This window comes from Natrinema limicola JCM 13563 (genome assembly GCF_000337475.1).
Classification (GTDB): domain Archaea; phylum Halobacteriota; class Halobacteria; order Halobacteriales; family Natrialbaceae; genus Natrinema; species Natrinema limicola.
The window spans coordinates 114,363-158,053 of the sequence record NZ_AOIT01000017.1 but is presented as its reverse complement, the minus strand read 5'-3'; the positions used below and the strand labels follow the sequence as shown (position 1 = coordinate 158,053).

44 protein-coding genes and 2 pseudogenes (1 of these 46 only partly in view) are annotated in these 43,691 nt (G+C 62.7%); 25 read left to right on the top strand and 21 right to left on the bottom strand.

The window, feature by feature from the left end:
* Window positions 1-271: 271 nt before the first annotated feature.
* Window positions 272-490, bottom strand: a complete 219-nt coding sequence (locus C476_RS19785) for an ester cyclase (RefSeq protein WP_160162886.1) — start codon at window positions 488-490, stop codon at window positions 272-274.
* Window positions 491-936: 446 nt separating this feature from the next.
* Between C476_RS19785 and lrpA1 the strand changes: the two genes are divergently transcribed.
* The 5 genes from lrpA1 to C476_RS04115 all read left to right on the top strand — a co-directional run bounded on the left by lrpA1 (window position 937) and on the right by C476_RS04115 (window position 4,486).
* The gene (gene lrpA1, locus C476_RS04135) at window positions 937-1,365 is read left to right on the top strand and encodes an HTH-type transcriptional regulator LrpA1 (RefSeq protein ID WP_008010153.1); all 429 of its coding nucleotides are present in this window, start codon (window positions 937-939) and stop codon (window positions 1,363-1,365) included.
* A gap of 86 nt (window positions 1,366-1,451) precedes the next feature.
* Window positions 1,452-1,979 (top strand): SRPBCC family protein, encoded by a 528-nt coding sequence (locus tag C476_RS04130; protein WP_008010152.1) that lies wholly within the window; start codon window positions 1,452-1,454, stop codon window positions 1,977-1,979.
* Between the two features lie 23 nt (window positions 1,980-2,002).
* Window positions 2,003-2,596: a nitrous oxide reductase accessory protein NosL gene (locus C476_RS04125; RefSeq protein WP_008010150.1), complete on the top strand. Its 594-nt coding sequence runs from the start codon at window positions 2,003-2,005 to the stop codon at window positions 2,594-2,596.
* A 250-nt stretch (window positions 2,597-2,846) separates the two neighbouring features.
* Complete coding sequence (locus tag C476_RS04120) at window positions 2,847-3,146, top strand: DUF4242 domain-containing protein (RefSeq protein ID WP_008010149.1); 300 nt, start codon at window positions 2,847-2,849, stop codon at window positions 3,144-3,146.
* Between the two features lie 176 nt (window positions 3,147-3,322).
* Window positions 3,323-4,486: a CobW family GTP-binding protein gene (locus tag C476_RS04115; protein ID WP_008010146.1), complete on the top strand. Its 1,164-nt coding sequence runs from the start codon at window positions 3,323-3,325 to the stop codon at window positions 4,484-4,486.
* A 78-nt stretch (window positions 4,487-4,564) separates the two neighbouring features.
* Here the strand turns inward: C476_RS04115 and C476_RS18870 are convergent, their stop codons facing one another.
* Window positions 4,565-4,723 (bottom strand): hypothetical protein, encoded by a 159-nt coding sequence (locus tag C476_RS18870; RefSeq protein WP_008010144.1) that lies wholly within the window; start codon window positions 4,721-4,723, stop codon window positions 4,565-4,567.
* Between the two features lie 84 nt (window positions 4,724-4,807).
* Here C476_RS18870 and C476_RS18865 point away from each other — a divergent pair, with 84 nt between their 5' ends.
* A complete protein-coding gene (locus C476_RS18865; RefSeq protein ID WP_008010142.1) occupies window positions 4,808-4,969 on the top strand; it encodes a hypothetical protein in 162 nt (53 codons plus the stop codon).
* 120 nt (window positions 4,970-5,089) lie between these two features.
* Here C476_RS18865 and C476_RS04105 read toward each other — a convergent pair whose 3' ends face one another.
* Complete coding sequence (locus tag C476_RS04105; protein WP_008010140.1) at window positions 5,090-6,250, bottom strand: glutathione-independent formaldehyde dehydrogenase; 1,161 nt, start codon at window positions 6,248-6,250, stop codon at window positions 5,090-5,092.
* Window positions 6,251-6,405: 155 nt separating this feature from the next.
* Window positions 6,406-8,535 carry a formate dehydrogenase subunit alpha gene (fdhF, locus tag C476_RS04100; protein WP_008010138.1) on the bottom strand — a complete coding sequence of 710 codons (2,130 nt, stop codon included), beginning with the start codon at window positions 8,533-8,535 and terminating at the stop codon, window positions 6,406-6,408.
* A gap of 164 nt (window positions 8,536-8,699) precedes the next feature.
* Between fdhF and C476_RS04095 the strand changes: the two genes are divergently transcribed.
* A complete protein-coding gene (locus C476_RS04095; RefSeq protein ID WP_049911585.1) occupies window positions 8,700-9,254 on the top strand; it encodes a hypothetical protein in 555 nt (184 codons plus the stop codon).
* Window positions 9,255-9,312: 58 nt separating this feature from the next.
* On the top strand, window positions 9,313-9,948 hold the full coding sequence (locus C476_RS04090) for a molybdenum cofactor guanylyltransferase (RefSeq protein ID WP_008010133.1): 636 nt from the start codon (window positions 9,313-9,315) through the stop codon (window positions 9,946-9,948).
* Window positions 9,949-9,959: 11 nt separating this feature from the next.
* On the opposite strand, the gene yqeC is transcribed toward C476_RS04090, so the two are convergent.
* A complete protein-coding gene (yqeC, locus tag C476_RS04085; protein WP_008010131.1) occupies window positions 9,960-10,706 on the bottom strand; it encodes a selenium cofactor biosynthesis protein YqeC in 747 nt (248 codons plus the stop codon).
* Between the two features lie 52 nt (window positions 10,707-10,758).
* Between yqeC and C476_RS18275 the strand changes: the two are divergent.
* Window positions 10,759-10,896: pseudogene (locus C476_RS18275) on the top strand (protoporphyrinogen oxidase); the annotation flags it as partial.
* Between the two features lie 108 nt (window positions 10,897-11,004).
* Window positions 11,005-11,355 (top strand): winged helix-turn-helix transcriptional regulator, encoded by a 351-nt coding sequence (locus tag C476_RS04080; RefSeq protein WP_008010127.1) that lies wholly within the window; start codon window positions 11,005-11,007, stop codon window positions 11,353-11,355.
* 221 nt (window positions 11,356-11,576) lie between these two features.
* On the opposite strand, the gene C476_RS04075 is transcribed toward C476_RS04080, so the two are convergent.
* Both C476_RS04075 and C476_RS04070 read right to left on the bottom strand, forming a co-directional pair.
* Window positions 11,577-12,023, bottom strand: a complete 447-nt coding sequence (locus tag C476_RS04075; RefSeq protein WP_008010125.1) for a UPF0179 family protein — start codon at window positions 12,021-12,023, stop codon at window positions 11,577-11,579.
* Window positions 12,024-12,229: 206 nt separating this feature from the next.
* A complete protein-coding gene (locus C476_RS04070) occupies window positions 12,230-12,661 on the bottom strand; it encodes a DUF5820 family protein (RefSeq protein WP_008010124.1) in 432 nt (143 codons plus the stop codon).
* A 692-nt stretch (window positions 12,662-13,353) separates the two neighbouring features.
* On the opposite strand from C476_RS04070, the gene C476_RS04065 reads away from it, so the two are divergent.
* The 7 genes from C476_RS04065 to C476_RS04035 all read left to right on the top strand — a co-directional run bounded on the left by C476_RS04065 (window position 13,354) and on the right by C476_RS04035 (window position 23,482).
* Window positions 13,354-15,426, top strand: coding sequence for a PrkA family serine protein kinase (locus C476_RS04065; RefSeq protein ID WP_008010122.1), 2,073 nt, complete (start codon window positions 13,354-13,356; stop codon window positions 15,424-15,426).
* Between the two features lies 1 nt (window position 15,427).
* Entirely contained in the window at window positions 15,428-17,716 is a 2,289-nt protein-coding gene (locus C476_RS04060; protein ID WP_008010120.1) for a PrkA family serine protein kinase, read from the top strand.
* Complete coding sequence (locus C476_RS04055; protein ID WP_008010117.1) at window positions 17,707-19,035, top strand: YeaH/YhbH family protein; 1,329 nt, start codon at window positions 17,707-17,709, stop codon at window positions 19,033-19,035. The genes C476_RS04060 and C476_RS04055 overlap by 10 nt, the downstream gene beginning before the upstream one ends.
* A 53-nt stretch (window positions 19,036-19,088) precedes the next feature.
* Complete coding sequence (locus tag C476_RS04050; RefSeq protein WP_008010114.1) at window positions 19,089-21,119, top strand: SpoVR family protein; 2,031 nt, start codon at window positions 19,089-19,091, stop codon at window positions 21,117-21,119.
* 92 nt (window positions 21,120-21,211) lie between these two features.
* A complete protein-coding gene (locus tag C476_RS04045; RefSeq protein ID WP_049911577.1) occupies window positions 21,212-22,237 on the top strand; it encodes a HEAT repeat domain-containing protein in 1,026 nt (341 codons plus the stop codon).
* Between the two features lie 64 nt (window positions 22,238-22,301).
* Window positions 22,302-22,691: a secondary thiamine-phosphate synthase enzyme YjbQ gene (locus tag C476_RS04040; RefSeq protein WP_008010110.1), complete on the top strand. Its 390-nt coding sequence runs from the start codon at window positions 22,302-22,304 to the stop codon at window positions 22,689-22,691.
* 56 nt (window positions 22,692-22,747) lie between these two features.
* The gene (locus tag C476_RS04035; RefSeq protein WP_008010108.1) at window positions 22,748-23,482 is read left to right on the top strand and encodes an SDR family oxidoreductase; all 735 of its coding nucleotides are present in this window, start codon (window positions 22,748-22,750) and stop codon (window positions 23,480-23,482) included.
* Between the two features lie 134 nt (window positions 23,483-23,616).
* On the opposite strand, the gene C476_RS04030 is transcribed toward C476_RS04035, so the two are convergent.
* Entirely contained in the window at window positions 23,617-24,960 is a 1,344-nt protein-coding gene (locus tag C476_RS04030) for a sodium-dependent transporter (protein ID WP_008010106.1), read from the bottom strand.
* A gap of 157 nt (window positions 24,961-25,117) precedes the next feature.
* Here C476_RS04030 and C476_RS04025 point away from each other — a divergent pair, with 157 nt between their 5' ends.
* Together C476_RS04025 and C476_RS04020 are read left to right on the top strand one after the other, a co-directional pair.
* Complete coding sequence (locus C476_RS04025) at window positions 25,118-26,662, top strand: acyl-CoA carboxylase subunit beta (protein ID WP_008010104.1); 1,545 nt, start codon at window positions 25,118-25,120, stop codon at window positions 26,660-26,662.
* 1 nt (window position 26,663) lies between these two features.
* The gene (locus C476_RS04020) at window positions 26,664-27,026 is read left to right on the top strand and encodes a hypothetical protein (RefSeq protein WP_008010102.1); all 363 of its coding nucleotides are present in this window, start codon (window positions 26,664-26,666) and stop codon (window positions 27,024-27,026) included.
* Between the two features lie 257 nt (window positions 27,027-27,283).
* Here the strand turns inward: C476_RS04020 and C476_RS04015 are convergent, their stop codons facing one another.
* Window positions 27,284-27,883 carry a methyltransferase family protein gene (locus C476_RS04015; protein ID WP_008010101.1) on the bottom strand — a complete coding sequence of 200 codons (600 nt, stop codon included), beginning with the start codon at window positions 27,881-27,883 and terminating at the stop codon, window positions 27,284-27,286.
* A 187-nt stretch (window positions 27,884-28,070) separates the two neighbouring features.
* Window positions 28,071-29,277: pseudogene (locus C476_RS04010) on the bottom strand (SPFH domain-containing protein).
* A 163-nt stretch (window positions 29,278-29,440) separates the two neighbouring features.
* On the opposite strand from C476_RS04010, the gene C476_RS04005 reads away from it, so the two are divergent.
* A complete protein-coding gene (locus C476_RS04005; protein WP_008010099.1) occupies window positions 29,441-31,276 on the top strand; it encodes an acetyl-CoA carboxylase biotin carboxylase subunit in 1,836 nt (611 codons plus the stop codon).
* A gap of 172 nt (window positions 31,277-31,448) precedes the next feature.
* Here the strand turns inward: C476_RS04005 and C476_RS04000 are convergent, their stop codons facing one another.
* Window positions 31,449-32,582 carry a TIGR04053 family radical SAM/SPASM domain-containing protein gene (locus C476_RS04000; RefSeq protein ID WP_008010098.1) on the bottom strand — a complete coding sequence of 378 codons (1,134 nt, stop codon included), beginning with the start codon at window positions 32,580-32,582 and terminating at the stop codon, window positions 31,449-31,451.
* Between the two features lie 148 nt (window positions 32,583-32,730).
* On the opposite strand from C476_RS04000, the gene C476_RS03995 reads away from it, so the two are divergent.
* Complete coding sequence (locus C476_RS03995; RefSeq protein ID WP_008010097.1) at window positions 32,731-33,042, top strand: Htur_1727 family rSAM-partnered candidate RiPP; 312 nt, start codon at window positions 32,731-32,733, stop codon at window positions 33,040-33,042.
* A complete protein-coding gene (locus C476_RS03990; RefSeq protein WP_008010096.1) occupies window positions 33,039-34,256 on the top strand; it encodes a TIGR04347 family pseudo-SAM/SPASM protein in 1,218 nt (405 codons plus the stop codon). The genes C476_RS03995 and C476_RS03990 overlap by 4 nt, the downstream gene beginning before the upstream one ends.
* A gap of 105 nt (window positions 34,257-34,361) precedes the next feature.
* Here the strand turns inward: C476_RS03990 and C476_RS03985 are convergent, their stop codons facing one another.
* Window positions 34,362-34,772 (bottom strand): MoaD/ThiS family protein, encoded by a 411-nt coding sequence (locus C476_RS03985; protein WP_008010095.1) that lies wholly within the window; start codon window positions 34,770-34,772, stop codon window positions 34,362-34,364.
* 433 nt (window positions 34,773-35,205) lie between these two features.
* Here C476_RS03985 and C476_RS03980 point away from each other — a divergent pair, with 433 nt between their 5' ends.
* The gene (locus C476_RS03980) at window positions 35,206-35,487 is read left to right on the top strand and encodes a HalOD1 output domain-containing protein (protein WP_008010094.1); all 282 of its coding nucleotides are present in this window, start codon (window positions 35,206-35,208) and stop codon (window positions 35,485-35,487) included.
* A 156-nt stretch (window positions 35,488-35,643) separates the two neighbouring features.
* On the opposite strand, the gene C476_RS03975 is transcribed toward C476_RS03980, so the two are convergent.
* Window positions 35,644-36,396 (bottom strand): ribonuclease H-like domain-containing protein, encoded by a 753-nt coding sequence (locus C476_RS03975; protein ID WP_008010093.1) that lies wholly within the window; start codon window positions 36,394-36,396, stop codon window positions 35,644-35,646.
* 98 nt (window positions 36,397-36,494) lie between these two features.
* On the opposite strand from C476_RS03975, the gene C476_RS03970 reads away from it, so the two are divergent.
* Window positions 36,495-37,253 carry a DUF7547 family protein gene (locus C476_RS03970; RefSeq protein WP_008010092.1) on the top strand — a complete coding sequence of 253 codons (759 nt, stop codon included), beginning with the start codon at window positions 36,495-36,497 and terminating at the stop codon, window positions 37,251-37,253.
* Here the strand turns inward: C476_RS03970 and C476_RS03965 are convergent.
* The 3 genes from C476_RS03965 to hflX form a co-directional block, all read right to left on the bottom strand.
* On the bottom strand, window positions 37,250-37,609 hold the full coding sequence (locus C476_RS03965; RefSeq protein WP_008010091.1) for a hypothetical protein: 360 nt from the start codon (window positions 37,607-37,609) through the stop codon (window positions 37,250-37,252). The two genes, C476_RS03970 and C476_RS03965, sit on opposite strands and share 4 nt — an antisense overlap.
* Window positions 37,606-38,766 carry a thiolase family protein gene (locus C476_RS03960; RefSeq protein ID WP_008010090.1) on the bottom strand — a complete coding sequence of 387 codons (1,161 nt, stop codon included), beginning with the start codon at window positions 38,764-38,766 and terminating at the stop codon, window positions 37,606-37,608. Before C476_RS03960 ends, C476_RS03965 begins: the two co-directional genes overlap by 4 nt.
* Window positions 38,767-38,898: 132 nt before the next feature.
* Window positions 38,899-40,200 carry a GTPase HflX gene (gene hflX, locus C476_RS03955; RefSeq protein WP_008010088.1) on the bottom strand — a complete coding sequence of 434 codons (1,302 nt, stop codon included), beginning with the start codon at window positions 40,198-40,200 and terminating at the stop codon, window positions 38,899-38,901.
* Window positions 40,201-40,583: 383 nt separating this feature from the next.
* Here hflX and C476_RS03950 point away from each other — a divergent pair, with 383 nt between their 5' ends.
* On the top strand, window positions 40,584-40,898 hold the full coding sequence (locus tag C476_RS03950) for an FUN14 domain-containing protein (RefSeq protein ID WP_049911576.1): 315 nt from the start codon (window positions 40,584-40,586) through the stop codon (window positions 40,896-40,898).
* Between the two features lie 15 nt (window positions 40,899-40,913).
* On the opposite strand, the gene C476_RS03945 is transcribed toward C476_RS03950, so the two are convergent.
* The 5 genes from C476_RS03945 to C476_RS03925 all read right to left on the bottom strand — a co-directional run.
* Window positions 40,914-41,639 carry a ribosome assembly factor SBDS gene (locus tag C476_RS03945; protein WP_008010084.1) on the bottom strand — a complete coding sequence of 242 codons (726 nt, stop codon included), beginning with the start codon at window positions 41,637-41,639 and terminating at the stop codon, window positions 40,914-40,916.
* 158 nt (window positions 41,640-41,797) lie between these two features.
* Window positions 41,798-42,556: an archaeal proteasome endopeptidase complex subunit alpha gene (gene psmA / locus C476_RS03940; RefSeq protein WP_008010083.1), complete on the bottom strand. Its 759-nt coding sequence runs from the start codon at window positions 42,554-42,556 to the stop codon at window positions 41,798-41,800.
* Window positions 42,557-42,560: 4 nt separating this feature from the next.
* A complete protein-coding gene (locus C476_RS03935; protein ID WP_008010080.1) occupies window positions 42,561-43,046 on the bottom strand; it encodes an Rpp14/Pop5 family protein in 486 nt (161 codons plus the stop codon).
* Complete coding sequence (locus tag C476_RS03930; RefSeq protein ID WP_008010077.1) at window positions 43,043-43,675, bottom strand: class I SAM-dependent methyltransferase; 633 nt, start codon at window positions 43,673-43,675, stop codon at window positions 43,043-43,045. Before C476_RS03930 ends, C476_RS03935 begins: the two co-directional genes overlap by 4 nt.
* Window positions 43,659-43,691, bottom strand: partial view of an RNase P subunit p30 family protein gene (locus tag C476_RS03925; RefSeq protein ID WP_008010074.1) — the end only. Its footprint extends 672 nt past the window's final position; the window shows 33 of its 705 coding nt (coding positions 673-705); its start codon lies off the right edge, out of view; its stop codon occupies window positions 43,659-43,661. The genes C476_RS03930 and C476_RS03925 overlap by 17 nt, the downstream gene beginning before the upstream one ends.

Here is a 43,691-nt window from a genome sequence, read left to right as displayed (position 1 = left end):
ATCAGATCCCGTCTGTACGGCGGACCGCAGGGGCGGGGTCCTCATCTTCTTCGTACTAAAACAGAATCGCCGAACACTACTTAAGGCCTACGAACCCCTTCCCTCAAAGGTAGGTAATACCACACGACATACCAGATAGAGAGACAACTATAAATCTCATGAATTATCTAGACCTAGGATCCAGCGGACCTCTGTCAACCCAGACAATACCGCTTTTGGGATTACGCGCCTGATTCTGTTGGGCCCGAAGAAATCAAGCCGAGCTGTTGCATTACATCGATGTAGTCGAAGTTATCCACTGTTCGATTATCTTTTCATCCTCAAATCGGCATATTGTGATCCTCGAGCCCTCCCATGGCTTGCTAGTTGGTTCTTCTGGGAGAAGAGACGGGCCGTTTGTCCCGGCCATGGTGTACTGTAGAACGATCTTGTCGCCTTCGTCGATGACATTCATAAGCGTGAATTCGAAGTCCGAGTTTCCTGCTCGCACGGTCTCATATAGTCTGCTGGGAGTCAGTGCCAGTGGGACCGAAACTGTCCTGCGGGTGCGCCGGGACTCAGTGACAGGAACCCGTATTAATGGTTTCTTTCATATTGGCTAACTTTTAATCGCCCAGCGGACTGTGTAGGACGTACTCGGTCGAATAGACATCGTCGTATAGTCCGCGTTGCTCTTGCCCACGCTTCACGCTCGGCTCGAGACCATTTCCAGAGAAGTAGATGGTGATGTTCATCCAAACTGTCACTCTCTCGTTTCAGCTCCGTTTGATTTCCCGGCCTACCACGACGCCATCTAGTGATTCAAGAGCGGCGAATCGGCTAACTAAACTACCAGCGAGCGCCGTGCTCGCCGCTGCAGTTTCGGCCCCTTCTGATTGGATATTCGTCGTTTCCGTATACAAAAGATATTTTCCCATCGAAGCAAAACGTACTGCTATGAGTACGCAGGCGACGGAAGATCGCATTCTCGAGGTGCTCGAGGAGGACGCACAGGCGTCCTACGCTGAGATCGCCGAGCGGGCGAACGTCTCGAAACCCACGGTTCGAAAGTACATTAATCAGCTCGAAGACGACGGCGTTATCGTCGGCTACTCGGCCGACGTGGACCCAAAGAAGCTCTCGAGCCAGACGATCGCGCTGGTCGGGCTCGATGTCGCGAGCGAACGCTACGTCGAGGCCACGCAGGCGATCAAGAACCTCGAGGAGGTCGAGGCGCTGTATAGTTCAAGCGGCGACCACATGCTGATGGCCGAGGTGCGTGCCGAAGACGGCGACGCACTCGGCGAGATAATCTCCGAGGAGCTGCTCGAAATCGACGGCGTCACCGCAGCTCACCCGTCGTTCCTGCAGGAGCGACTGAAGTAAGACAGCGGAACAGACACCGCTTGGCGTGTTCCGTCGCCGCCGATTTCGGGACTGATGTTTTCAGGTTGGGAACCGTAGACGCATCCATGCCAACGTACGAACGCGAGACGACGGTCCGGTCGTCGTTCGACGACGTCTGGGCGTTTCACTCTCGGATCACCGGCCTCGAGGGGGTGACTCCCGACTGGCTGGGCTTGCGCGTCGAGCGCGTGCTCGGACCGGATGGTCAGTCGGAACCGGACGTACTCGAGCCCGGCTCGGAGGTCGCGTTGTCGATCCAGCCGTTTGGCGTCGGGCCACGCCAGCACTGGACCTCGGTGATTACGGATCGCGAGTGTGAGGACGGCTCGGCGTACTTTCGCGACGAAATGGTTCACGGGCCATTCGACCGGTGGGAGCACACGCACAGCTTTTTCGCCGATGGCGATCGAACTGTCATCCGGGATCGCGTCGAGTATGACCTTCCGTTCGGTCCACTTGGCGACGTCGCTGAACTGTTCTCGAAGCCCGGGTTCGAGGCCATGTTTCGCGCACGCCACCGGATGGCGAAAGCGCAACTCGAGAACGGAGACGGCCGTACGGCCGATTCGACACCTGAACCACGTCGGTTTTGATCGCCGGGTAGCTAAAGGCGTGTATGTGCGAACACGACGGACTCGGGCGGCGTCGGCTGCTGGGCGCGCTGGGAGTCAGCGCGACAGCGGGCATTGCCGGCTGTCTCGGTGGAAACGACTCCGAAGACGGTGGCGACGAACAGGCACAGGTGTACGAACCCTCGATCGAGGGTGTCGAGGAAGGGCCAGTTGAGTTTACTGACTCTCAACGGTGTGATGTCTGTGGCATGCCGGTGACGAAGTACTTTGGCAACAGCCAACTCGTCCACGAGAATGGACAGGCGGCCGTCTTCGATCTGCCGGGCTGTCTGTTCGCCTACAAAGTGTCGTCAACGCCCGACTCGCCGATTCAGGGCGCGTGGACGATCGACTACGAGACTGGAGACCTCGTCGACGCGACGACGGCCAACTTCGTTCTCATCACCGACAAGGAAGCCGCCGACGATCCGATGGGGATCGATCCGCGCCCCTACGCCAACCGCGAGGATGCCGTCGCGTTCCTCGAGAGCTGGGAGGCCGAGGATCTGTCCCCCGAAGAGGACATCATTGTCGGGCTCGATGAGGTCGACATGGAAATCGCGAAGATCTATCGTAAGAGCCGACTGCCCGACGAATAACGCGTTGTCCCATCGACAGCAGAGCGTTCAAATCGGGACGGGGTCTCGAGTACGAGCAGCGTGATCGGCGACCCCGAGGTACTGCCAGTGATTGCACTCGCCGTCGCGATACCAACATTCGAGCCAGCGCACAGTCCTGAGGCGGCACGAAGGGGTCGGCTCCGGGATGACGTCCGTCAAGTCGTGGCAGTTTCACTATCTATCAAACCAACTTTTATTGGCACGGAGAATGCCATGTGAAATGCCACCAATGTCCGAACAAGAGCTCACGGACTTCCTGATACTCCGGTCACTCGATGAACCGATCACGGAGGACGAACTCGAGGATGCGGCTGCGCAATCCGGAGACGTCCTGCAAGAACTTCGAGCGGAGGGGAACGAGATCTGCTGGATCGAATCCGAGATCATGATGAACGAAGACGGGGAGATCACGGGAACGTTCTGCCAGTACCGAGCCGAGGAAAAAGACATAATTCACGAACATGCCGATCGAGCCGGTCTTCCCGCGACGCGAGTCGATCGTCGCGGCGAGCCCCTCGAGGGCGAGTAAGCCACGCATCGAAACTCGTCCGAACTGTGTCTGGATCGGATCGGGCAACCGCAAGACCCGAATCCAGAGCGGGTGCACATTGCTCGAGGCTGCCTCGTGACAGTCTCGTGTGCGATACTGTCAGCGAGAGCGACCCGATCACTTAGTAGCGCGTCTATCATGATGTCTGGTATCGTATGTCTCATAGCGACACGATTCCCGTAACTATCGTTAGCGGCTATCTCGGAGCGGGGAAAACGACGCTTATCAACCACGTGCTGTCGAATCCGGGCGACCGACGGGTCGCGGTGATCGTCAACGATATGGGTGAGATCAACGTCGATGCGGAACTGCTCGCTCGAGAGTCCGACGACGAGGGCATCGTCGACCTCTCGAACGGCTGTATCTGCTGTCGGCTACGGGGAGATTTCCTCGAGGAAGCGACGCGACTGGCACGGCGTCGCGACTTCGATTACCTACTGGTCGAGGCGTCAGGGATCAGCGAACCGATTCCGATCGCGCAGGTGTTCACTGATGGAACGGACGCAAGCGACGTGGACCCGACGAGCCTGTTCCGGGTGGACACGATGGTGACCGTCCTCGATACGTACGGGTTCTGGAAGGAGTTTGACGCTGGGGAGCAACTCCCGGAGACCGTCCAGCCCGATGAAGACCGACCGTTGAGCGAGGTTCTCGTTGAGGGAATCGAGTTCTGCGACGTGTTGTTGCTCAACAAGTCCGATATGGTCCCCGAGGGAGCACTCGCGGAGATCGAGGCCGTCGTCGACACTCTCCAGCCGCGGGCGAAACGGCTCCGGACGACCTACTGTGAGGTGGATCCGGATATCGTCCTCGATACCGGGGCGTTCGACTTCGCGACGGCAAAGCGCTCGCCAGGGTGGAAACGCCACCTGCGTGGTGAGACACACGATCACGGCGAGGATGGACATCGAGATGGAGACGAACACGGCCACGACCACACTCACGACGACGAACAAAGCGTGGCCGACCGACACGGCGTCTCGTCGTTTGTCTTCCGCTCCGACCGGCCGTTCCACCCGGAACGGCTTGCAGCCTGGCTCGAGGACTGGGACGGGTCGATCGTCCGGGCTAAAGGCGTCTGTTATGTCGCCGCCCACGACGACGTGATCGGTGTCAGTCAGGCCGGTCCGTCCGTTCAAGCCGGCCCGATCGGCGAGTGGCGGCCCGAGGACGACCGTCGCACGCGACTGGTGATCATCGGTCGCTCGATGAACGAAGGGGAGATTCGCAAGGACCTCGAGGCGTGTGTGATCGATAGCGACGAGCGCGAGCTGGCAGCGTCCGTCACCGATCCGTTCCCGCTCTCAGATGCCTCCTGAACCGCGCTCTACGCCGATCACCAGGTCGTCGTGCGATCGGGTGCATGGATGGCGGTGGCGCTCTCGTCACTCGTTGCTCTACAACTCGAGTTCGTCGCTGAGTTCTTCCCAAGACTCGTGGAAGCCGTGCGTTGACTGGTCGGTCACTCGGTTGGGGAGGGCGTCCTGATAGACGTCGTCGTACTCGAGCAGCTGCGTCCAGCCGTCGTGAAAGGAGTAGTTACAGTACTGGCACATGCAGCAGGCTATGTCAGTCTGGACCATACCTGTTTCTCCGGCCGAGACAGAAAGGCTATATCGTCACAGCAGAGCGCGATGAGTATGCACCAACGCGGCGGATACGTACAGAGCGCGACTGACACGGTCGAACGGGAATGCGACCACTGCGACTGGTATGCGGTTGCGGGATCGTACCCCAAGCTGATCAAGCGGTATCAGGATCACCTTCGCGACGACCATCCGAAAGCCTGGCTGCGAAGCTGATGCTGTCGGTTGGCAGTCCACAGACGCTCAAGCGCGTCTCAGGGCTCGTCGGCTGGACGGCACTCATTGACCAAGCTTCTGATCGACAGGGGACGAAAAACGGTGGTCGAGGGCGGAACGCTACGGCTCAAGCAAGACCTTGGTGACGCCTTCCTCGCGTTCGTCGAACTTCTCGTACATCTCGGGTGCTTGCTCTAAGTCGACGCGGTGGGAGACGACCCAGCTGGGGTCGGCCCGTCCTTCGATAATCATGTCTCGCAACTCCCGGTTGTACTCTTTGACGTTACACTGGCCAGTTCCGAGCTTCAGCCCCTTTTCGAAGAGCTTGCCGAAGTCGATGCCGAGCCGGCCCTGTGCTGCCATCTCGTCGGGTGCGCCGGGATCGGACGGCACGTACAGCCCCGGAATGCCGAGCTGGCCGGTCGGTCGGACGGTCTCGATGAGTTGGTTGAGGACGATCGCGGGATTCTCCCGTGCTGGATCGTAGGCGTCGTCGCCCGGATCCGTCTCGGGGTCGATCGCCTGATAGCCGACGGCGTCGACGCCCTTGTCGACTTCGTCACCGTGGGCATCGACGATCTGTTCGACCGGGTCGCCCTCCTCGAAGTTGATAGCGTGGGCGTCACAGTGGTCTTCGGCCATCTCGAGGCGACTCTCGACGCGGTCGACGACGTAGATCTCGGACGCGCCCTGTATTTTGGCACTGTAGGCGGCCATGAGGCCGACGGGGCCAGCCCCGTAGATCGCGATCGACTCGCCGGGCTCGAGGTTCGCGAGTCGGGTGCCGTGCCATCCCGTCGGGAAGATATCAGCCAGCAGCGCGAAGGAGTCCTCGTGTGCGTCGCCTTCCGGCAGTTTCAACGCGTTGAAGTCCGCGAACGGCACGCGGAGTTTCTCGGCCTGCCCGCCCTTGTACGGCCCCATCGCGACGTACCCATACGCACCGCCGGCGAAGCCGGGGTTGACGTTGGTACAGAAGCCGGTATAGCCGTTCTCACAGTTCCGACAGAAGCCACAGGCCACGTTAAAGGGCATCACGACGCGATCGCCCTCCTCGAGGGTCGTCACGGCATCGCCGACCTCGCTGACGATCCCCATGTTCTCGTGGCCGAAGACAATCCCCGGATCGGCTGCGGTTCGCCCCTCGTACATGTGCAGGTCCGAGCCACAAATCGCCGTGGTCGTGATATCGACGAGAACATCGTTCTCGTGCTCGATCTCTGGTTCGTCAACCTCTTCGATAGCTACATCGTGCGGGCCCTGGTATACGACAGCATCCATTGACATTAGGTATCGAACCTCACACAACGCACCACGAACCTCGTTGTAAAACTTGCCGTCGCCGTCGTACCCCATGCTCAGTGAAACTCGGTCGCGTTCGATCCGTGACTCGAGATGGAGCCGGAGATGCTGGTCCCGGCTGCCACTGGTGAGCTTCAGTCGTCGCCAGCCGCTCGATCGACGGGCTCGATATCGACGTCGATCTCCGCGGCAGCGGCCTTGTACTCGGGGATCTTCGCCCGCTCGTCGAGCACGTGATTCGTCAGCTTGTTCGCCGAGGCGGCGGCGAAGTGTGGCGTCGTCCAGACGACACCCTCCTTGGTGGCCTCGGTAACGTGGGCCTCGAGCGTGATCTCGCCGCGTCGCGAGCGCAACCGGACGTACTCGCCGTCCTCGATCCCATAGCGCTCGGCGTCTTCGGGGTGGACATCGACGAAGTTCTCCGGGGTCTGCCTGTTGAGTGTCGGCGAGCGCGTGCTCATCGTCCCGGTGTTGTAGTGTTCCTCGAGCCGTGCGGTCGTGAGGATCAGCGGGTACTCGTCGTCGGGCGTCTCCGCCGGCGGGGTGTGTTCGACACCCTCGATGTGACCCAGGCCGCTCTCGGTCTCGAACTCGTCCTCGTAGAGGAACGGATCGCCCTCGTCGCCGGGTTCGTAGCAGGGCCAGTGCAGTCCCTCCTCGCCCAGCAGATCGTAGGTCATCCCGTGGTAGCTCGGACAGACCTGCCGGAGTTCCTCGAAGATCTCCTCGGGGTCGTCGAAGTCGAACCCCTCGTCGAACAGGCGCATCCCAACTTCGGTCAGGATCTCGCGGTCATGTTTGGTGTTCTCGTGGACTTTCCCGACGCCGCGCATGCGTTGGACGCGCCGATCGGTGTTCGTGACGGTGCCACCGCGTTCGGCCCAGGTCGTCGCCGGAAGGATCACGTCGGCGAACTCCGCGGTCTCGGTCATGAAGATATCTTGCACGACCATGAACTCGAGATCCCCCAACCGGTCGGCGACGCTGTTGGCGTCGGGTTCGCTCATCACGGGGTTTTCGCCCATGACATACAGGCCCTTGACCGAGTCGCCAGCCTCGTAAGAAATCTCGACGTTCGTCAGTCCCGGCTCGTCGGGGATCTCGAAGCCCCAGACGTCCTCGACCGACTCGCGGGCCTCGTCGTCGTCGACCAGCTGGTAGCCCGGCAGGACGTTCGGCATCGCGCCGACGTCACAGGTCCCCTGCACGTTGTTCTGGCCGCGCAGCGGGTTGACACCTGTCCCAGCCCGTCCGAGGTTGCCGGTGATCAGCGCCAGATTGATTTCGTTTTGGACGTTGTCGACGCCGCAGGCGTGCTGGCTCATCCCCATCCCGGTGAAGATGGCCGCGTTGTCGGCGGTCGCGTACTTTTCGGCGGCCAGTTCGATGGCCTCGAGCGGAACGCCGCACTCCTCGGCTGCTGCCTCCTTGTCGAAGTCTGCGAGCGTCGCTTTGAGGTGGTCGAACCCCTCGGTGCGTTCTGCGATGAATTCCTCGTCGATCCAGCCGTCGTCGGGGTGGTCCGCGTGGTGCTCGAGGATCGTCTTGAGGACGATATTCAAAAGCGGGATGTCGGTCCCAGGGTTCAACTGCAGGTGTTGGTGGCGGTCCGTGTCGTCGATCTGGAACGACCGCGTCGTCTTGTTCGCGTGCGGGTCAACCTGAATGACGGTCGCACCCTCGAGCACTGCCTGCCGGAAGTACTGGCTGTTCGCGATGGGGTGTTGTTCGCCGGGATTCGCGCCTTGAATCCAGAACAGATCACACTCCTCGCGGAGGTCGCGCATGCTGTTGGTCATCGCGCCCGCGCCCAGGCTGGTCCGCAGCGCCCAGACGGTCGAGGCATGACACATCCGCGTGCAGTTGTCGACGTTGTTGGTGCCGTAGCGACGGGCCAGTTTCTGGAGCAGGTAGTTCTCCTCGTTCATTACCTTCGAGGAGGCGAAAAAGCCCATCGCGTCCGGACCGTAGTCCTCGCGGATCCGCTCGAGTTCGTCGACGATGTACTCGTATGCTTCCTCCCACGTAGCTTCGCGGAACTCGCCGTTGTCGTCTCTGAGCAGCGGGTCAGTCAGGCGGTCCTCGTGGTCGACGACCTCCGTCGCTGCCCCGCCTTTGATACAGATCCGGCCCTCGTTGACCGGAGCGTCACCCCACGGCATGAACTGGACGTCACCGGGCTCGTCGCCCGGCTGTACTTGGATTCCACACCCGACACCGCAGTACGGACAGATCGTCTTGACTGGCTCTTGGTCACTGGACATTGTGGGTCCCTCCAGGTGGCTGCACCCGTTGTGTAACAGCCATCATCCGCGCGTGTATGAGGTTTTCTACCATGGCACTGGTACGTCTCGAGAGGCGACGGCTCACGCGAGCACTACCGAGATCGGGGAAACGCTGACGGCACCGCATGTGGGACCAGCACACGATGGCGCTTACGAAGTCGGTCGTGGAATCTCAGGCGCGCGACTACCGACGGCACGAGCCCCTGTATGCCGTCGAGGCGGAGAACAGAGAGACGCTCCCGGCTGCGTTCGCATCGGGTGAATACGGCCGCCGAGACGCGGCCTGGGTCGTCAGATGGTATTACCGGCGCTTTCTCGGCGCGTATCCCGACGACAAGCGACGGGACGCCGAGGAGCGCTTCTGGGATAACGACTTCGAGGCCGTTCGCGACGCCATCGGTGACGCCGTCGACGCCGACGATGCTGCCACGATGATCGACGCGCTGACCGCCCTCGAGGCCGTCGACGTCCCCGTCGCCTCGGCGTTTTGCATGTTCATCGATCCCGACGCGTACGTCGTGGTCGGCCCCCGCGTGTGGGCGGCGCTCCGAGAGGCGAACGAACTCTCCCGACCGTATCCGGATCCGCCGTCGGGTTCGGAATACGAGACGTACCTCGAGCGCTGTCGCTCGCTGGCCGACCGCTTCGACTGTGACCTGTGGATGCTGTATCGCGCGCTCTGGCGGCAATCGGCGTGACGAGCGTGACCCAGTCGCGTGCGGGAAGTTTTTCCACGTTCTCGACGAACGATCGGCCATGCCCCCCGAGACCGGCCGAACCGATCGCACGGGCGTCGTCCTCGCGGGCGGTCACTCGACGCGCTTTGGCGACCAGGACAAGGCCGTCGCCGACCTCGCCGGCACGCCAATGATCCGGCGTGTCGTCGACCGACTCGCACCGATCGTCGACGAACTGGTCATCAACTGCCGGGACGAGCAGGTGTCGGCGATCGACACGGCACTCGAGGGCGGTCCCGACGTCACGTTTGCGGTCGATCCGGTCCCCGACCGCGGCCCGATGGCGGGAATCATGACCGGCTTGCGTGCGGCCACGGGGGAGTACGCCGCCGTCGTCGCCTGCGATATGCCCTTCGTCGATCCCGACCTCATTTCACACCTCTTCGACCGCGCGGCCGATCACGACGCTGCGGTCCCGCGACTCGACGACCAGTGGTTCCAGACCACCCAGGCCGTCTACCGGGCCGCGCCAATGGCCGCCGCCTGCGAACGCGCACTCGAGCGCGACGAGCGAAAGATCATCGAACCGCTGTTCGACCTCGAGTACGTCGTCGTCGACGAAGCCGAGATTCACGATCAGGCACCGCTTTCGACCTTCGAGAACGTCAACACCCGCGAGGAGTTCGAGGCGGCCACTCGGCGACTCGAAGACTGATTTCGTGCGTCTTAGCGCTCGAGCACTTGGATCACCGGGTCGTCGTCGATCAGTCGTGCCAGCACCACGCGGGAGACGGCTGGGGCTCGCTCGAAGAGGGTCGTCGCGATTTCCTCGGCGTCCCGGCGGTGAGTCGCGTCGTCGACCTTGTTGAGCAGTGGAACGACGGTTGCGCCGTCCTGGACCCCTTTCAGTCCGCCGCGGTCGCTCGCGAGCACGTCGGCGATGTCCACGGGTCGGATCGTCTCACCGAGTTCGCGTCCCGTAATCGCGGCCACTCGTTCCGGTCGGTGGACGTGTTCAGCAGCGAGTGGCTTTCCGACTGCGTGGACGCTCGCGATCGGGACTACCGTCGTGGTGCATTGGGGAAGTTGTGGTTCGTGCTCGCCCGGCGCTTTGAACTCGCGTGTCCGTGCTCCGTCGGCTTTGACAAGCACGACATCGGGGACGTCGACCGCGGCAAGGTCGTCGACTACCTCGGGATCGTACCCCACGTACCGATCCTCGCTCTCGCGTTCGGGCACGACGCCGACCGGCCACGCGTCCGCACGCTCGAGTGCTGCCACCGGCTCGTCGGTGACGATGACGTCCTCGACGTGGCGGTCGAAAATCGGGATCCGAACTGTCGCGGTCACGACCGCTCGGCGGTCCGACTCGCTGGCCCGTGCAGCCAGCGTATAGAGGGTCGTCTTTTTGCCACCGGCACCGACGACGGCGACGACGCCGGATTCGGCCCGAAGCGCCTCGCAGATATCCATAGCGGTGCTACCACAAACACTGTCTAATTATTTGGGTCCACATCCGGTCGCGGCGACCGGCGACACGGACACGTCTCGGGACTACGAATATACCGACTGGGACGAAGTCGAAACGGTCGCTGCGGACTTCGCTGCGTTCGTCGAGGGCCGACTCGGTGTGGGGCCACCTGAATCGACGGACGCGAACTGATGTCTGAGACGGGACGGGGCTGAGCCGGAGAATACTATCGTTTCGTTAGCTGGTTCGGATCCGAACCACTAAGACCGACCGCCCACTACGGATGGACAGGTCGTATCGATGTCATCCCCAGAGACGACGCCACACGAGCAAACCGCCGACGCCTGTCCCGTCATCGCCTCTCTCGAGCAAATCGGTTCCAAGTGGCGGCTTGCCGTCTTGCACGAACTGCTGGACGGCGAACAGCGGTTTAACGAACTGAAGCGGTCGACCGGCGCGAACGCACGGACCCTCTCGCGTGTCCTCGACGACCTCGGCGAGATGGGCTTCGTCGAACGCCGACTCGAGGAAGACGCGCCGATCGCGACGTATTACAGTCTCACCGACAAGGGCGAATCGCTCGAGCCCGTCTTCGGCGAAATCGAGTGCTGGGCCGGCTCCTGGCTCGACGAGGACGACCTCGAAGCATAATGGCAGTTCCGCTCGTGACGCGTCGACTAAATATGTCGGTTGTCTGACTGGCCCCGTCATACGGACTCCTCTCAGTCAGTGCCGGCGCACCCGCGACACGTCATGGGGTGTGCCGGGACACAGTGGTAGCAGACCGTCTCATACGGTCTGCTGTACCGATTTACCGGTGCAACCGCAGTGCGGGTTGCGGTCCCACCGGCACTGACTGACAGGAGTCCGTCTCAGTCGTCGGTCTCGAGTTCGACGAGTTCGAGCGACCGGTCGAGATGGCAGATCTCGTGCGGTGGCTCGCCGATGATCTCTCGAATGCGGTATTCCTTATCAAAGGAGACGCCGTCAGGCTCGCAGTACTCGTGACTCGGACACGCGACGTACGGACAGGGGCCGGGGAGACTCGTCTTACTGCCGGCGAACGCGCCCTTCGATGTGATGTTCGCACGCGTGGGCGCGGGTTCGACCTCGACGGCACGGACGCCATCGTCGTGCATCGCACATTCGAGCGTCTGGGCGTTCTCGCGGATCTCGGTGACGCGGTATTTCCTGCCCGGCTCGAGATTGAGACATTGACTGCGGTAGGGACAGCCGGCGCAGGCGTCGGCTTCGCCCTCGTAGACGAACTCGGTTCCCGGTTCAGCCAGCCGAGAGCCGATGAGCGTAACGGTCGACATAGGAATCGGTAGTCGCCACTGGCGGTTAAGGGTCACGTCCCGGCGGGCTGGCCGACACCCCGGTACGGAACACGCGGACGCGAGTCGCGTGCGGCTCAGTCGTCGCGATCGCCGCTGGTCATACTGTCGGACAGCAGTCAATACGAAGTCGGTCGCGGATTCGCGGCCGTCTCCACCGGTGACGGCCGCAGCAGCGTGACCGATCTTTACGTCGTTCTGTCCGGCAGTATCAATTCATCGAGACGCTCGAAGTATGCCTCCCGTGGTACTTGATACAGCTCGCGGTAGTCGATCTCGCCGGCGTCGAACTGCCGAGCGAGTTCGACGGTCCGCTCGATGGCCGCCTCGCGGGTCGGGACGCGGATGGTCTCGTCGAGCGAGACGTCCGGCTCGAGATAGAGGGTGACGAACCAGTCTTCGGAATCGGCGGTGTCGGCGGGGTTAACGCCCGGACGCCGGGTTCGCTTGCCGTGGGTGAGATACAGCGTCGGCAGACACGGTGCGGGAAAGTCCGCGGCGTTGAAGACGTCGGGCCGATACGCGAGGACGAGCCGGCCGTCGGCCCCCTCACTCCAGACTTCCCAGCCGTCCGGCACGCTCGAGCGATCGATGCCACCGTTTCCGTCCGAATCCGACATGCCAGTTGGTAGGCGTGCCGACCGTATATACTGCCGGACACCGGTCCGTCCCCTCCCGATCGCAGGCGTCCCAGCTGATGTGTAAGGCAGCGATCACCCGTTACCGTCACTAGTGGGAGACCGACCGCTGGCTCGTCATGATGAAGCCGACTCGAGCGTCTCGCAGACCGGTGGGCTGGCGCGCGCGAGCCAACACGGCCATTGCAGGCCCACAACTTATGGGGTAGATCCCCGAATGTGGGGTGTGATACCTACCATTAGCATAGGCTTCTGGCAGTATTTTCCTGGAATTAAGTCCTGACAAATACCTTTTGGGGCTAAGGCTAAGTAGCTGGATTACTCACTCATTAAATACTATCGGTATCCGTTCGCCGGACCGATCCACTCCGCGCCCGTCCCCGGCGCACCGTTGCTTGATTCCCGTGAGGGTGTCACGCGACGGAAGGTGGTGATAGGTGACACATGACGCACCAAACAGCCGCCCACGACAGGGCCACGCTCCCCGGGACCCCGCTCGAGGAGCCAGCAGCAATTCCATCGACACGAGGCGAGCCGATCCCGTCACGCTTGGTACCACGACGGAGTTCGACAGTGCAGCCACGAGACGGCTCGGTAGGTCGACCGACGTCCGCTTTCACGTCCCGTGCGATCACGGACGACCGCAACCGGGGGAACCCGCACCCAATGATACTATGACCGGTGACATCGAGACACTCGAGCAGCTCAGTACGGATTACAAGGAATCGATGCCCGCAGACCTGCGGGAAACCAAATCCTTCGACTGGTACTTAGAAGCCGTCTACGAGGACCCGAAGATCGCCCGCAACGCTCACCAGCGCGTCGCGGACATGTTCGACTACTACGGCACCACCTACGACGAGACCGAAGGGATGGTCGAGTACCAGCTCGCAAGCGAGGATCCGCTGGGTGACGGCGAGAACACCTTCTACGGGAAGGTGATCCACCAGTCGATCCACGAGTTCGTCAATAAGGTCAAGTCGGGTGCCCGCCGGTTGGGCCCCGAACGCCGGATCAAGCTCTTGCTTGGCCCCGTCGGCTCCGGGAAGTCCCACTTCGACAAGCAGGTCCGTCGGTACTTCGAGGACTACACGCTCCGGGACGAGGGCCGAATGTACACCTTCCGGTGGACCAACCTCTGTGACGTCATTCAGGATCAGGACCCGGCCGACGACGTCGTCCGCTCGCCGATGAACCAGGACCCGCTCGTCTTGCTGCCACTCGAGCAGCGCCAGCGGGTCATCGACGATTTAAACGAGAACTTAGACGCGCCCTACACCATCCAGAACGAGCAGGCGCTGGATCCGGAAAGCGAGTTCTACATGGACAAGCTGCTGGCGTACTACGACGACGATCTCCAGCAGGTCTTAGAGAACCACGTCGAGATCGTCCGCTTCGTCGCCGACGAGAACAAACGCCAGGGACTCGAGACCTTCGAGCCCAAGGACAAGAAAAACCAGGACGAGACCGAACTCACTGGCGACGTCAACTACTCGAAGATCGCCATCTACGGCGAATCGGACCCACGTGCGTTCGACTACTCGGGGGCGTTCTGTAACGCGAACCGTGGGATCTTCTCCGGTGAGGAACTGCTCAAACTGCAGCGGGAGTTCCTCTACGACTTCCTGCACGCGACCCAGGAGCAGACGATCAAGCCGAAGAACAACCCCCGGATCGACATCGACCAGGTGATCGTCGGGCGGACGAACATGCCCGAGTACAAGGACAAGAAGGGCGACGAGAAGATGGAGGCCTTCAACGACCGCACCAAGCGGATCGACTTCCCCTACGTCCTCTCCTACGAGGACGAGGCCAACATCTACAACAAGATGTTGAACAACGCCGACGTCCCCGACATCAACGTCGAGCCCCACACGCTCGAGATGGCGGGCTTGTTCGGCGTCCTCACGCGCATCGAAGAACCCGACACCGAGACCGTCGATCTGCTCTCGAAGGCCAAAGCCTACAACGGCGAGATCGACGAGGGCGACGACATCGACGTCAAGAAGCTCCGCGAAGAGGCCGAGAGCAAAGCCGAGATCGGCGAGGGCATGGTCGGCATCTCCCCGCGCTTTATCGGCGACGAGATCGCCGAGGCGATCATGGACTCGAAACACCGCCAGCGTGGCTTCCTCTCGCCACTGACGGTGTTCAACTTCTTCGAGGAGAACTTAGAGCACCACGGCTCCATTCCCGAAGACAACTTCGAGAAGTACTACCGCTACCTCGAGACGGTCCGCGAGGAGTACAAAGAGCGTGCCATCGAGGACGTCCGTCATGCCCTCGCGTACGACATCGACGAGATCCAGCGCCAGGGCGAGAAGTACATGGACCACGTGATGGCCTACATCGACGACGACACGATCGAGGACGAGCTCACGGGCCGTGAACAGGAACCCGACGAGACGTTCCTCCGGTCGGTCGAGGAGAAACTCGACATCCCCGAGGATCGCAAGGAAGACTTCCGCCAGGAGGTCTCGAACTGGGTCTCCCGCCGTGCCCGCGAGGGCGAGGCGTTCAACCCACAAGACAACGAACGCCTGCGCCGCGCCTTAGAGCGCAAGCTCTGGGAGGACAAGAAGCACAACATCAACTTCTCCGCGCTGGTCAGCGCCAACGAGTTCGACGACGACGAACGCTCGTCGTGGATCGACGCGCTGATCGGACAGGGCTACTCCGAGGAAGGAGCCAAGGAAGTACTCGAGTTCGCCGGCGCGGAGGTCGCCAAAGCCGAGATGGAAGACTAACATGCCACGAGGAACCGACTACGTCCGTGACGCCGACCGCGCCCTCGAGGAGACCTACGAAGAGCCGATGAGCCTCGCGGCGTACGTCGACCGGATCTTCGAGAACCCGTCGATCGCCTCTCACGCCTCGAAGTACCTGCTCGAGGCGATCGAGGCTGCCGGCACCCGGACCGTGGTCGAAGAAGGCGAGGAGAAAGAGCGGTATCGCTTCTTCGATGATCCGCACAACGACGGCGAGCACGCCATTCTGGGTAACACCGAGGTGTTAAACGGATTCGTCGACGACCTGCGGTCGATCGCCGCCGGTCGAGCGAAAGACGAGAAGATCATCTGGTTCGAGGGGCCGACCGCGACCGGTAAATCGGAGCTCAAGCGCTGTCTGGTTAACGGACTGCGCGAGTACTCGAAAACGCCCGACGGCCGCCGGTACACCGTCGAGTGGAACGTCACGACCGCCGACGCCGGCGAGCGCGGGCTGAGCTACGGCGGCGACGCCACCGCAGCCGACGAACAGAACTGGTACGAGAGCCCCGTGCAAGCCCATCCACTGTCTGTCTTCCCCGAAGACGTCCGTGCGGACGTGCTCGCCCAACTCAACGACGAACTCGACGATCACGTCCCGGTCCAGGTCGACGCACAGCTCGACCCGTTCTCCCGGGAGGCCTACGATTACCTCGAGGAACGGTACCGCCGAGAAGGCGAGGACGAGCTGTTCTCGGCGATTACCGACGAGGACCACCTCCGCGTGAAAAACTACGTCGTCGACGTCGGCCAGGGCGTCGGCGTGCTCCACAGCGAGGACGACGGCCGGCCCAAAGAACGGCTCGTCGGCTCGTGGATGCACGGCATGCTTCAGGAACTGGACTCGCGCGGGCGCAAGAACCCGCAGGCGTTCAGTTACGACGGCGTCCTTTCGCAGGGCAACGGCGTCCTCACGATCGTCGAGGACGCCGCCCAGCACGCCGACCTGCTCCAGAAGCTGCTGAACGTTCCCGACGAGCAGTCCGTAAAACTGGACAAGGGGATCGGGATGGATGTCGACAGCCAGCTGCTGATCATCTCGAACCCCGATCTCGAGGCCCAGCTCAACCAACACGCCGACCGCAACGGGATGGACCCGCTGAAGGCGCTGAAACGGCGGCTGGATAAACACCGTTTCGGGTACCTGACGAACCTCTCGCTCGAGACGGAGCTGATCCGTCGCGAGCTAACGGGCGAGACGGCAGTCTGGGAGGCAGACAGCTACGACGAACTCGCCGACCGGATCCGCGAGCCGGTGCGGGTAACGGTCAAGGACCGCGACGGCGAGACGCGCGTCCAGGAGTTCGCCCCACATGCGATCGAGGCGGCCGCGCTGTATGCGGTCGTCACGCGCTTAGACGAGGAAACCCTCCCGAACGGGCTCGATCTCGTCGACAAGGCGCTGATCTACGATCAGGGCTACCTCCAAGAGGGTGACAGCCGCCGCGAAAAAGCGGAGTTCGACTTCGACGACGACGGGACGGACGGCGACCACGGGGTTCCCGTGACGTACACGCGGGACACGCTCGCGGAGTTGCTCCAGACCGACCGCGACCGCCACCACGCCGACCTGCCGGTCGAGGACGTGGTCATGCCCCGCGATGTGTTAAACGCCATGGTCGAGGGGCTGGCCGACGCACCGGTGTTCTCGTCGGGCGAGCGCTCGGAGTTCGAAAACCGCGTCGTCCCCGTGAAAAACTACGTCTACGACCAACAGGAGTCCGACGTCATCGAGGCCATCATGCATGACAAACGCGTCGACGAGGAGACCGTCGCCGAGTACGTCGAACACGTCTACGCCTGGGAGACCGACGAGCCGCTGTACAACGACCGCGGGGAGCGCGTCGAACCCGATCCGCTGAAGATGAAGCTGTTCGAGGTCGAACATCTGGGACGGTTCTCCGAGGCCGAATACGAGGGCAACCTTCCCCGCGAGAGCGTCCGGAACTTCCGACGTGAGAAAGTAATCACGTCGCTGAACCGCCACGCCTGGGAGCACCGCGACGCTGATTTCGCGGTCGAAGACGTCGATCTGACGGCGATCCCGGTGATCAAGACCGTCCTCGAGAGCCACGACTGGGACGACGTCGAGCGCACCTTCGAGGACTTCGATCCACGACAGTGGGACGACCCACCGAGTGGCACCGAGACGGCGGCGGTCAAAGACGACACGATCGACACATTGGTCACCCTCTTTGGCTACTCGGAGGCGTCGGCCGAACTGACAAGCAGACACGTTATGGGACAGGTGAGCTACCGATGGGACTGAGAGACGACCTCGAGCGATTCCGTGAAGTCGGCGAACAGCGCCGCGAGGATCTGTCCGACTTCATTCAGTACGGCGAACTCGGCCGGAGCGGCCCGGGCGAGATCAACATTCCGGTAAAGATCGTCTCGCTGCCGGAGTTCGAGTACGACCAGCGCGACAAGGGCGGCGTCGGACAGGGCGAGGACGGTACGCCGGATACCGGCCAGCCGGTTGGCCAGCCACAACCCCAGCCCGGCGACGACGACGGCGAAGATGGCGAACCCGGCGAGGAAGGCGGCGAGCACGAATACTACGAGATGGACCCCGAGGAGTTCGCCGAGGAACTCGACGAGGAACTCGGGCTCGACCTCGATCCGAAGGGCAAGACGGTCGTCGAGGAAAAAGAGGGGCCGTTTACGGACCTCACCCGGACCGGTCCGAATAGCACGCTCGACTTCGAGCGGATGTTCAAGGAGGGACTCAAGCGCAAGCTCGCGATGGACTTCGACGAGGAGTTCCTGCGCGAACTCTGTAAGGTCGAGGACATCTCCCCGCGTGAGGTCTTCGAGTGGGCCCGCGGCGAGAACCTGCCGGTGTCGATGGCCTGGATCGAAGAGGCCTACACGGACATCCCCGACGCGGAACGCGGCAAATGGGCCTCGATCAAGGAGGTCGAAGACCACGTCGAACGCGAGGACGTCCAGCAGAAGATTCGCCGCGAGGGCATCGACCACGTCCCGTTCCGCCGCGAGGACGAACGCTACCGCCACCCCGAAATCATCGAGGAGAAAGAGAAGAACGTCGTCGTCGTCAACATCCGCGACGTCTCGGGCTCGATGCGCGAGAAGAAACGCGAACTCGTCGAGCGGACGTTCACGCCACTGGACTGGTACCTCCAGGGCAAGTACGACAACGCCGAGTTTGTCTATATCGCCCACGACGCCGACGCCTGGGAAGTCGAGCGCGACGAGTTCTTTGGCATCCGCAGCGGCGGCGGCACCAAGATCTCGAGCGCCTACGAACTCGCGAACGAACTACTCGAGGAGTACCCCTGGAGCGACTGGAACCGGTATGTCTTCGCTGCGGGTGACTCCGAGAACTCCTCAAATGACACTAGCGAGCGCGTGATCCCGCTGATGGAGGAGATTCCGGCCAACCTCCACGCCTACGTGGAGACCCAGCCAAGCGGCAACGCGATCAACGCCACCCACGCCGAGGAACTCGAGCGCCACTTCGGCACCGACGCCGACGACGTCGCGGTGGCCTACGTCAACAGCAAAGACGACGTCACCGACGCGATCTACGAAATCCTCTCGACGGAGGGTGAGACCGATGAGTAACGAAGCAACCGCCGTTCGCTTCGAACTCACGATCACGAAATCCGGTGGTTTTCATGAGTAAACGCAACTCCAACGCGGATCGATTCCGCAAACAGGCGATCGCAGCCGATCTCGAGGAGCCGGTCACGGAGGCTCGGAACCTCGCACAGAAACTCGGCCTCGAGCCGTATCCAGTCAAGTACTGGATCATCGACTACGACGAGATGAACGAACTCATCGCCTACGGTGGGTTCCAGAGTCGCTACCCACACTGGCGGTGGGGGATGCAGTACGACAAACAGCAAAAGCAAGGCCAGTACGGCGGCGGGAAGGCCTTCGAGATCGTCAACAACGACAACCCCGCCCACGCGTTCTTACAGGAGTCGAACACGGTCGCCGACCAGAAGGCCGTCATCACCCACGTCGAGGCCCACTCCGATTTCTTCGCGAATAACGAGTGGTTCGGCATGTTCACCCGCGGCCAGTCCGACGAGGGGCAGGTCAACGCCGCTGCCATGCTCGAACGCCACGCACGGGCGATCGACGAGTACATGTCCGATCCCGAAATCGACCGCGCCGAGGTCGAGAAGTGGATCGACCACTGTCTCAGCCTCGAGGACAACATCGATCAACACCAGATCTTTACTCGCCGACTCGACGTCGACGGGCCGGCAGGCGCGGAGCTCGACGAGGATCTGGCCGAGAAGTTAGACGAACTCGAGCTCTCCGACGAGATCAAAGGCGAGGTATTCAACGAGGAGTGGATCGAGAAACTCGAGGACGAGGACATCACCGCCAACTTCCCCGAACAGCCCCAGAAGGACGTGCTGGCCTTCGTCCGCGAACACGGCAAGCAGTACGACGAGGAGACCGGTCGGGCGGTCGAGATGGCGGAGTGGCAACGCGATATCCTCGATATGATGCGCGCGGAGGCCTACTACTTCGCTGCCCAGAAGATGACGAAGGTGATGAACGAAGGGTGGGCTGCCTACTGGGAGTCGACGATGATGACCGACGAAACCTTCGCCGGCGACGACGAGTTCCTCAATTACGCCGACCACATGGCGAAGGTCCTGGCGTCGGGCGGACTCAATCCCTACAGCCTCGGGATGGAACTCTGGGAGTACGTCGAGAACACCACGAATCGTCGGGAAGTCCTCGAACGACTGCTTCGCGTCGAGGGCATCTCCTGGCGCAACCTCACCGACGTCGTCGACTTCGACGACGTCCTCGAGACGCTCGAGCCGCCGACGGCACTCGCGACGATCACCCCCGAGACGCTCGACGACCTCGCGGCGGTTCGAGACGAGTGGGTCGACCACGAGGCGCTCGAGCGCGCTCGCGCGGACGAGATCGACGTCTCGAAATACCCCTGGACGGTATTGACCTACGAGGGGCTGGCCCGACGCCATTACTCGCTGGTCAAACGGCAGAACCGCGGCTTCCTCGCGCGTGTGAACCAGAACGAACTCGAGCGGATCGGCCGCTACCTGTTCGACGACGCCCGCTATGGGTCGGTCGAGGAAGCGCTCGCGGACGTCGACTTCACCGCCGGTTGGGATCGGCTGTTCGACGTCCGGGAGAGTCACAACGACGTGACGTTCTTAGATGAGTTCCTGACCCAGGAGTTCATCACCGAGAACAACTACTTCACCTACGAGCACTCGCAGGCGACCGGCCAGTTCCACGTCACGAGCGACGCGGCCGAGGACGTCAAAAAGAAGCTGTTGTTGCAGTTTACCAACTTCGGGAAGCCGACCATCGCGGTCTACGACGGCAACTACAACAACGCCAACGAACTCCTGCTTGGTCACCAGTACAACGGCGTCATGCTCGATCTCGGACAGGCCAAAGAGACCCTCAAGCGGATCTTCGAGCTGTGGGGGCGGCCGGTGAACCTGCTGACGATCGTCAAGGAGGTCGACGATCACGACATCGAGGTGGCAAAACGGCGCAACCGCGAGCCTGAACCCGAAGAGCAAGGCAAACTCATCCGTTACGACGGCCAGACGGTGACGACCGAAGACGTCCCCTGGGAGGAAGTCGAGCACCTCGCTGCCGACGACGTCGATTACGACACCAAGCCCGACGAGTGGCTCGCCTAGAGGGGCCGACCGCCGGTCGTCCGTGTCGAGGTGTCTCGAGGCGTCGGTCAGCCAGAATGTTTTTACCGGTTATCCTCCATGCAGAGGACACAATGAACCGGGAAGGGGGTGAGACCGTCGAGCCTGGTGGTCGGGGGGCTGCCAGAGCCGATCTCCCGTCGGTTCTCGCACAACTCGACGGTCACGTCTCGGCCGACCAGCGGGCTGCCGTGCGCCGGATTCGAACTGCAATCGAGGACGAAGAACGGGCCGCGGCGTACGTCCCGACGGTGCCGAAACTCCGGGCACTGCTCGAGCAGCCAGACCTCGACTTTCACGACGAGATCGCTGCCTGTCTCGCCGCGCTGGCAGCCGAAGCACCCACCGACGTCGCGCCCTCGAGTGGAACGCTCGTGGCCGTCGCCCACGAGCATGCCGACCAGTCGATCGCGTGTGATCTCCTTCGCGCCCTCGCGGCTGTCGCGGCCGAGCGACCTGATGTCGTCGCCGAGCACGCCGACGCGATCGCCGACGTCCTCGAGCGTCGCCGTGGCTACGATCGCTGTGGGATCGAGGCGATCGCACACGTCTCGGAATACGCGCCGACGGCAGTCGAACCGGCAGGACCGATCCTTGTCGACGCGCTCTCGGTGCATCCGACCGAAACTGGTGGGCCGGCGCTTCGCGCGCTCGGTCGGCTGGCACGTTCCGAGGCGACGCTGCCGTCGCTCGAGTTCGTCACCGACGCGGCCGCGCTCGTGGCCCACGACGACCGATCGCTGCGACACAGCGCGATCGGCTGTCTCGGCGATGTCGCCCACCGTGATCCTGCCGCCGTCGCAGCGGTCGCCGCCGAGTTCGAGGCAGCGCTTTCGGTTCCCGATCCCGACACCCGGGCACTGACTGCGGCTACGATCGGCCACGTCGCTGCCAGCGCCGACACGGTCATCGAACCGATACGATGGGAGATATTCGAGTTACTCGCGGACGACAATCCACACGTCCGCGCACGCGCCTGCGTCGCGCTCGGTCACGGGCGTGTCGACGCGGCTGCGCCGCGACTGCGAGACCTCGCGCGGACGGATCCGGTCCCGACCGTCCGCGACCGGGCGGCGTGGGCTGTGGGTCAGCTATCGTAATTCCGTTATCGCGGGCGCGAATACAACCGGAACGTAATCGATCCCCGCGGTCGAAGCGTCTCGTATGACGTTTTCCGTCGACACCGACGCACGGCTGACGACCGTCGACGTGACCGACCAGATCGCCGCCGCTGTCCCCGACGACCTCGAGTCAGGGCTCTGTACGGCCTTTGTCAGGCACACGACGGCTGGCCTCGTCGTCCAAGAAAACGAGCCGCGGCTTCGGGGCGACATCGAGTCGTTCTTGGGCGAGCTCGTCCCCGACGAGGGACACGCCCACGACGACCTCGACGGCAACGCAGACTCGCATCTCCGGGCGGCGCTGATCGGGCCGGACGTGACGATTCCGGTCGAGAACGGGCAGTTGGCACTGGGGACGTGGCAGTCGGTGTTACTGCTCGAGTGTGATGGTCCGCGCACGCGGACGGTCTCCGTGACGACCGTCGGCGACTGACGAACCGCGACACGTGAGCCCCACCTTTGATGCAGTCGAATGATGTATGTGGTCGCATGTCATCGACGACTTCGTTCGACGTCGACTTCAGCGACACCGTGGCGGTGATCACCGGTGCGAGCGGGGCGCTCGGTAGCGCCGCCGTCGATCGGTTTCTCGAGGCGGGGGCGACGGTCTGTGCCGTCGACGTGGTCGGGCCCGACGATGAGGATAGTGTGCTCGAGCGCGATCCGGCCACCGAATCCAACCTCGCGTTCTACGACGCGGACCTGACCGACGAAGACGACGTGGCGGCGCTCGTCGAATCCGTCGTCGACGACCATGGTCGAATCGACCACCTGCTGAACATCGCCGGCACGTGGCGCGGCGGCGACCACATCGAGGACACCGATCTCTCGGAGTTCGACCTCCTGATGAATATCAACCTGAAGACGGCCTTTCTCGCCGCGAAACACGCCTTGCCCCACCTCCAAGAGACGGAGGGCTCGATCGTCAGTATCAGCGCGCGCTCCTCGCTCGAGGGCGGCGCGGGTGACGGCCCCTATCGGATCACGAAAGCCGGAATCCGACTCTTGACAGAGACGCTCGCCGAAGAAAATCGCGGAACCGTACGGGCAAACTGCGTGATGCCGAGCGTGATCGATACGCCGATGAACCGCGAGATGATGCCCGACGCGGATCACGAGTCGTGGGTCGACCCGCTCGAAATCGCCGACGTGATGGCCTTCCTCTGTAGCGACGGCGCGGCGGTGACGAGCGGGGCCGCCGTGCCAGTCTACGGGGAAGCCTGAATCGGACTCACGCCCGCAAAGTGGCCGGAAGCAGGCGTGCCGTTCAGAACCGACGATGCAGCGATGCTCTCGATCGACACGTCATCCGTCGGTGCGAGTCGAAAAATCGAGTCAGGCTGGCCTGTCCGAGACGGTCAGCCGAAGATACCGGTGAGGCTTCCGTAGACCTTGGTCGCGTTGTACAAGAGGACCACGAGTAGCAGAACGATGACCGGAACCCGGAGCGTCCAGATCCAGACCATGCCCCACGAGCCGAGATTGCGGAATCCTTTGTTAAGTTCCTCGAGTCCGAGGTCGGTCGCGAACCAGCCGACGTAGAGCGCCAACAGCAGGCCGCCGAGGATGAGCAGAATCTGGTTGGCGAGTCCGTCGTACACCGTCAGCCAGACCAGGCCCGACGACTGGTCGTAGGCCACGGGAACGCCGACGAGGAAGATCGCGATACCAAGGGCCATCACTGCCGGAACGCGCCCAATCCCGTGCTCGTCGATCAGGTAGGAGACGACGACTTCCATGATACTGATCGCACTCGAGAGCGCGGCGATCGCGACGGTGGCAAAGAAGACGGCACCGAGAATCCCGCCGAATGGGATGCTACTGAACGCCTCCGAGAGGCTGACGAAAATGAAGCCCGGGCCGTCAGTGGTCTCCGTCAGGTTGGCAGTAAAGAGGACCGGGAACGCCACCAGCCCAGCGGTAAACGCGATCAACGTGTCGAGGCCGACGATGATAACACCGTCCTTGGCGAGGTTTCGGTCCTCCCCAAGGTAGGACGCGTAGGTGATCATCACACCCATCCCGAGCGACAGTGTGAAGAACGCCTGTGCGGCCGCTGCAGGGAGGATGTCGGTCCAGTTCGACGCGATCGCACCCAGATCCGGCGAGAGATAGTACGCGTACGCTTCTCCGGCACCGGAAAGCGTCCCGGCGTAGACCGCCAGTCCGACCAGCAGCGCGATGATCGCCGGCACCATCAGCTTCACCGAGAGCTCGATACCGTCTTGGATACCGAACGCAACGATCCCGATGACGGCGGCCATGAAGATCGCGTGTGTAAGCACCGACGGCAATCCGCCAGTGGTCGCTCCGAACTGCGCGCCGGCACCGCCAACGGCGTAATTACCCTGTAGTCCGATAACGATGTACTGCAAGATCCACCCGGAGACGACGCTGTAGTACGAGAGGATGACGAACCCGGCGACGACGAACACCCAGCCGATCTTCGACGAGATCCCCTGCCCGATCTGTTTGAGCGCTCCGACGGGATTTCGCTCGGTGTATCGGCCGATTGTGAACTCAACCAGCATGACCGGGAAGCCGACGAACGCAATCAGTAGGAGGTAGACGACAAGAAACGCCGCCCCACCGAATTCACCGACTTGGTACGGGAACCGCCAGATGTTTCCCAACCCGACTGCGCTGCCGACCGCAGCCAGGATGAACCCTGTTCGCGTAGCCCATGATTCGCGTTGTGCCATACCCGCAGTTATCTATGATACGCCCATATAGCTTTCCGTGGCCGGTCGGATATGTATCGACTCTCGGTCAATAATCGTGAAGGAGTTACGGAATCCTTTTCCAGTTGGTCCTCGCACAACGCCGTATGAATCGCGCAGGGGTGTTCCCAGCATGACGATGGAGGATCGCATCGACGAACTCGAGGAACTCCGCGAAGAGGCCCGCAAGGGTGGTGGCGAAGAGCGAATCGAAAAGCAACACGACAAGGGGAAGATGACCGCCCGCGAGCGGATCGACTACTTCCTCGACGAGGGCACGTTTACGGAGTTCGACCAGCTCCGGACCCACCAGACGAGCCAGTTCGGCATGGAAGAGAAGAAAGTGCCGGGCGACGGCGTCGTCACGGGCTACGGCGAGGTCAACGGGCGAACCGTGTTCGTCTTCGCCCACGACTTCACCGTCTTCGGTGGCTCGCTCGGTGAGGTCTTCGCCGAGAAGATCTGCAAGGTCATGGACATGGCGATGGAAGTCGGCGCGCCCGTCATCGGGCTCAACGACTCCGCTGGCGCGCGCATTCAGGAGGGCGTCAAGAGCCTCGCCGGCTTTACCGAAATCTTCCGGCGCAACCAGGAAGCAAGCGGTGTCATCCCCCAGATTTCGGGAATCATGGGGCCGTGTGCTGGTGGGGCGGTTTACTCGCCGTCGATCACCGACTTCATCTTCATGGTGAAGGACACGAGTCACATGTACATCACCGGGCCTGGCGTCACCAAGACCGTCACCGGTGAGGACGTCACCCACGAGGAACTCGGCGGCGCGATGACCCACGCCGACAAGACCGGCGTCGCGCAGTTCGCCTGCGAGAGCGAGGAACAGGCGCTCGACGACATCAAGCGCCTGCTCTCGTATCTCCCACAGAACAACGTCGAGGACCCACCGCGCGTCGAGCCGTGGGACGATCCCGACCGCCGCGACGAGAAGCTCAACGACATCGTCCCGCCGAGCCCACAGAAGCCCTACGACATGAACGACGTCATCGACTCGGTGGTCGACGAGGGCTCGTTCTTCGAGGTCGCGGACAACTTCGCACAGAACATCGTCGTCGGCTTCGGCCGACTCGACGGCCGCTCCGTCGGGATCGTCGCGAACCAGCCGCGGGTCAACGCCGGCACGCTCACCGTCGACGCCTCGATGAAGGGGTCGCGATTCGTCCGCTTCTGTGACTCCTTTAACATCCCGATCGTCACGTTCGTCGACGTCCCCGGCTACATGCCCGGGACCGACCAAGAACACCGTGGGATCATCCGCCACGGCGCGAAACTGCTCTACGCCTTCTCCGAGGCGACGGTGCCGCTGCTGACCGTCATCACGCGGAAAGCCTACGGTGGTGCCTACTGTGTCATGGCCTCGAAGAACCTCGGCGCGGACGTCAACTACGCCTGGCCGACCGCCGAGATCGCCGTCATGGGCCCACAGGGCGCGGTCAACATCCTCTACCGCAACGAACTCGAGGAGGCCGACAACCCCGACGAACTCCGCGACGAACTCATCGAGGAGTACCGCGAGGAGTTCGCCAACCCATACACCGCAACGGACAAGGGCTTCCTCGACGACGTCATCGTTCCGACCGAGACCCGCCCGCGGCTGATCGACGACCTGAAAATGCTCGAGTCCAAGCGCGAGGACAAGCCCGACAAGAAACACGGCAACATCCCGCTGTAGTATGACCACACAGCAACAGTCCACCGCCGACGACGCGACCGCGTCAGCGCCGGCGGACGAGACGGCCGCAGCCGACGGCGACGCGTCCGGCCTCGAGGCAGCCCTGCCCGGCGACGTCTCCATCGACTTGCCCGACGACGCCGACGACGAGGAGGCCGCGGCGATCGCGGCTGCCATCGGTGCCCATCTCCACGATCACGCGCTCGCGGTCGCCGCAGCGGCGGGCGGCAGCGAGGAGACGTGGGACGACAAGCGCTGGGCCTTCGCCGGTCGAGTGCGCGCACAGCAACACCGAACCGTTCGCGTCCCGCGTGATGCGCCGACGAACGCGTGGGCGGCAGCGGGACGAACCGACCGGTTCTGAACACACCGGTAGCCGTTTTTTCGAGACGGACGTCGCTCGAGGCCTGTTTTGACGGCGTGTTTCGGTTACACGTCTGTGGGTGTCAACCAGAACGTGAATTAGATCACGTTCAGTGGCCACTATCGGACGGATTTCCCGTCACCATCCCATACTACCGGATAGAACGACGTGACGATCGGTCGCGCTGCTGCGGCCGTCACCGGTGGCGACAGCCGCGAATCCGCGACCGACATCGTCGTGACTGCTGTCCGGCAGTATCACCACACGTAGGGAATCAACCGGTAGGGCGTGCGGTTCAGAAACCGCTGATATGGCTCGCCGAGTTCTTCGGAAAGCGCGCGTTCCTCGATGCGAATACGGTAGACGTACGCTATGACGAGCGCGCCGACAACCGTGACGAGACTTACCCAGTTGCCAAGGACGAGGCCAATGCCGGTGTATTCGAGGAGACTCCCAGTGTAGGATGGATGTCGGACCCACCGATAGGGACCTGTATCGACGACCTGTTGGTCTTCGTGTATCTTGATCGTGGTCGTGAAGTAGTCATTCAACGTCCGTACTGCATACTGTCGGATGACACCGCCAACGAGCAGGACGACGATTCCTGCAGCGAACACGAGACGAGGCTGCCACAGGATTGCCAGTGAGGGAACCAGATAGACGGCGGCAACGCCCGCAAGGATACCGCCGCCACTGGCAACGCCGATAACCCGTTTCGACCCCTCATCTCGTGTCACGGCGGCCCCGGTATCGTCACGGCGACGACGGACCTCCCGTAGGATGTCCGGCCCCATCGTCACAGCCACTGCCGCGTAGAAGACGAGAAGATATACTGAATCGTTGAGTAGTGGTTCCATATGAGGACTGATTCGGATTGAAACCTGTTTAATTTTATCTAGTAGCTATATCGGTTAGAGGTTCCGTCCCTGGCATCGACTCGCGTTTGTTCCTCCGTCCGTACAATCGCTAATACGCTCTGATCGTACTCTTGTCCCCACATTTCCAATAGAGATGAAGACGCACCACCCGAGAGAAACAGCCGCTCTACTCCGATTCCGGGGTCGACTCCGAGTCGGCAGCCGTCGACGTGTCGGAGATGTCGATTTCCGTTCCCACATCGCCGCCCTCTTTGATCGCCCGTGCCTGTTCTTCCATCGCCTCGACGTCCATTTCCGCCTGTTCGTCGATTTCGCCAATGATGTCGGCGATGTCGTCGAGCCCGATCAGTTCGCGGGTTTCCTCGTCGAACTCGAGGCTCTCGAGTTCTGCCCCATCCGCTTCCACGTCGCTGCCCGCGAGGTGTTTGCCGTAGCGGCCGACCAGTGAGGTGAGTTCCTGGGGCATGACGAACGTCGTCGACTCGCCCTGGCCGATGTCGGCCAGCGTCTCCATNGAGTTCCTGGGGCATGACGAACGTCGTCGACTCGCCCTGGCCGATGTCGGCCAGCGTCTCCATGCCCTTGTCGATGACGGCGCGTTCGCCCATCGATTCGGCCGAGCGCGCGCGCAAGACAGTCGAGATCGCATCTCCCTGTGCCTCGAGGATCTGACTTTGCTTCTTCCCCTGCGCGCGGATGATGTTCGACTGTTTGTCACCCTCGGCTTTTTCGACGGCGCTGCGGCGTTCACCCTGGGCCTCGAGGATCATCGCCCGGCGGCGGCGCTCGGCGGAGGTCTGTTCTTCCATCGCGCCTTTAACGCCCTGGGAGGGGGTGACCTCGCGGACCTCGACTGATTCGACGCGGATGCCCCACTCGTCAGTGGGTTCGTCGAGTTCGGTACGGATTCGCTCGTTGATCAGCTCGCGCCGACTGAGCGTGTCGTCGAGTTCCATGTCGCCGATCACTGCACGTAGCGTCGTCTGGGCGAGGTTCGAGACCGCCCGCTCGTAGTCGTCGACCTCGAGGAACGCGCGCTTGGCGTTCATCACCCGGATGTAGACGACGGCATCGGCCGTCACGGGGGAGTTGTCCCGCGTGATCGCCTCCTGGCTCGGCACGTCGATCGTCTGGGTCCGCATGTCGAACGTGTAGAGCCGCGAGACGAACGGCGGGACGATGTTCAGGCCCGGTTCCAAGAGCTCGCGGTACTCGCCGAAGACGGTTAGCGCGGCTCTGTCGTACGCATCCACGATCTCGACCATCTGCCAGACCGTGATCACGACAAGCAAGAGCCCGATCGACCCGACGAGCAGGATCGGATCCTCGAGCACCGATTGTGTCTGGAGTGGACTGGCTACCAGCTCGTCCATCATCTGTATCAGGAGCTCAGTTCGCATAACGCTTGTCCATAACTACCATGCAACACACTATGTTCAGTCCGCGAGAATGGTTCGATAAGTAACAAAAGTACCCTGTCGCGACGAATCAGTTGCGAAAAAGTAACGTAGGCCCCTCACGACGGTTTCGACAGGAATGTTCAGGAAGGTTCTCGTGGCCAACCGCGGGGAGATCGCCGTCCGCGTCATGCGGGCGTGTGAAGAGTTGAATATCGGGACTGTCGCCATCTACTCCGAGGCCGACAAGGACTCGGGGCACGTCCGCTACGCGGACGAGGCGTACAACGTCGGCCCGGCACGAGCGGCTGACTCGTATCTCGATCACGAGGCCGTGATCGAGGCTGCACGCAAGGCCGACGCCGACGCCATCCACCCCGGCTACGGCTTCCTCGCCGAGAACGCCGAGTTCGCCCGGAAGGTCGAGGAGACCGACGGCATCACCTGGATCGGCCCGTCGGGTGACTCGATGGAGGCGCTGGGCGAGAAGACGAAAGCCCGAACGATCATGGACGAGGCAGACGTGCCGATCGTCCCCGGGACGACCGACCCCGTCACCGACCCCGAAGAGGTCAAAGAGTTCGGCGAGAAACACGGCTACCCGATCGCCATCAAGGCCGAAGGTGGCGGTGGCGGCCGCGGCATGAAGGTCGTCTGGGACGAGAGCGAAGTCGAAGACCAACTCGAGAGCGCCCAGCGCGAAGGTGAGGCCTACTTCGACAACGACTCGGTCTACCTCGAGCGCTACCTCGAGAAGCCGCGTCACATCGAGGTCCAGATCGTCGCCGACCAACACGGCAACGTGCGTCACCTCGGCGAGCGTGACTGTTCTTTGCAGCGCCGCCACCAGAAGGTCATCGAGGAAGGTCCCTCGGCGGCGCTCTCGGACGAACTGCGCGAAAATATCGGCGAAGCGGCCCGTCGCGGGGTCGCAGCCGCCGACTACACCAACGCCGGCACCGTCGAGTTCCTCGTCGAGGAGGAACCCGGCCGCGACGGACCGCTCGGCCCGGACGCGAACTTCTACTTCCTCGAGGTCAACACGCGGATTCAGGTCGAGCACACGGTCACCGAGGAGATCACCGGCATCGACATCGTCAAGCGCCAGATCAAGATCGCCGCCGGCGAGGAACTCGACTTCGAACAGGAAGACGTCGAGATCGACGGCCACGCGATGGAGTTCCGGATCAACGCCGAGAACGCGGCTAACGACTTCGCGCCCGCGACCGGTGGCACGCTCGAGACCTACGACCCGCCAGGCGGGATCGGCGTCCGGATGGACGATGCGCTCCGACAGGGCGACGAGCTCGTCACCGACTACGACTCGATGATCGCCAAACTCGTCGTCTGGGGCGAGGACCGCGACGAGTGTATCGAGCGCTCGCTGCGCGCGCTCCGTGAGTACGACATCGAGGGCATCCCGACGATCATCCCGTTCCACCGGCTGATGCTGACTGACGAGGAGTTCGTCGCGAGTACACACACCACGAAGTATCTCGACGAGGAACTCGACGAAACGCGCATCGAGGAAGCCCAGGAGCAGTGGGGCGGCGACACCGGCGACGGTGCCAGCGAAGAGGACGAGGAGGCCGTCGAACGCGAGTTCACCGTCGAAGTCAACGGCAAGCGCTTCGAGGTCGAACTCGAGGAACACGGCGCACCCGCGATCCCGGCCGGCGACGTCGACGCCGGCGGCGCACAGGCCAGCCGTCCGGAGCCGGCAGGCGGCTCCAGCAGTGACGAGGCTGACATCGCAGGCGACGGCGAGACCGTCGACGCCGAGATGCAGGGCACGATCCTCGACGTCGAAGTCGAGGAAGGCGACGAGGTCGCCGCTGGCGACGTGTTGGTCGTCCTCGAGGCCATGAAGATGGAAAACGACATCGTCGCCTCGCAGGGCGGTGAAGTGACGCAGATCGCCGTCGAGGAAGGCGAGAGCGTCGACATGGGCGACACGCTGGTCGTCCTCGAGTAACGCCGACGAGCGACTGCGGTTGCGATCCGTTTTTTGACGGTCCGTCGCGTTCGACGTGAGCCACATCTCCGTCCCGTCGACTGTGCCGGTCATACGGACTCCTGTCAGTCTGTTCCGGTGGGACCGCGACCCGCACTGCGGGCCCACCGGGACAGCGTGACAGCAGACCGTATCAGCCACCGCTCGAGACGCCGCGAGCCCCGCCGTCCGCGTCGTCCCAGGGGAGGGGGCCGTCGTAGCCCTCGGGGACGAACGGACAGAGCGGATCGCTCGCGAGCGGGTCGCCGGTGTGGGCGAACGCCCGCGAACGGCTCCCGCCGCAGACGTGGCGGTACGGACAGGCCCCGCATTTGCCCGAGAGCCGGTCGCGGTCGCGCAGCGACTGGAACAACGCCGAATTCCGGTAGCTATCGGTGACCGGCCGGTCGCGGACGTTCCCCGCGGATTCAGGGAGGAACCCCGAGGGGAACACCTCGCCCGTATGGCTGACGAACGCGAACCCGTCGCCTGCGACGATACCGGTCCGGCGCTTGACGCCTGGGTCGGGCGCAGCTCCCTTCTCGCCGCCAGCGGCTGTTTCTCCCTGTCGTTGCATCACGACCCGCCGATACTGCGGGGCTTCGGTCGTTTTGACCCCGAAAGGCTCCGTCTCGCTGACCTCGGCCAGCCACGCCATTACCACGTCGGCTCGCTCCGGTGTGATCGGCTCGAGGATTCGGCCGCGGCCGACGGGCACGAGGAAGAAGACGCTCCACATGACGGCCCCGAGGTCGGTCAACAGCTCCCGAATCGCGGGGAGTTCGTCGACGGTTTGCCGGCAGACCGTCGTGTTGACCTGGACCGGCAGACCGGCCGCGCGAGCGTCTTCGACGGCTCGGATCGTCTCCGCGAAGCTGCCCTCCTCCCCGCGGAAGGCATCGTGAGTCTCAGCTGAGGCACCATCGAGGCTGACGGCCATGCGCTTGAGGCCAGCATCGGCCATCGCCTCGATGCGGCCTGCGGTCAGCGAACCGGTCCCGCTGGGCGTAATCGTCATCCGGAGTCCGAGATCGTCACCGGAGGCGATCAGTTCCTCGACGTCGTCGCGGACGAGTGGGTCACCGCCCGAGAGGACGACCAGCTGGCCGTCGCCGAATTCGGCCGCGTCCTTGAGCAGCGCCTTCCCCTCCGCCGTCGAGAGCTCGTCGGGATGACGTTGGGGCTTAGCGTCGGCTCGACAGTGATTACAGGCGAGGCCACAGGCCTGGGTGAGTTCCCAGATGAGGACGAACGGTCGCTGGGCTGTCTCGAGTGTGCCGGGACGCATATCGGGAGCTGGGTGTCAGAAAGCCGAAAATACGACCCGTCGTTCCCGATGGCTGAGAAAACGGGAAGATGTTCGACCGGGGAGGGAGGTGTTCCCACACACTGGGAGGTCACGGAACGGCCTTCGGTATCGTCTCGTAGGTGTCAGTATGGTCGAGAACGCACGCCGGTCTCTCGTCGAGAGCGACGAGCGAGGGAACCCGACCCCACAGTGGGAGGTCTTCGTTCGCGCCGAGGCGGCCGACCCGATGCGCCACGTCGGCAGCGTCGCCGCCGCGAGCGCGACGGAAGCCCACGAACACGCGTCCCGCCTGTTCGGCTGGGACGCCGCCGACGTCTGGCTCTGCCCGGCCGAGGCAGTCGAACGGTACTCGACGCGAGGGCTCGCAACCGACACCGAGGGCGAGGAATCGCGCGTCAACGAAAGGGCCGACGGGAACCCGGAGGTGCAAGACGCGTGATTTCGATCAGCAAACTGCTCTGTGATCTCGACGCGGAGGGCGACGGACTCCGATACGACGCGGCCGAGGGCTCCGAGAAACCACAGATCACCGAAAAGAAACAGCGGCGGCCGGTCGTCGTCTGGAATACGACCCGCCGGTGTAACCTCTATTGTTCACACTGCTATGCGGGCGCAGACCTCGACCCCGCGTCCGGCGAGTTCACGACCGCCGAAGGAAAGGCGTTTCTCGACCAGCTCGCCGACTACGGCGCGCCGGTCGTGCTCTTCTCGGGCGGTGAACCGCTCGTGCGCGACGATCTGGTCGAACTCGTCTCCTATGCGGCTGATCAGGGGCTCCGACCGGTGTTGTCTTCGAATGGCACTCTGATCACCCATGAAAAGGCCGCGGCGCTGCGCGATGCCGGGCTCCAGTACGCCGGTATCTCTGTCGACGGCCTCCCCGAGCGAAACGATCAGTTCCGCGGCGAGGACGGCGCGTTCGACGCCGCCGTCCGCGGCATCGAGAACTGTCTCGAGGTCGGCCTCAAGACCGGGCTGCGATATACGATTACCGAAGCCAACGCGCCCGACCTCGAGGGAGTCGTCGACTTGCTCGCCGAGAAAGGGCTCGATCGGTTCTGTTTCTACCACCTCGATTACGGCGGCCGCGGGGCCGAGATCGTCGACGCTGACCTCACCCCACAGGAGAAACGCGAGGCGGTTCGCCGTGTGGCGGACATGACCCTCGAGTACCACGACCGCGGCGAGGAAATCGAGACCCTGCTGGTTGGTAACTACGCCGATGCGGCCTTCCTCGTGGAGTACGCCCGCGAGGAGTTCGGCGAGGCGAAAGCACAAGCGGTCTACGACTACCTCGAGCGAAACGGCGGCGATCCGACCGGCGAGCGGATCGCCGACGTGGACTATCAGGGCAACGTCCACCTGACCCAGTTCTGGCAGGGGTACAGCCTCGGCAACGTCCGGGACCGGCCCTTCGGCGAGATCTGGGAAGACGAGTCGAACCCGCTGCTCGAGGCACTTCGCAACCGTGAGGAGCACCTGAAAGGAAAGTGTGCCGACTGCCAGTACCAGTCGATCTGTCGCGGGGCCTCGCGATTGCGCGCGCTGGCGGCGACCGGCGACCTCTTCGAGCCCGATCCGCAGTGTTATCTCACCGACGACGAGGTCTTCGGTACGGAGGCAGGATCGATGGTCGGCGGTGCCGCGGACTGAGACGGCCCGTTGTCACTACTTTTCGGCACACTCGCATGGATGAAGAGAGGGATGCCGGCGCTGACTGGTAGGAATCCGTATGAGCCCATCTGTCAGCACGTCCGTTCAACAGCAGAACATGAAGGGGTAAATCAGCGCGACACGGTCCCCGTCGGTCAGTTCCGTCTCGAACCCGCCGAGGTGTTCGTTGAACCGGCCGTTGACACAGACCCGTGCGTACGGCCGCGTTTGCTCACCCTCCGGATTCTTCCGCCACGTCCCGGGCAAGTCGTCGGGTACCGGTGCCCACCCACTGTGGGTCGCCTCGGACTCGGTTTCCGCAATGAGCATGTCTTCGAGGCTGTACTCCCCGAAAAAGGCCTCGAGGAAATCCCGGAGCCGGGTGCCATCGAACGTGAACGTGAGTTCGTGACTGCCGACGGCGTCGCGGACGTGGCCGGTACAGCGAACCGTCACCGTCGTCGTGGCGTCGCTTCGACTATCGGTCTCGGTGGCAGTGACTCGGTTAGCTCCCATACGTGAACGATACTGCTCGCGCGTGTAAACACCCCATCACGAACATATTCGGTGGATAGCTGTGGCTGCCGGCCATCAACTGATTCGAGATGTAAGCGACATTGTAGACCGAGTCTCACGCCCGGTGACTCGAACTGGATTTTACCAGCGCGGACACGAAGCGGACGACGAGGGAGTCCATGCCGAACATATAACGCAACCGAATCAAACGAGACCGCAGGCTTGCGGTTTTCCTGTCGGTATAATCACTTATTGTCCGATAGATGTCGATTCTTGAATTGTTTTAGATCGGGTGAAATAGTTTAAATGATTTATTTATCAAAGCACAATAAATACGTTACTGTACATATTCGGGCTATAATAGACAGAGTTGGGTTTTGCGATCAGGTTGAGGTCAGAGGATTTATACTGGATCGATGTAAGAGTCCGGCCAATGCTACTCTCAGTCGATCGCTCGGAACCGACAGTCGGGCAGTCAGTAAGTTTCGACGTGGTTGAGGCCGTCGCCGAGCGTGAAGGCGTCGATCCACTCAACCTCGAGCCGCCTGAATACGATGCCCTCTATGACGTCATCAATCCCGAGGCGCTCGACGCGCTCTTTGCGACCCGCGAGAACGGCCGTGAGCGACCCACCGGCCGCGTCGAATTCTCCTACTGTGGCTACCGGATCGTCGTCACGAGCGACGGCGAGGTCGAGGTGTCCGACCTCGAGTGACGGCGTCCCGTTCTAAGCCCACCCTGCGTTCACCACACGTGGGGTCGGCCGAGTAAACGGTCTCTGAAGTGACGAGCGGCCGCACGGTCGTCGCTGTCCCCTTCTCTCGGAGCGAGGACGATGCTGGCCAGCTCTCTCAATTTCGCCGCGAACCACTCACTCGTCAGCCAGCGCAGCCTCGAAGACGCGCTCGTGGAGCCGATCGGCGACGATCTCCATCAGCGGCTCGAGGTTGGCCGTGTCTGCGCGGTTGTACTCGATAAGTGTCTCGAGGGCACCATCGTCGCCGCGTTCGTACTCGTGCCAGAGGCGCACCGCATCGCGGCCGCTGATGTCGGGCATGTCCCGGTCGATACCCAACTCCTGCTCGATCGTCTTCAGTCCGCCGTCGAGCCCGATCTTCTTACAGGGATACATGAGATCAACATGGGGGACGTCGATGGTGACGTCGAAACAGGTCTCGAGGAACGGGACGTCGAATCGCTGCCCGTTGAAGGTGACGAGCAGGGCCGAGTCCTCGAGTTCGCGTGCGAGACGGTCACCCGTCAGATCGCGTTCTTTGACGAACGTCTTCGTCTCGCCGCCCTGGTGGAGGCTGACGGTCGTCACATGGTTCGTCTCGGCGCTGAGGCCGGTCGTCTCGATGTCCAGAAAGCAGGTTTCGTCGCTGACGTTCTCGTAGCACCGCCAGCGACTCGCGGCGGGCAGCGCCTCCGCAAAGACGGAGACGTCGCCACGCTCGAGGTGGGTTCGGCCCTCATCGATGAACGTCTCGATCCGATCCGCAAGCGTCGAGCCGACGACACTGCCGTCGAACTCGTCCCAGTGAGTCACACCGTTTTCCCACAGGCGTCGTTCGGTGGTTTCCCCGACGCCACGAACGGGAATGAAGCTGTTCTCGATTCGCACATCCGTTCAGCGGTTCGGTGGGGGTAAAAACGCTTGGATCGGCCGGAACCCAATACGCTGAGCGGCCGCTTTTTGAGCCACGCGGCCGTAAGGAACGTATGACCGACCGTGACGACGAACTCGTCGACGCCGTTCGCGAACTGACGAGAACGATCGACGAGCTTCGAACGGAACTCGAGGAGCCTCGCCGGCGCTTTCGGCCGCCGCTGCGAGCGCCGACGCCGCGCGAGTTGCTCCGACTCACCGACGAGGTGGCCCTTCCCGCCGCGCTGGCTATCCTCGAGGCCAACGTTCGCGCGCTCGAGGCGTTCCAGCGAGGCCTACAGATCGTTAGAACTGAGCGGGCAGCTCGCGACCGGACGTCGACGGCCGCCGAGGCGACGAGCGACCGCGCAAGTGAACTTCGACGGACGACGCTCTCACAACTCGATACGGTCCTGACTGAACTCAATCGGGCCGTCTCGGAGGGGAGTCTACCCGCAGACGAGGGGGCGCGTGATCTCCTTTCGGAAGCCCGCCAGCTTCGCGACGACGTCGACACGCGTCTTCGCGAGGCCACCGATCGGGCCTCCCAGTCGAGCGCGTCAGAATCAGCGGCGACCGGGATCTCGATCGACATCGCCGACGGATCGCCAAGCGACGCCGAGGAGACGGCTGCCGAGGATCGTGACGACCCCGACTCGGCCGTCGACGTCGACGCCGAACTCGAGACGCTGCGAGAGCAGTACGGCGAAGATGCTGCCGACTCGAGTGCGAGCGACGATGCCGATACCGACGATACCGACGATACCGACGATACCGACGCGTCGGACGCTGATGGATCTGAAAAAAGCGGTGGCGGAGACGAGCGTCCTTAGACCGGTTCGAACCGGTAGCCGTCCCAGTCCTGACTCTCCGGTTCGCGAATCCCTGCGCCGGGCTCGCGGAGTTCGTCGACGTGAACCGGCTTGACCTCGTCGCCGGTCTCGACATCGCCGGTAGTGAGCTGGCCGATCGCACGGACGGATTCGCCATCCACATCGAACTCGACGATCGCGAGGTGGTTGGGCTCGCGGACGCCGGGCGGCGTCGCGGTGCTGGTCGTCCACGTGATGACCTCTGCGGTGTACTCGCTGAGATCGATCGTTTCCGCCGGATTCGCACCACCGGGGCCGCGCGGGTGACCGGGGTAGCTGATCGAACCGTCCTCGTAGCGTGTCGCGTCCATCGTCATTGTGCTGCCTCCATAATCGTAGTAATCACACAGTTGCCAAAGCCGCCCACGTTACAGCACAGGCCGGTCTCAGCCTCGACCTGTCGTGGACCGGCTTCGCCCATGAGTTGTTCGTAGATCTCGACTGCCTGTGCGACACCGCTTGCACCCAGCGGATGGCCTTTCGACTTGAGGCCGCCCGAGGTGTTGATCGGCAGTTCGCCGGTATCTCGCTCGGTGTATCCCTCCTCGACGAGTTTCCACGCCTCACCGTGCTCGGCGAAACCGAGTCCCTCCATCTGGAGGAACTCGAGGATGGTGAACATGTCGTGGAGTTCGGCGACATCGATGTCGTCGGGTCCGAGGTCGCTCATCTCGTATGCTCCCTTACCGCTCTCGACGACACCGCCCATTATAGTCGGGTCCTCGCGTTCGTGGACGACGTGGGTATCGGTCGCACCGTCGATCCCCGAGATGACGACGTACTCGTCGGTATACTCCTTTGCAACCGACTCCGGACAGAGCATCAGCGCCGCCGACCCGTCCGTGATCGGACAGAAGTCGTACAGCCGCAGCGGATCGGCGATGATCGGCGACTCGAGGATCGTCTCGACGTCGACCTCCTTCTGGAACTGGGCCTTGGGGTTGTCGACGCCGTTTTTGTGGTTCTTGGACGCGACTTTCGCCAAGCTCTCGCGAGGCGCGTCGAATCGCTCGAGATAGTGGCGTGCGGTCAAGCCGGCAAACGACGGCAGCGTGACGCCGGTTTTGTACTCGGCGCGGTGGGTCAGCGACGCAATCACGTCGGTAGCCTCCCCGGTAGTCTTGTGGGTCATCTTCTCACCGCCGACGAGCAGGGTCATGTCACTGGCCCCGCTGGCGACCGACTGCCAGGCGGCATAGATTCCCGCACCGCCGCTAGAACTCGTCTGGTCGATCCGTTGTGTGTACGCCGGCATTGCATCGAGGTCGTGTGCCAGCGCGTTCGGGACTCCCGTCTGTCCCTCGAACTCGCCGCTTGCCATGTTCGAGACGTACAGATGTTCGACATCGTCGGCGTCGACACCCGCATCCCCGAGACATTCGATACCAGCCTCCGCAAGGAGGTCCGTGATCCACTCGCCCTCGCGTTGCCCGAACTGGGTCATCGAGGCACCAATGATTGCAACACGTTCCATATGCCAGGTGACTCTAGTCAGTGGTTTATATGTGGGGGGTCGTGACAGTGTTCGCTGCTTGACTCACTATTTCAACATAAGCCAACGATACCACCCACCAGTAGTCGATCGTGGTCGACACCGACTCGAGGCTCACGCGGATTCGGCCGCGGCCGTCCGCAGCTCGCTCGCGCGCGAGCGCGCCTGCGAGACTATTGCTGGCCGAGCCTCGAAGGAGACGACGACGTCTTCGTCCCCATAGGTGACGTCGTCGACGTGTGCGTTGTCGTGGAGCCACGAGACGACGCTCATCGTGTCGTCGGTCATCGGCAACAACAGCCGTTCTTCCTCCCAGTCGGGCAGTTCCTCGTCGATCCGCTCGAGCAACCGGTCGATGTGCTGTCCTTCCTTGGCGCTGACTGCGACTGGATTCGGCGCAAGCGACGAGAGGGCAGCCCGCTTTTCGGCCAGTTCCTCGTCGCTGACCTGATCGATCTTATTGAGAACGGTCACGATCGGGGCCTCGTTGCGTTCGTAGAGGGTGTCGTGGGAGGTGACCAGTTTCTCGTGGATCTCGTCGATCGGCTCGCTGACGTCGACGACGAGCAAGACCAGATCCGCCCGATAGACCGAGTCCAGCGTCGACTTGAACGACTCGACCAGCCAGTGTGGGAGATCGCTGATGAACCCGACGGTATCGGTCACCAGCACGTCCCGACGATCGATGTCCGCACGCCGGGTCGTCGTCCCGAGCGTGGTGAAGAGTTTGTCTTTCGATTCAGCCGTCGCGTCCAGATCGGGGTGAAGATCCTCGTTTTCGGAGACCTCGAGATCGGCCGCGATCCGACGCAACAGGGTCGATTTGCCCGCGTTGGTGTAGCCGGCCAGCGCGACCAGATCGAACCCCGAATCGCGCCGGCGCTCCCGGCGGTGCTGTTCGGTCTGTTCGATCCGCTCGAGTTCGTCTTTGATCCGGCTGATCTGGGCTTTGATGTCCTGCTCGCGACTTTCGTCGTACTCACCAAGCCCCATGAAGCCGGGGTGTTCCTCGCGCTTTGCGAGACTGGTCTTTGCCTCCGCACGGGGCAGTTCGTAGCGGAGTTCGGCCAGTTCGACCTGGAGCTGGGCCTTGCGCGTCTGTGCGCGCTGGCCGAAGATCTCGAGGATGAGCGTGAATCGATCGATGACTTCGACGCCCTCGGGCAGGAGCTTGCCGAGGTTGTACGTCTGGTAGGGACCGAGCCGGTTGTCGAAGATGACGGTCGTCGCATCCGTTTCCTCGACTAATGCGGCCAGTTCCTCGGCTTTCCCCTCGCCGATCTGGAGGGCCGGATCGGCCCGTCTGGACTGTGTGACCTCGCCGACGACGGTGTATCCCGCCGCCCGGGCCAGATCGCGAATCTCGCTCGTATCGGGCGTGCCTGAATCAACGCGTTTGACGATTATCGTGTTCATACAGAGAGAGCTGCGTCCGCCGGGTGCGGTCGGGCGTACTCACTCGAGTGCCATCGCTCGCCGAGCCGACGCGGCGACGGTTGCACGCGCCGAGCGACTCGACGAGACGGACACTGCCGCAGTGACCCGGTTCCGCTAACGATGCCGGTCGGACACCTCCGTTGGACGGACGTGGCTCATAGCCGCCCGTACGTGACGAATCGTCTTGAATCCAGTGCCCGCACCTATCGTCCAATTCGCTCGAGGGCGTGCCGTGGATGCGATACGGTGACAGGGTCGCTGCGTCTCGGCTCTAGTCGCCACTGAACGTCACTGCATACTCGGCCACACAGCCGTCGTGCGATCACAAAAGTCATAGGAAGCGACTCGAATTGATGCGGGTGATGATCGATCTCGATCCGACCGCACTCGGCCTCGAGTTCGGGGGCGGTGCTATTATCGGCTGCCTCATCGGCTTTGCCGCCAAAAAGATCGCAAAACTGCTTGCGGTTATCGTCGGCATTCAGCTGATGCTCTTTCGCTATCTCGAGTCCCAGGGCATCATCACCGTCGACTGGAACCGACTCTCGGCGGGCATTCTGCACACACAAGCACAGGCACAGGACACAGCGACCAGTGTTGTTCAGTCGCTCATTTCGACACTGTCACTCGGTGCGGGCTTTACCGGCGGCTTCGTGATCGGCTTCAAACGAGGATAACGCACCGCCTGAGCGCTATTGGGTCGACAGGTCGTCTTTGTCTTTGATGATCTCCGTTTCGGCTTCGCCGCTGGTGTATTCGTTGACCTCGTTGTAGAACTCGTTTTGCAGTCCTGCTGGGAACGTGAGCACGCCGATCCACGAGCCGTCGTTTTGCCACTCTTCGCGTTCTAAGTCGCCGAACTGACGGATCTGTGCCTGTGCGCTGCCGGCGTGTTCGGCGGGCACCTGCACCGCGACGGTCACTTCCTCGAACCGGATCGGAATAACCGGCCGCAGCGCGTCGAGCGCGTCGTCGACCTGCGCCTGAACCGGTTCCATCGGATCGACGGTGAAGCCAGCCTCCTCTAAGGCGTTCTCGATCCGCTCGGGCGGATGGGGCGCGTTGTCCATCTGCGGGTTGACCGCGTTGCGCGTGATGGTGTCAATCAACTGCTTGCGCTTCTGTTCTTGCATCTCGCGGCGCTGCTCGGCCGTGATCTGGATCTCCCCCTCCTTGATCACCTCGGGAATGATCTCGAGTGGCTCCGTCGTGTCGAAGACTTTCTCGAGGTCGTTTTCGGCCGGTCGGTCGCCGCGGGAGGCGTTCTCGAAGACGTCCTCGGCTGCGATGACGTCCTCTAAGTCGCCATCGAACTCGTCGCGTTTGATCGCCAGTGCTGCGTCCGGATCGACTAACACTTCGAAGCGCGCCCCATGGGACTCGAGTCGCGCCGTCACCGCCTCGTCGAGCGAAATCATACCTCACGATTCCCGCGCCAATTTAAAGAGTGTTTCCCGACGAGCGACCTCAGTGCAGACGGACTCGGCTGGGGCGACATCGCTAGATGAAAACGGAAGACAGGCGACTCGAGCGGTGATCTGCAAACGCGAAAACGGATCGGTGAGTGCAGTGGGCGTTACTCGTCGGCCGTCTCGTCGTCGCCGGTGTCGAGGAGGTCGTTCTCCTCGAGGTAGTCCTCGATCCGATCTTTGTCGAACTGTTCGAAGGTCTCGGTTTCGGCGTCGACGGTTGCCAGCCCCACTTCGTTGGGGAGCAGGGAGCCATCGTTGACCGAGGCGAGCGCGTCGAGGGCGAGCTGGATGCCCCCGTCTAAGTCTGCCTCGTCGTCGTAGTTCTCCTCTAAGTAGTTCTGGAGTTCACCGCGGTCGGCTCCAACGGCCAGGGCCTTCCACTCGTAGGGGGTCCCCGAGGGGTCGGTCTCGAACAACCGTGGTTCGCCGTTGTCGATGCCGCCGACGATCAGCGCGACACCGAACGGGCGGGCACCGCCGACCTGGGTGTACTGCTGGATGTGGTCGGTGACTTCCTTGGTCAGCGTCTCGACGCCGATCGGCTCGCCGTAGCGCAGCTGGTTGACCTGTGCCTGACGGCGGGCGAAGTCAATCAGCTGGCGGGCGTCGGCGACGTGGCCCGCACTGGCAATGCCGACGTGGTCGTCTGCCTTGTGAATCTTCTCGACGCTCGAGTCCTCGAGCAGCGGGGAGGGGACTCGTTTGTCGACGGCAAGTACGACGCCGTCGTTCGTCCGGACGCCGATACTGGCTGTGCCTCGCTTGACCGCCTCGCGAGCGTACTCGACCTGGTAGAGTCGGCCGTCGGGCGAGAAGATCGTGATGCCACGGTCGTACGCCTGCTGTTGGGCTTGTCCCTGCATAGTATCACGCTAAATCGTAATCGAGGTCTGTCGCGCCCGCGAACGCCTCATCGAGTCGGACATCCCCAACGCGATCCCGGAGGACGGCGACTCGCTCCTCGTTCCCGAACACGACGTTTCTCTCTTCGGAATCTTGCCCGCGTCGCCGTAAATAGTTTTCTTCAGCGGCACGGATCGTGCCACTGATACCCCGGACGCGAACGCCGACGGGTGCGCCATCGATCTCGTCGAGACATGCGAGTGCCGCACGCGCGGGTTCGGTCTCGCCGCGACGAACCCTGACGATCGCCTCGCCCCGGCCATCGGCGAACCAAAACCGCATGACCGTCAGATCGGCATCGGCGCTGCCCGGATCACCAAGCAGGTTCTGGCCCGCATACCACAGTTCGCGCTGGAACGAGCGTCTGCCGATCCGCTCGTCCGGCCACGTCTCGAGTTCGATGGCGAGATACCGCCAGCGCGGCCGGAGATGTTTCGGGAGGTGTTTCATTCGTCGGTCGCCACGTCGCCGCCAGTTGGATTCCGTTCGGCGACCAGCACACCGACCTGATCGTGGACGCGTTCGACCGCCGTCAGCGAGAAGCCCGCGTCGGTAAAGGCGTCAGCGAGGGTGCCGACGGTCGCCGGATCGTCGACAGCAGGCGTATAGAAGGGGTCGTCGGGGTTTGGATCGCCGAAGAACATCACGTCGCCGAGGACGAATTTTCGGGGCTCGAGGGCGGCGATGACTGAGATCGCCTCGCGTTTTTCGTCGTCTGAGAGGTGGTGGAACGCGAAGTTCGTCGTGACGAGATCAACCGCCCCCTCGTAGTCTGGCTCTCGGAACGTGCCGTGGCCGAACGCGACGTTCTCGAGGCCCGCCTCGTCGGCCTTCTCCCGGGCTTGTTCGAGCATCCCATCGCTGATGTCACGGCCGACGACGCGCGCTGCATCGGGGGCGAGTGCGAGCGCGATCGCACCCGTCCCGGTGCCGAGATCGAGGACGGTGTCGTCGGGCTCGGGTGCGGCATGTTCGACGACCAAATTCGCACAGGCGTGGTACTCCTCGGACTTCGAGTCGTCGTATGCGCCGGCTTTCTCGTCGAACCGGGCGGCGTGTTCCTCAAGACTCTTCTTCATACCTGCCCCGTTCGAC

Excerpts from the sequence above, each read along its gene's own strand:
- C476_RS04075 (WP_008010125.1), bottom strand. The coding sequence starts at position 12,023 with ATGTCGACCGTTACGCTCATCGGCTCTCGGCTGGCTGAACCGGGAACC.
- C476_RS03965 (WP_008010091.1), bottom strand. The coding sequence starts at position 37,609 with ATGACGATGGACGCGACACGCTACGAGGACGGTTCGATCAGCTACCCC.
- C476_RS04130 (WP_008010152.1), top strand. The coding sequence starts at position 1,452 with ATGCCAACGTACGAACGCGAGACGACGGTCCGGTCGTCGTTCGACGAC.
- C476_RS04015 (WP_008010101.1), bottom strand. The coding sequence starts at position 27,883 with ATGGAACCACTACTCAACGATTCAGTATATCTTCTCGTCTTCTACGCG.
- yqeC (WP_008010131.1), bottom strand. The coding sequence starts at position 10,706 with ATGGATATCTGCGAGGCGCTTCGGGCCGAATCCGGCGTCGTCGCCGTC.
- C476_RS04070 (WP_008010124.1), bottom strand. The coding sequence starts at position 12,661 with ATGTCGGATTCGGACGGAAACGGTGGCATCGATCGCTCGAGCGTGCCG.
- C476_RS04105 (WP_008010140.1), bottom strand. The coding sequence starts at position 6,250 with ATGGATGCTGTCGTATACCAGGGCCCGCACGATGTAGCTATCGAAGAG.
- C476_RS04090 (WP_008010133.1), top strand. The coding sequence starts at position 9,313 with ATGCCCCCCGAGACCGGCCGAACCGATCGCACGGGCGTCGTCCTCGCG.
- C476_RS03950 (WP_049911576.1), top strand. The coding sequence starts at position 40,584 with ATGATCGATCTCGATCCGACCGCACTCGGCCTCGAGTTCGGGGGCGGT.
- C476_RS04025 (WP_008010104.1), top strand. The coding sequence starts at position 25,118 with ATGGAGGATCGCATCGACGAACTCGAGGAACTCCGCGAAGAGGCCCGC.
- C476_RS04050 (WP_008010114.1), top strand. The coding sequence starts at position 19,089 with ATGAGTAAACGCAACTCCAACGCGGATCGATTCCGCAAACAGGCGATC.
- C476_RS03960 (WP_008010090.1), bottom strand. The coding sequence starts at position 38,766 with ATGGAACGTGTTGCAATCATTGGTGCCTCGATGACCCAGTTCGGGCAA.
- lrpA1 (WP_008010153.1), top strand. The coding sequence starts at position 937 with ATGAGTACGCAGGCGACGGAAGATCGCATTCTCGAGGTGCTCGAGGAG.
- C476_RS04030 (WP_008010106.1), bottom strand. The coding sequence starts at position 24,960 with ATGGCACAACGCGAATCATGGGCTACGCGAACAGGGTTCATCCTGGCT.
- C476_RS03935 (WP_008010080.1), bottom strand. The coding sequence starts at position 43,046 with ATGAAACACCTCCCGAAACATCTCCGGCCGCGCTGGCGGTATCTCGCC.
- C476_RS03995 (WP_008010097.1), top strand. The coding sequence starts at position 32,731 with ATGGTCGAGAACGCACGCCGGTCTCTCGTCGAGAGCGACGAGCGAGGG.
- C476_RS04000 (WP_008010098.1), bottom strand. The coding sequence starts at position 32,582 with ATGCGTCCCGGCACACTCGAGACAGCCCAGCGACCGTTCGTCCTCATC.
- C476_RS04115 (WP_008010146.1), top strand. The coding sequence starts at position 3,323 with ATGTCTCATAGCGACACGATTCCCGTAACTATCGTTAGCGGCTATCTC.
- C476_RS04125 (WP_008010150.1), top strand. The coding sequence starts at position 2,003 with ATGTGCGAACACGACGGACTCGGGCGGCGTCGGCTGCTGGGCGCGCTG.
- C476_RS03945 (WP_008010084.1), bottom strand. The coding sequence starts at position 41,639 with ATGATTTCGCTCGACGAGGCGGTGACGGCGCGACTCGAGTCCCATGGG.
- C476_RS03985 (WP_008010095.1), bottom strand. The coding sequence starts at position 34,772 with ATGGGAGCTAACCGAGTCACTGCCACCGAGACCGATAGTCGAAGCGAC.
- C476_RS04055 (WP_008010117.1), top strand. The coding sequence starts at position 17,707 with ATGGGACTGAGAGACGACCTCGAGCGATTCCGTGAAGTCGGCGAACAG.
- C476_RS04120 (WP_008010149.1), top strand. The coding sequence starts at position 2,847 with ATGTCCGAACAAGAGCTCACGGACTTCCTGATACTCCGGTCACTCGAT.
- C476_RS18870 (WP_008010144.1), bottom strand. The coding sequence starts at position 4,723 with ATGTGCCAGTACTGTAACTACTCCTTTCACGACGGCTGGACGCAGCTG.
- C476_RS04005 (WP_008010099.1), top strand. The coding sequence starts at position 29,441 with ATGTTCAGGAAGGTTCTCGTGGCCAACCGCGGGGAGATCGCCGTCCGC.
- C476_RS04035 (WP_008010108.1), top strand. The coding sequence starts at position 22,748 with ATGTCATCGACGACTTCGTTCGACGTCGACTTCAGCGACACCGTGGCG.
- C476_RS04065 (WP_008010122.1), top strand. The coding sequence starts at position 13,354 with ATGACCGGTGACATCGAGACACTCGAGCAGCTCAGTACGGATTACAAG.
- C476_RS04060 (WP_008010120.1), top strand. The coding sequence starts at position 15,428 with ATGCCACGAGGAACCGACTACGTCCGTGACGCCGACCGCGCCCTCGAG.
- C476_RS03970 (WP_008010092.1), top strand. The coding sequence starts at position 36,495 with ATGACCGACCGTGACGACGAACTCGTCGACGCCGTTCGCGAACTGACG.
- C476_RS04095 (WP_049911585.1), top strand. The coding sequence starts at position 8,700 with ATGGCGCTTACGAAGTCGGTCGTGGAATCTCAGGCGCGCGACTACCGA.
- C476_RS04045 (WP_049911577.1), top strand. The coding sequence starts at position 21,212 with ATGAACCGGGAAGGGGGTGAGACCGTCGAGCCTGGTGGTCGGGGGGCT.
- C476_RS04040 (WP_008010110.1), top strand. The coding sequence starts at position 22,302 with ATGACGTTTTCCGTCGACACCGACGCACGGCTGACGACCGTCGACGTG.
- fdhF (WP_008010138.1), bottom strand. The coding sequence starts at position 8,535 with ATGTCCAGTGACCAAGAGCCAGTCAAGACGATCTGTCCGTACTGCGGT.
- psmA (WP_008010083.1), bottom strand. The coding sequence starts at position 42,556 with ATGCAGGGACAAGCCCAACAGCAGGCGTACGACCGTGGCATCACGATC.
- C476_RS04020 (WP_008010102.1), top strand. The coding sequence starts at position 26,664 with ATGACCACACAGCAACAGTCCACCGCCGACGACGCGACCGCGTCAGCG.
- C476_RS03980 (WP_008010094.1), top strand. The coding sequence starts at position 35,206 with ATGCTACTCTCAGTCGATCGCTCGGAACCGACAGTCGGGCAGTCAGTA.
- C476_RS18865 (WP_008010142.1), top strand. The coding sequence starts at position 4,808 with ATGCACCAACGCGGCGGATACGTACAGAGCGCGACTGACACGGTCGAA.
- C476_RS03930 (WP_008010077.1), bottom strand. The coding sequence starts at position 43,675 with ATGAAGAAGAGTCTTGAGGAACACGCCGCCCGGTTCGACGAGAAAGCC.
- hflX (WP_008010088.1), bottom strand. The coding sequence starts at position 40,200 with ATGAACACGATAATCGTCAAACGCGTTGATTCAGGCACGCCCGATACG.
- C476_RS04080 (WP_008010127.1), top strand. The coding sequence starts at position 11,005 with ATGTCATCCCCAGAGACGACGCCACACGAGCAAACCGCCGACGCCTGT.